Genomic DNA, 57671 nt, shown 5'->3' on the forward strand with positions numbered 1-57671 from the left:
AGGGGACTTTTTTGGTGCATGTTTGTTCAGTGTCTACCGTGGGCTCAATGATGCAAATATTTAGTGGGAGCATATTGTCAGTCATAGAAAAAAGCAAGCCAGTGCGCATCGGCACCAGACTTGCTTTAATTTTGCGATCAACTACTATTTTTGCAAAGTTTCCGCATTGTTATGGATAATGTACTGATGATCGGTCGAAGCTTCTTCAATATCTTCGTAAGCCCAATAGTAGGAACCTACGTCGGACCAAGAAGGAGTGGCAACTCCGCTCAGCGGGCCGCGATTTGTCACACGATTGATGACTGTGACCATCTCGGCGCGGGTGGTGTTCGCTTTAGGCAGGAATGTCCCATCGGCGTAGCCGCTCAAAATCCCCGCGGCTCTGGCAGAATTAATTGCATCTCTAGCCCAGCTGCCAGAAATATCGCTGAAACCATCCTTTCCTTGCTGTCCTTCCAGCTTCTTCAAGCGTGCCGCTATCCCGGCAACTTCTTCTCTAGTAATCGGTTGTTCGGGACGGAAGGTTCCATCCGGGTAGCCGTTCATAAATCCTGCTTTAGTTACTGCATTTATCGCATCATAGCTCCAGTTCAACTTGTTCACATCAGAATAAGAGGATTGCTCTGAATCTGATTTGAGAAGTTCATACACTCGGGACAGCATCGCAGCCACTTCTTGACGGCTTACACTTCTTGACGGCTTAAATGTTTCGTCCGGATAGCCTTCAATATATTTCTTATGGCTGCCTTTATCTCCTTCATGAAGCTTCTGTGGTACATTGATCGTTATGCTGTCCGATGCCTGACCCTCAATGCCATTCTTAACAGCCGTAACGGTAATGACATGTGTTTGACCTACTGTAATTCCTGACAATAAATAGCTTGCGTTAGTAATGCCGCTTGCGATTGGCTTACCATTATCATAAATGGTATAGGATGTTGCGCCCGCTACAGTATTCCAGGTTATAGTCGCATCCGAGCCGCTCGATCCCAGCGTAGCAGCTACATTCGTTGGTTTCCCAATTACATCAGATGAAGATGAACTATTGGAATAAGGTCTTGGCATGCTAAAGCTGAACGAAACGATCGTTTGGCCTACATGAATGATTCCGTTTTGAATGTAGCTATCCGATCCATTCTCAGCTGGAACATTCACGTTCGCTGAAAGCGTACTGTAAGGCACCGGATAATATGGATGGGTAGCTATAATATAATAATCCGTGTCTGGGTACACCATCCAACCGTAAGCACCGTTGTTGTCCGTTACCTGCGGATTGTTATTCTGATTCGGTGCGAACGAAGGAAGCACTGGTAATGTGACAATCGTATTCGGCGTATGATGGTTTGCGATGTTCAGCGGTGTATTCGCGTAGTACAACGTCATGGTCGTACCCGGAAGAGGCGCCCCATTCTCATTTGTCACGATTCCGTAAGGGTCAATTAAGGAATTCACAAAGCTGACAGACCCGTTTTCATTAACGGTAACCTGCACGGAAGGACCTGCTAAAATCGTATTATCCGGAGCTTTCACCTGATAAGAAATCGAGTAAGTGCCGGGTGCTACGTTGCTGACCATGAAGTTTCCGTTGGCATCAAGCGGGAAAGAGTGCTGGTTCAGGCTTCCACCCGTAACGACAGCCGTGATGTTCCCTGATCCAAACAGATCGTTTACGGACGGAGGATTAGAGCCACCATGACTTGCCACCAATAGTTGGCCGCTGATCTCGGTCTGAGAAGTGATGCTTTCTCCCAGTCCCGTCAAAGTTCCGACTGGAGCCGACTGCGTCGTATTGACTTGTACAGTACGTCCGCCGACTTGAGCTGTATAGTTAATTTTGATTTGATAGTTAAAGTCGCCGCGAGGCACGAAAATTTGATAGGAGCCATCCGTTCCTGTGACGACTTGGGCGGTAAAGTCCGGAGTTCCGTCGCTGTCGAAATCCGCCGAAACTGAAACGGCCGCGCCTGCAATTGGTTTGTTCGTCGCCGTATCGATCAATACGCCCTTGACGGAGGCAGGCATATAATGAATTTCAATTGACTTTTGCGCCGTCGCGCCATTTGGATCTTGAGCCGATGCAGTAATTGTCTCATATACCGGCACCAATCCGTTAATGGCCGGGACGGTGTATTGAATCCTAGCCACGCCGTTTGCGTCCGTACTTACGATTTGGTTATTTGCATTGTTCTGACCGAATGTAAAAGTTATCGGCACACCGGAAACTGGCTGACCGCTACCCTTAGAGGTCACGGTGCCTATCAATTCAATTTGTGTATGACCATCTCCGACAACCGAATCCAAAGGCGTTGTCAGCGTAACATTGTATTGCGGTTCGGCAGCATTAACCACAATCGTTTCCGTAACGGTCTTTCCACTATACGTAATGGTGATCGTCGCAGTGCCCGGACCTACGGCAGTCACCTTCCCTTGAGAATCTACAGTAATGACACCGGGATTAGAGCTCGTATAGGTTACATTCGTGGATACATCTCTAATACTGCGGTCGGAATACACGGCATTGACTACCGTTTGGTGCGTATCACCCACCAGAAGCGTATACCCGTTTACATCCAAAAAGAGATTTGATAGATCTGTCAAAGTGATGTCAAAAGGCAGAGATTCAGCAATTTCCTGTCCACCTGTTTTAGCAATAATTGTATAAGTGTGATGGGAATTCGTCGGATATCCCGAAAGATCCACTTGATTGGTGGTTACTGTTCTCACAAGAACACCATTATCATAAATATCGTAACTGCTCGCAGGAGGCGTTGTCACCGGCCAGGTTAACGTCAAACTTGTATTTGTAACATTTTTTGCTGTCACATTCGAAATTTGCGGTACTACCGTTAGATTTGCTTGCTTAGTAAACAAACCATAAACCACATTAATAACCGATGTACCCTGAGCGACTGCCGTAATCAAGCCATGAGGACTGATCGTCGCAATGTTTGTAAATGTGGAACTAAACTGCGCGACATTCGTAATATCAATCGGCGAATAGGTTCCGTACACAACTGTCGATACGGTTTGATAAGTGCCTCCTACTGGAAGAATGTAAGTATTTCTATCCAGCGTAATTTGCGCCTGCGTTGGTGATGACGCTGGAGATGAGAAACCAGCCGTAACTGCTTTGACCGTATAAACTCCTGGGGCAACAACTCCAAGATTATAAGTCGTTCCGGTCACTGTGCTTCCCATATAATTACCATTATGATAAATGCTGTAGTAGGTGGCTCCAGTCACGGAATTCCAGGTCAAAGACGTCATATCCGGTGACACAAAGGAAAGCCCTGTTGGAGCAGACGGAGCGCTAATCGTCGTATATGCTCCACCTTCAGCGACAATATCCAACGAAGGTGTACCTGGTGGTATTTTGGAGTTGTCCAAAATAACATGGACTTTTCCGTCCGGTCCAGTAAGCGGAGGCGAAGAGAGCGGCAAGCCGAATAAATCCAGATAAGGTCCATTGATGGGAAGATCAATCGGCACGCCAGATACAGGCTGGCCAGTCGGATCCGTAGCTGTAATTGTAATGTCCGTTTTACCGTACGGATCCTGAGGATCTGCAGTCGGATCGGCTGTAACTTTGGTAGGCGCTTGTTTGTACTCAGTTGTAGGATCATTTGAATTAATTGGATCCAGATTATTAGTAAAATACCAGCTCAGTAAATCTTGATTTTCCCAAGCTCCCCCAGTCGAAGCAGTAAAACCGGCAAACACCGAGTTTTGATTCTGGAAGATCGTTGAAAGATCAATACTGCCTACATCCAACACCTTAATAGCCGTTGACCGGTCATTCGACGTGCTCATGTAGACTTTTACATTTTCAGCGTTGCCATCATAATCAATCCAAACGTGATACACATTAGTGCCTGCCTTCATAATTCCTAACGAAGGAAAATCAGATAAATTCCTATACCTTCCGGCTACATTTTGCAATGTGCCCGTTGTATCAATACCGACATAATTATCGCTCGGGTCACCGAGGTCGGGGTTTTTATATGTATCAAATTTCACTGCAAAACTAGGCTGAATTCCGTAATAGCCCATTCCACCGCCAGGCGTACCCGCATTGCTGCTCAAGGTTTGAATGACGAAAGCCATCCCGTCAGCTCCGGGTTTCCCACTTGGATTGTACAGAGGGTTAAAGAATCCCGGGTCTGTATAGCTTCCACCAGAAAACTTAAACGAAAAATAAGTGCTGAATGAAAAATTATTTTGATTATAAATGCGTTGTTGATTAAAGATCGTACCATACGAGCCGGAACGTTGTGAGAAGGCTAACGCACCGTCCGTTAAGTTCGTCAATCGGAGATAATCCGCTCCATTCGGAACCTTACTAGTCCCGCTAAAGCTATAAGCTTGACCTGATGTTACTCCTGTGAAATTATCATTCTTAAACGAAACCCATTTAGTAGTGGTGGTAGTTGCTTTTGCTATTGGTAAGATTTCAAATGAGAAGAACGAAACCATAAGAGCTATACAAAGAAATACTCGGAACATGATTAGGGTTGCAGTACGTATTTTCAATTTTTCTTCCTCCATTTCTAAATTCGAGTAAGCATTTATATGGCGTGTCCTATATGATCAGACTGCACTATCCAATGTCACCCCTTTCTCACAGATAAAAAATGCACATAGGCTAACATTACTCGACACAGTCCGAGTCCGGCATACAGCCAACTTAACCAAATTAATTTCAACTTCTATCACTCTATCTTTAAAGACCTTAAAAAAACCTTAAACTGAAGGTTTTTTCCCGAATTCGGTATAGACTATTAGTTCTTTATTCCTCTTGCTATACCGATCGACTTATTTAACGGTTGAAATATATAGTCCCATCACACTAGTTATTTCCACCCAGATTAAGACACACTTAGGTAAAGTACTACTATATTTCTTCAAAATCTATCTAGTTAATCGTCATATTTTTACATCATTTGTCATCCTCATAATCCCAGAAGCACAGAAAGAAGCCGAAATAAGACAAGACCCTTAAAAAGGAAAAAACCCGCACATTGAGCGGGCATCCTCATATGGAGGTGAGTGAGTCTTGGGTAAACATCATAGATAAAAACCCCTAGTTCATTTTTTGAAGTTTGTATCGTAAACGGGCAATGTTCTTGACAACCGATTATGAGAGCTAATCTTTCTTCCATACGATTACAAATCCCCTATGCCTGCTTCCTTATCTTCTTGAGGCCTCGTTTTCCATAAGATCAAGAACGAGATCATGACAATGCCCAGACACACCAGATATACATGACGAAATCCAATAAACTGAGCAACGAGCCCGCCGCCCAGGCTGCCCACTAACCTTCCAATAATGGACCCATTGTAATAGATGGTTGAGGACAGCCCTGGTGAATCGGGAAGCAGCTTCGTGAAGTAGCTCAGCCCATTACCCATGATAATAGCCACAAACATCGCCTGTAAGAGCTGCGCACCAATTAGCTGCCAGGCACCGGTAGAAGCACTTAAAATAAGATAGTAAATAATAGCGATAAAGCAGGCTCCGATCATCAAAGAATGGTTTGATATTTTTCTGCCCAGAGCACCCAACACTAACATAATGGGGATCTCCAAACCGGCACAAACACTAACAACCAAGCCGACATCCGTATGCGTACCATGGAGCTCATTTACAATAAACAAGGGCGTGTTAATCCCGTTAATGGCATTGACCGCAAATAGAAAGATGAAGGCAATAAAGGGATACAGGATCCTCCTGTTTTTGAGAGAAGAATCACCTGTACCTGCTTTCTTCTTTGGTATCGATTTTCGATTAGGCAGGAATACAAATACCAGAGTTGCAATTGTAAGAAAAATGGCAGAAGTCCACAGAAAGAGTCCCTTGAATCCAACAGCTCCCAAAATGATGGTTCCCACCAACGGTCCTACTAGAAATCCGAGGGATACCAGTGAACGCAAGGTTGACATGGCAAACGTCTTGTCTTCAGATTGGCTTTCATTCGCCGACTCCTGAGCATAGGCATAAATTTGAGGCATCGCGGCAGCCCCCAATCCACTAAAGAAACTAACCGTAATTAGCAGCATGAAGAAGTTATGAAATACGATATATGACGCGTACCCCAATGCAGAGGAAACGGTGGCTGCAACTATAATCCATTTGCGGTCCAACTTGCTATCCGAACGCTTACCAATGAACGAGTTCATCAACACTCCGCTCAATGAGCTCACCGCAGTAAAAAAGCCAAAGGCTCCCGTACTCATCCCAAAGTCTTCTGTAAAATACAGCGATAAATACGGCATTGTAATCGAAATTCCGGTACCGACTAACAGCACACAGACGACAAATAAACGATATCCTTTGATGGCAAAAAGGTTCTTTACTCGTGTATACAATTGGTATTCTCCTTAACGTCATATTGTTGGTTCTTTCACATTACATTCATCCTTATTATGCGGCAAATAAGAAAACAATCGATATCCAATTCGTTGCATATGATTGCCTAATCCTCTCACACGACTTACCTGACCGCTAAAGATACATTATAATGCAAGGATAAAGAAGAAGCCCGAGGAGGATCACATGTCTGAACACCTATATAAGCAGCAGGCTGAGCTTACCCAACTTATCGACCGTTACTCCGGAGAGGAAGGTGTTAACGTCACTGCCGTTCCATCGTTATATTTTATTCGCCGATCTCATACTACCGGTCCAAAGCACAGTATTTATAAGCCTTCCTTATGCATTATCGTTCAGGGTGCGAAGGAGGTATGGCTGTCACAGGAGCGCTTCAGGTACAGTCCCGCTGATTACCTTATTGCTTCGGTAGATCTACCGGTTACCGGGCAAGTTATCGAGGCCTCTCCGGACGTTCCGTATTTGGCCCTCACGCTTGAGTTTACGCCAAGTCAAATTTTGGAGGTGTTACATGATTCCGAAATTCGAGTCAGCAAGCAAGAAAATGCCAAGCGAGCCATGTATGTCAGTCCGATAGCGTTACCCATGCTGGATGCTGTAATTCGATTAGCTCGTTTAATAGAGAACCCGGCAGATGTCCCAGTCCTCGCTCCTCTATTTACAAGGGAAATTTTGTATCGGGTGCTGCAAGGTCCGCACGGGGGTACACTTGAACAACTTGCCATAGAAGGAAGCTCTACCTATCGGATCCGAGATGTTATCGAACATATCAAGAATAGCTATACGAGCTCTTTTCGGATTGAGGAACTTGCGGAAACGGCAAACATGAGTGTTGCTACCCTGCATAGGCACTTTAAAGAAGTGACCGCTATGAGCCCTATCCAGTTCCAAAAGCAACTGCGGCTGCAAGAAGCACGGCGCCTGCTATTGAGTGAATCAACAGATGCTGCAGATGTCGCATTCCATGTCGGCTATGAAAGTCCATCGCAATTCAGTCGGGAGTATTCCCGGATGTTTGGTTTTCCGCCAATCGAAGATATAAAGCGTCTGCGGACGAAGTAATTGAACGACAAAAAATCCCCGATACACGGGGACCCCTTTTATACAATTATCCTTTCACCGAACCCGCCGCGATACCTTCCACAATGCGATTGCTTAATAAAATGAAGGCGAGCATGATTGGCAAAATACTGATCATCAGGGTAGCGCCAATCGCTCCCCAATCCGTCGTATATTGACCGACGAAGTTTTGGACACCGACGGTTAACGTCTTGTACTTTTCCGAGGAAATAAACGTATTCACGAAGATGAACTCATTCCAATTGTAGATCATGTTAATGATCACGGCGGTAGATAACACAGAGGCCGTCATCGGCAGCGTGATGCTGAAGAAGATACGGTTCACCGAGCACCCATCCATAACGGCAGCTTCCTCCACTTCACGTGGCAGTGTGTAATAGAAACCAAGCATGATCATAATCGTAATTGGCAAATTGAAAGCAATATAAGACAAGATGATGGACAAGGGGTGGTCAGTTAGATGCATTTTCGTAAACAGACTGAACAGCGGAATGAGCGTGGAATGCACGGGAATCATCAGCCCCACCATAAACAGCCCGAGCACGAAGGATTGCAGCTTCCATTTCATCCGAGTCAAAGCGAAAGTCACCAAGCTTGCGAACAGTACCGTAACGCCCACAGAAACTAACGTCATCCATACACTGTTGAAAAAGTAGTTATTGATATGGCCCTGCGTCCATACCTTCTCGTAATTTTCCCAGCGAAATTTCTCTGGAAAGGCGAAAGGAGCCAGGTTGAAGATTTCTTCATTATTTTTCAAGGAGAATAGCAATAACCACAAGAGTGGAAATATCTGAATCACAGCGACGATGGTAAGCACGATATACAGCACGCCATAACCGATCTGCCCGGGAAGCTTGCTTCGTAATGTTAGCGCCTGTGACGGTTGTTGGATGGTTTCAGTTTGCATGGAAACGACAGTCTCCTTTCATTACGAGAATTGGATGTCATCTTTGGACGCTGTCGCTTTGCGAATCAGCCACGTCACAACGAGACAGATCAAGAGCAGGAAGAAGCCAATGGCGCTGGCATAGCCGAAATCGTAGCCTTTGAACGCCTTGCGGTACATGTAGGAGGCCATAACCTCACTGGACCCGTTCGGTCCGCCGCCCGTCATCACGTAGATGAGGTCGAAATATTTTAGCGAGCCTACAACTGCTAACACGACGGTTACCTTCATTACCTCGGCAATGAGCGGAACACGGATGGAGATGGCAACGCGCCATGGACTAGCCCCATCAATGCGCGCGGCTTCGATCAGCGAGGTCGGTACATTTTTCAAAGCGGCATAGTAGATCAAAATATAAAATCCGGCGTACTGCCACAAGATCGGCAAGAAGATGGCATATAAAACGATGGATGGATTGGACAGCCATTCCGGTGTATGCGTGACCCCCAGCGAAGCCAGGATATGATTCAATACCCCGTTCGTTGGGTGGAATATTTTCAACCATAATTGAGCGATAGCGACGGAGGAAAGCAGCATAGGGATCAAATAGATTTTGCGGAAAAAGTTAGCCCCGCGGATGTTGGCGGATAGCACTAGGGCGACTAGCAGATAGACAACGAGTGATAGTGTAGAGAAAATAGCCAGCAGGAACGAATGCTTCGCGCTGCCCCAGAACAATTTATCGTGCAGCAATTCTGTATAATTATGCAAACCGATGAAGCTCATTTTGCCTACGCCATCCCACTTCATTAACCCGTAATAGCCTGTCATGACGATTGGCATATAGATTAAAGCTAGAAGTAGAAATAACGAGGGAATGACATATATCGCAATCATGGATTTATTGGACATGACTTTATCCATCGCAGGCTCTCCCCTTTCTTACACCGATACAACGAAAGGACTTATCTCTCAGCAGGGATAAGTCCTTTCCCGTATCGTTCGTATTCGGTCAGGTTACTTGGCTTCCTTGGCCAGAGCATCCTCATGATTCTTCGCAAAATCGGCCGGTGACACCGCTTTGCCGAACAACGCCTGAATCATATTCAGGTGAACTTCTGCGGAAGCAGGCTTCATTTGAACATCGGCGAACAGGGTGATATTGCTCGCTTTATTTAACTCATTCAACAGGTCGATGTACATTTGCGGCAGCTTCACTTTGGATGTATCTACTTTGGTAGCTGGAATAACGCCTGCTTCTGTAATTGCGTGCTCGCCCCACTTCTGAACGAAGAAGCTGACGAATTTCTTGGACTCTTCTTTTACCTTCGAGTTGTTAGCTACGAACAAGCCTACGCCTGGCCCGCCAACCCAGCTGTCCATGTTGCCTTTCCCGCCTTCTACCGTTGGGAATTTAAAGAAACCGATTTGATCTTTGAACGTCTGTGGCACATCTTTGTTCGTCGTGTAGTTCGGTAATTCCCATGTACCCATCATGTACATGGCCGCTTTGCTATTCATGAATTCGGCTTTGCCTTCATCGTTGCCAAGCCCGTTGAAGCCTTTGTTGAAGGCGTTCATATCCACAAGATTGGTCACTTCAGACGCTGCGCGAATCAAGTCCGGATTATTGAAGGAGCCTGTGCGGTCAATCGCTTTTTTCAACGTTTCAGGCCCACCGATGCGGTCAGCTAGGTACATGTACCAGAGCGAACCCGTCCAGCGGTCTTTGTTGCCGAGTGCGATTGGCGCCACTCCGTTTGAGCTCAGCGTTTTGACAATATTCTTGAATTCATCATACGTCTTAGGCGGGGAAAGATTATACTTCGCAAATATCGCTTTATTGTAATACACCGGCACGATGTTCAATTCGACAGGAAGACCATACGTTTTGCCGCCAAATGCGTACGCATCCGTTGTGCCTTTGACGAATTTATCTTTGAGATCACCTTGCAGCAAATCGTCTAGCGGAGCAAACATGTCACCTTTTACGTAAGGCTCCATATAGCCTGCAGCCCAAGTAAAGCCTACATCTGGAAGCGCATTCGACGTGGAAAGCACTTTCATTTTGTTCTTGTACTGTTCATTCTCCAGCACTTCTTGCTCAATCGTGACATTTGGATTAGCCGTTTGGTACTCTTTAATGATATCGTTTACAATTTTATTTTGCGTTGCCGAGTTGCCGGCAGGCCAGAGGTGCATCATCTTGATTGTTACTTTTTTGGCGGGTTGGGTCGTACTCGCTTCGGTTGCTTTTGCCGTTTCTTTGGCTGCTGTCGTAGAGCTCGCTGTATCTGTAGAGTTCGAACATCCTGTCAAAACAAGTCCAAGGCTAAGCATCGTGGTTAGTGACCATGTAAGCGTTTTTCTTACCATCTCTTGTTTCCCCCTCAATCAATTGTGTGCTACGTGTTTTATTGTAGCGCTTTCATAGAGGCTACAGGGAGTAACGATCATCGTGAAATGTTCCACTATTTTGAGGTATCGATAGGATGATCGGCATCCATCGTATTCTTCCGATATTGATTCGGGCTCGTCCCTTCATACTCTTTGAACAGCTTAATGAAATACTTCGACGTCTGGTAACCGACTTGTTCCGAAATATCCGCGATCGTGAGTCTTGTTTGCAAAAGAAGTTCTTTCGCCTTCTGGATTCGGCTTCTCGTCACATATTCGCTAAAGGTGAAGCCTGTCTGCTCTTTAAAAAGGGCACTGAAATAGCTCGGATTCAGATGAATATGGCTTGCCACCTCGCTCATCCCGAGCGGATCCTGCAGGTGCTCTTCCACATAATTCACCGCTTGCTGAACAGGTGGACTGTAGTTCTTGGCTGAGGTTTTCGCTTGCATGAGGCGGGAATCCACCATTTTCTCCATCGTTTCCACGCGACCGCGCTCTTCTTCGATACGTAACGCCTGCTCGACGGCTTCTAAGAGCTTGCTTTTCTGAATTGGCTTCAGCAGATAGTTAACCACACCTAATTCGATCGCTGTTTGCGCATATTGAAAATCGGGGTGGCCCGAGATGATAATGGCTACAGGCTTATTGCCGATACTGCGTGAGCCCTCCACGACTTGCAGACCGCTAATCTCCGGCATACGGATATCTGTTATCAGGAGATGAACAGGTCGCGTGCTTAAAAATTCAAGTGCTTCCGTGCCATTACTCGCGCTCAAAATCTGATAACGCCCGATCGACCAGGATTCCAATGTTTTACGAATTCCTTCGCGTGTTAACGGTTCATCGTCCACGATAAGAATGGTTTTCCCCGAGTTATTCATCGTTTATCCTCCTATACGTTTATCGCCAGCGAAACTGGCTTCAAAGGCATCCGCCTGAATCGGTATATCAAAGCTGACACTCGTTCCTTGTCCAAGCGCACTGATGATCGATAAACCGCGATAGCTGCCGGACAATGCTGGGTAATACAGCTGAATACGGCGCTGCACATTGGAGATGGCCATGCCTTTTCCTTTGCCAGTTGGCGCGCTTGCGGAAGTGCGTGCAGCAGGGCCAGCACCGCCATCCTGCTCCATGGCTTCATGGATGGCTTGCAGCGTTTGTTCATTCATACCGGGACCATCGTCACTTACCGTAACGCGCAGCTCTGCGGTGTCCATAGGGGATGGCTCCACTCGAATCGTGATAAGCCCCGCGCCGATCTTGCCTTCTAAGCCATGCAGAATAGCATTCTCTACCAAAGGCTGGATCAACAGCTTCGGAATATGCACATGACTGTAGGCATCTTCACTGTCAATTTTCCAAACAAGGCGCGACCCAAACCTCACACTCATAATGCTCAAATACCGCTTAATATGCTCCAGCTCGTCGCCCATTGTCACCCATTCATCCTTGTTCGGATTGCCGATGACATAGCGAAATAAATCGGACATCGCCACGACAAGATCAGCGAGCTCTTCTTCGTCTTTCTCCTGCAGGGACCAGTACAACGCTTCCAACGTGTTATATAAAAAATGCGGATCAATCTGCGCTTGCAACGCTTGCAGCTCGGTTCGGCTTTGGATGACTTCCTTCTCATAAACGAGCTTAATCAGCCGGTTAATGTTATCCACCATTTGATTATAGGTCATGTTCAAATCGTTTAACTCGGTGGTGTAGGAATGCGTCAGGTTCGGCGTTAATACGCCTTGCCTTGTATTTCTCATCGCTCGCATGAGCCGGAGGATCGGCCTCGTAATCATCGAGGATAGGAAGAATGACAGGATAATAAATAAGACCAACCCGATCGCCCCAGAGACAATAATCGCCCAGCGCAATACGGAAATCCCGTCCGTAATATCACTCACAGGGTACAAAATCATTAACGTCCAGCCCGTCTGCTCCGAGAACTGCTTCACCAGAATGTACCGCTTTTGGTCCAGCGTTACCTGTTGCGCGTCTGTATGCATCAGCCCGCTGATATTCTCGAGGGCTTCACCATCGGATACAATTGGCTTTGCCGAACTATCCGCAAGCAGCATCAACTCGCGATGCCCTGTATCGGGAAGCTCGCTCTGGAAATCAAAATAGCTTCGTTTGACGCTAACCATCAAATATCCGCCGTTCGAAAACCACCGATCGATTAAATTTATTCGGCGGATCGCTAAGACCGACTGCGGATCCTTCGGATCGTTCCCGATCCATACTAGCTTGCCTTTGTCCTTATCCGCCTGCTCGATCCAGCTCGATTCTACCCGATTGGTTAGCCTCTGTTCATCGAGCGGGAACATCCGAGCAAAGTCTGTCGTGTAAAGTTCAACGCTGCTTACGCCGCTATAGGCTTGAATTTGGTTGGCGATTTTTAATAGTGACTGACGATCGGTGAAGGTCACATCTTTCCCTTGAACCGATGAGAGAAATAGCTGTTGCAGATAGACATCATTGATAGCCTGCAGCGTTAACGTATCAATCTGCGTAATCAGCGCTTCGAGTCTGCCATTAGCTTGGCTGGCGATTTGCTTCATCTGGGTCTCCGCCTTCGTATTCAGGAGCGTGGACACCGAATTAAATGTGATAGCCCCCGCACAAACCAGAACAATGATCATGACAGCAATGAAGCCAGCCAGCATCTGATTGCGTAACGTGTTCCAATTTACCACCTTCTGCCACAAGCGGTTTCCCCATTTCAACTAGAGTAAGTGCTTTCATTCATGCCACATCATACTACATTGCAGTAAGTTTTGCTATTAAACTATGTTAGCATGTGAGCGCCAAATGTAACCAAGTGGGGATATGGAACGGGACGTCGTTCCACAACTTCCACGCCCTCGCCTGCACGCAGCAAAAAGCCTCCCCTACCCTCACATAACGCGTGAGCAGGTGGGGAGGCTTCTCGTGACATGCATTCTATTTTCGCTAACCGTACACTAACGCTTCTTGTTGTGGTAGAAGAAATTCGGCAGCTTCATTTCGTTCGAATAATGCTGATGGAAAATGTGCGTCGTCGCCGGGGACAGCGGTGGAATCAGCCACGTCCAATCGCCGGTAACGTCGCGACCGCTCTTTTCCTCGTTGTCTTCAAACCGCTTAAACTGTTTCGCTGCAGTGTGATGATCGACGATGGCAACACCTTGCTGCTGAAACGAATGCAGAACCGCGACATTCAGCTCCACCAACGCTTTGTCTCGCCACAAGGAGGACTCGCGACGCGTGTCAATTCCCATGAGCGACGCGACGCGCGGCAGCATGTTGTATCTCGACTCGTCAGCAAAATTCCGCGCGCCGATCTCAGTTCCCATGTACCAGCCATTGAATGGCGCCGCGGGATAAATAAGCCCGCCCATTTCGAGGTACATGTTCGAGACCATCGGCACGGCATACCATTGCAGACCTAGTTGGTCGAACTCAGGTATGTCCGGATGAGTAATCGGGACCTCCAGGACGAGCGCCTTCGGAACCTCGAACAGCCTTGGCGTTCGATCGCCTGCCTGTATCATGAGCGGCAGCACATCGAAATTCGTGCCGGCGCCCTGCCAGCCAAGCGCTTGGCATTCCTTCGTGAATCCGAGCGAAGCTGGATCGCCCACGATGCCATCCTCAGTCTCATAGCCTGCATAACGAATAAGCTGCTCGTTCTTGATCTGAACCACGGGCTTCCCCTCATGGGAAGCAGGGAAAATCGTGATGACGGGGCGGATTTTGCCACCATTCGTTGCTACCTCGATATGCTGGAACAATGCTTCAGCCATCTCGTCTTCGGTCTTGATATGACGAGCATCGTGCACACGAAGCGTTTCCCAGAATAGGCGACCGATACAGCGGTTGCTGTTGCGCCACGCCATTTTGGAACCGTGAATCAGCTCTTCCATGGTGTGCTCGTACGTGCCTTTAAAGTGAATCGCTTGCGTGATCTCGGCAATCCGGGCGTCGATTTGGGACTGACTTTTGCCTAATTCGGTGTAACAATCTTGTATAAAAGGGATGGCTTTCTCTAGTTGTTGATCCTGAACTTTCATCTGTGTTGCTCCAATCATTGCGCACTAAACTGGTCGGGAATGTAGGTGATATTGGAGGTCGCGACGATTGTCAGCTCTCCTTTGTCTTCGGTAAACTGAACACCATCACCACTGACATAGAACCATAATTTCCGTGTAGGCTCATTCTCAAACTCCTGAAAAACAAATACATTAAGCTCATCTTTCCATTTCAAAAGCTCCGCAATCTGCTCGGGCTGATCCATCTGAACGCTGAACAACCATTGCTCGCCTTGCTGCTCCCATGTGTAGGGCACCGGGTGCTTCCCCGTATCGATAAATGCACGACCGCCAACCGCATGCTTCACCAGAAAAGTTTCCTTCATCGCTGCAACCTCCTCTATCTCTCCGTTATGGTTTTATGGCAAATCAATGAGCATGAAATGTGTATCTTCCAGCGCTTGAATCTTTAGCGTTGACTCATTTTGCATCCGAGCGCTATCCTTCGTTTCCAGCACAGTATCATTTACTGCGCATTTCCCGCTGACCAGCATAAGAAAAATACGGCGATTCTCGCCTTGCTCGAAGTGAAGCTCTTTGCCCGCATCCAGCTTGCTGAGATAGATGCTCATGTCTTGATGGATTTTGGCGATGTGAGGTCCGCCTTCCGGTGTTACGACGGGCAACAGATGATTGACCATGGCCTCCGGCTCGTAGGTTACATTTTCAAAAGATGGCTCCATTCCGCGTTTCTCTGGCATGAACCACAGTTGAAATAAACTCATCGGTTCCGTTTCCGATGCATTATACTCGGCATGAATGACGCCGCTGCCTGCGGACATCCGCTGCACACCATTGGACGCTGTTACGGCCACATGGCCAAGGCTATCCTCATGCTTAATCGCTCCGCTGAGCACGATGCTGACAATCTCCATATCACTATGGGGATGTGGGCCAAAGCCCCGCCCTGCTGCGATATCATCGTCATTGCAGACACGCATTACACCGAAACTGACATTCTCTTCATCAAAATAATCGCCGAATGAGAAGCTTTTGTGGCTCGTGAGCCACCCCAAATCGGTTGAGTTGCGCGTGTTGGCCGGGAATACTTGTATCACAGCAATCGCCTCCTTCTATAAGTACCTCTAGCTTATCATACTCCGTGTATGGACTCCATGTCAGAACGATGGCGAAACGGGGCCTGTTGTGTGACGAATCCTACTCGCTGCGTTCTAATAATTGCATGTAAGGTTGGTTCTTATCAGAGCGCATCTGAGAAAATTGGATGACACTCCGTTCTGGCGTATAGAACGCGGTCGAATCACCCTGAATCCCCGTTGTTAGGTCCAGAAATTGCACGACTTTGCCATCCCGAACAAAGACAAGCAGACTCAAGCTATCATCTAACAAGCGCAATGAATTTCGGGTCCACGTATAGCCTAACCGCTCATTGATCTGAGTATGTGAGGTATAGGGCCCAAATAGATATAGCTTATCCCATGCAAAATTGGTTAGTTCCGTGATATTCAGCGTAGTCGCTGTCCCGCTCTCCTGGGTGTCAATGATCTTTGCGCGGAAATTATCCGCAAGTGTCTGCGGATCGACTTGATTCCTCTGTTGATCCATTAATTTGCTTGCCGCTAGGCTCGTAGGAGCTGCCAATATCAGCGAGAGAATGATCATCCCCCCTATCTGATGCGATCGTCGCACAGTTAACGAACGAATAAGGGCATAAGTAATCGCAAGTGATAGGACCAAAGGCAGTAAACTGACCGTTGAGTTAAACAGATCCCAACCTTTCTCCCTCACATCCAAAAGCTGATTGACCATTCCATAGGCCAGGTAGTATAAGAACGTTAACGTGACCCACGTCATTGCGAAAAGTAGTTTCTTCTTTGGCACGTTCCAGCCTCGCCTCTATAAAGGATATATCCTCTATTATCGCATAAAATTTGGAACTAGTTGTTTGCTCTGATGATTTGGCAGCTTGGTGATCGGTGTCCCCTAATAGAAAGCACGATGGAAAGGGAACCAGCATGCACTATTTTCCTCTACTTATATGAAGTAGAGTGTTTAGGGGAACGTTAGTGCTCTATTTGTCCGAAAAGCGCTAAAAAAACACCAAATTGGACAAATAGCGCACCCTAGTTCCTCTTCGTGTGAAAATCAATCAATTTCGGCAAATTAGCGCATCCACGTTCCCTTTCAACGCCATGTTATGACACTAGTCGTACATAAGGACGAGACTATCCATAAGTAGATACAACTTTTAGGCTTACGCCCATATGGTGTAGGTACGCATTTCAATTACGCCTCCATTAGCACCCACTGCTTATACAAGTTCTCTAGCTGTCCCTGTACACCCTCCCGCTTCTTCCATAACTCCGTGAGCTCGGCAGTTGCCAACTTATCGCTTTGAAGCTGCTGGTCCAAGTCAGCCAACAGCGCTTCCACGTTTGCGATCTCTTTCTCTAAAACGGCCTTCCCGGACGCAGTCGCTTTCGTTGTCTTGCCCCGCTTAGCTTCGGCATTCGCGGGCTGTTTCACGTTCGTCTTATCCGTCGCAAGCCGGCGTACCTCCGCCTGCAAATCTTCCCGCGCGCGGAGCTCGCCGCTCTTCGCTTTATAATCATCAAAATTACCCAAATACGTGGTAATTCTGCCCTGGTCAAGTTCCCATATTTTACGCGCCAGCCGATTGATAAAATACCGATCATGCGTCACCGCCAGCACCGTGCCGGGGAATTCCTCCAGCGCATCTTCCAGCGCCTCACGCGAAGCGATGTCCATATGATTCGTCGGCTCATCCAGAATAAGCAAGTTGGGCTTGCGCAGCACAAGCAAGGCTAAGCGTAATCGCGTCCATTCGCCGCCAGAGAGCGAACTCACTGCCTTGAACACATCCGCGCCATAAAATAAGTAAGCCGCAAGCCGTCCTCGTGCTTCGCCTTCTTCCATCTTGGCCTCCTCGCAGAAATACGCCAATACGGATTTCTTATCATCCGCTGGATAGGCCTGCTGCGCCAGATAACCGATGTCGACGCGAGCACCGAGCTCGAGTTCGCCGCCGTCAGGCTGTACTTCGCCGAGCAGCATTTTGAGCAGGGTCGTCTTCCCCGAGCCGTTATGCCCGACGAGCATGACCTTCTCGCCGTATTCCAGCGAGGCACTCGCCTGCGTGAGCAGCGCTTTGTCACCGTAGCGCTTCGTGACATTCTCGAAGCGCAGCACCCTCCGGCCGGAACGGTCCTCCGGCTTCAGATCAAAATCAGCCGCTTTCGGATCCAGCACGGGCCGTTTAAGCTTTTCCATTCGATCCAGCGCCTTCTGCATGGAAAACGCTCGGCGGAAGAACTTCTCATTCCCGCCAATACGCCCCCATTCGATCAACTGCTTGATCGTCTCTTTCATCTTTTTGATGGCCTTCTGCTGCTCCTGGTAATCGGCAAATTGCTGAAGTAAACGCACTTCCTTCTCTTTTACATAGCCTGTATAGGCAGAATGATACGTTGTGGACTCACCGTCTTCCAACTCCACAATTTTCGTAACAACCAGATCCAGAAAATAACGATCATGCGAGACGATGATACAAGCGCCATCGTAATGCTTGAGATAATCCTCCAGCCACTCCACGCCAGCCAAATCTAGATGATTCGTCGGCTCATCCAGCAGGAGCAGGTCCGGTTTGCCTATAAGCTGGGAAGCTAAGGTAATCTTTGTCTTTTCTCCCCCGGACAAGGAGTTGAAGTTCCGCTCATAGAAGGTCTTCGGGATGCTCAGCCCATTCACCACCTGATCGATGCGTGCATCCAGCTCGTAGCCACCTTCTCGTTCAAATCGTTCTTGCAGTTGAGCGTACCGCTTCAGCAATTGCTCCAACTGCTTCTCGTCGTTCATCACCGAAGGGCCCGACATTTGCACTTCGAGATCCCGCATCGTATCGCGGCATGCAAGCAGCTCCTCAAAGCTCGCAGCCAGCACAGCATAGACCGTGAAGCTTTCCCAAGCAGTGGGGATTTGGGCCAAATACCCGATCCCTGTATCTTTTCGCACCGTCAACAGCCCCTCATCGGGCTTCTCCATCTTGGCAATCAGACGCAGCAGCGTTGACTTGCCACTGCCGTTTCGCCCCACAAGACCGACTCGTTCGCCTTGATGCACTTCAAACGTAACGTCGTCCAGTACGAGCTGGGCGCCGTGGAATTTTTTTATATTTTGACCATTAATAATTAACATAGTAAAGGATCCTCCTTGGATATGAAGACCCTGGCCTCAAGCATCTGGGTATACCAAAAAGGCCGCAGGAAAAATTCCTACGACCTTCCGGATGATTTCCGTAGAGGGTTAAGGTAGGCGTCTTTTCGTGAGTTGTACAAACGTATGCGCATAAATGGACAGACCTCTCGCGTCTTTGATTTCTGCATGAACGATGCCAGCCATCGCGATGGGTAACTGGCTCACACGGTTGTTTACGAACTCTCGATTCATCCTACCTTCACCTCCTTCAATTTGCACTCTGCTAAAATAGTATCATAACCAGCGGTCAATTCGCAATGTGAATATGTCCCGCTCCCTAAATGAAACCCCAAATCTGCTTGCCCACCAGCAGCACACACACCGTGATAAAAAGCGGCCGCACATACGCCGATCCCTTACGAATTGCCATACGAGAGCCGAGGAAAGCACCGCATACCATGGCGATCCCCATCGGGAGCCCGATCCAGTAATCGATGGAGCCTAGTGCCATGAACGTGATTAAACTTGCAATGTTGCTGCCAAAATTGAGTATCTTCGAGTTGCCAGCCGCTTTGACGAAGTCGAAGCCAACCATGAGGAAAACGAAAATTAGAAATGAGCCTGTCCCTGGTCCGAAGAACCCGTCATAGAAACCCAGAACGAACGCTGCACAGCCCATCAGGAAAGCAGTCCTCGCCGAGTACTTACTGAAGGTCGAGATATCTCCCCAATTTTTGCGGAATATCGTATAAATCGTAATCATAACAAGCATCACCACGACTAGTGGTTTTAGAAAATCGGAAGGAATTTGGCGCAGCACGAATACCCCGCATACGGCTCCTGCCAAGGAAAGCACGAACAGTCCACGGACAGCTTTGAGATCCACATTCCCCGTTCGCATGAAGGAAATTGTGCTTGTCAGCGATGACATGGTCCCCGCTAATTTATTCGTACCTAAAGCAAGCGCAGGTGGTAATCCTGTAGCAAGTAGCACCGGCACCGAAATGAGTCCGCCTCCACCTACGACCGAATCCACATACGCAGCAAGAAATCCACCGACGATAACGAAGATCATCATTTCCCAACTCAAGTGCAACATGATGTAAATTAACTCCTCTTGTGTGTGAATAAGTATGGTTTGTCCATCACCTATTTTCGCACGATGCAGCGGCACAAGCAAGAATTTACCCGTGGTAAAATAAGAAAAGTTTAATTCAATCCTACACTAACCCACCACAGGTTCAGCCGTAATCATCCAGGTTACACCATATTGATCGACTAGCTCCCCGAAGAACATCCCAAAAGGTTGCTGGGCTATCGGATATTTCACATGACCGCCTACAGCAAGCTTCGCGAATGCTTCAGTAGCTTCATCTTCCGTGTTGTACGCAATACTTAATGAGAGGCCAGGACCTCGCGTAAACGGTTCAAATGAATCCGACATGAAGATGGCATTACCACCAGCAACCACCATGCTTAAATGCATAACTTTGTCCTTATACTGATGTTGTGCCCCCATTAGCTGTTCATGCGTCATGACGGACAAGATCTCACCGCCGAGCGCTTCCACATAAAACGCAGCCTGAGATCGCGCATCCTCCGTTGAAAGATAAGGTGTCAATTTTCCCATCTGAAATCATCCTTTCCATTCCTTATTGGTATGTACATTTATTCATTTCATTTTATCATAATTATCTCAGATTGCTTGTACTTAAGGGCGGTTAACAAAAAAGAAGCCAGATCATGAATTGATCACAGCTTCTTCGTTCTTGCGTTTTTCTGAAAGGAGAAATTCATTCTATTGCAGGCAATACTTCATCAATTTTAATTCCAATATGGATACATTTTTAATTCGAACATTATCCGGTAAATAGTTTGTTTCTCATATGGTTACGCAATACATACTATTATGACCCGATACACATAGTTATATACATTCGTTTAAACATAAGAATTTAAAGCGCACCCACTACCCGATGTGGAACATAAAGCTCCTCTAGGTATGCTATTTCTTCAGTCGTTAACGTAACCGAAAGAGCATCTACCGATTCTTCCAGCTGAGAGATGTTGGTAACGCCGATAATCGGTGATGTGACAGGTTCTTTCTGCAACAGCCACGCAAGTGCGATCTGCGCACGAGAAACGGAGCGTTGCTCTGCGATTGCTGCAAGTCGATCTACAATCAAGCGATCCATGGGTGCAGATGCATCATATTTCGATTTCTGAGCTTGATCCGTTTCAGAACGATGGGTCGTTTCTGACCAATCACGCGCTAATCTTCCTGATGCCAGCGGACTGTAGGGAATGACGCCGATTTTCTGATCTTTACAAAGCGGCATCATCTCCCGCTCCTCTTCACGGTAAATGAGGTTTAAATGATTCTGCATCGCTACGAACCGGGTCCATCCATTTTTCTCAGCTGTATATAAGGCCTTTTGGAACTGCCATGCGTACATCGCCGAAGCGCCAATGTATCTTGCTTTCCCAGCCTTCACGACATCATGCAAAGCTTCCATCGTTTCTTCGATAGGCGTATTGTAATCCCAGCGATGGATTTGATACAGGTCTACATAATCCGTTCCCAGTCTCGTAAGACTCTTATCAATTTCGCTCATGATGGCTTTCCGGGAAAGGCCAGCACCATTAGGTCCATGATGCATACGGAAATGAACTTTGGTCGCGAGGACAATCTCATCTCGATTCGCATACGCCTTCAGAGCTCGTCCAACTATTTCCTCGCTTGTTCCATCTGAATAAATATTCGCCGTATCAAAAAAATTGATACCAAGATCCAGCGCTTTTTTTATAATAGGTCGCGAATTCTCTTCATTAAGCACCCAAGGATGCGTCCACCGCTCAGCTACACCAAAGCTCATACACCCCAGACAAATCCGCGATACATCCAAGCCTGTATTCCCAAGTTTCACATAGTCCATTTGATTGTTCCTCGCTTTCCACTTTTCGTTTCTTATGTATCATACTCTCTCGAGTTAACTCCAAGTCAACTAGGGATGATGGCGGACTGCCCAATTGCCTCACTTACTCATCTTTTGGATCAGCATATTCGCTTGATCGATGGTTTGTTTGACGATTGCAGCGGCAGCGTGGTCGTTGGCTAGCCGCAGACCTTGACCTGCCCAGAGGGACATGTACTCGGGATTATTTGCTTTGGCGGAAGCCTGACGGATGTCTTTCGTCATTGTATGTTGGATCGGGTAGGCAGGAATCGTTCCGGGATACTGCTGCATGTCCTTCATAAATGTTGTTCGAATGCCTCGCGCTGGTTTGCCCGAGTATGCGATTGTGATTGCAGTGGAATCCTCATGAGCTGAAAGGATCTTCTGCTTATAGGTGGTATGCGCGCCACTTTCGGGGCTCGCCAGAAACGCAGTACCCATTTGTACTGCGGCAGCTCCTAACGCGAGGCTTGCTACGAGCCCCCGTCCATCCATAATGCCTCCCGATGCGATCACAGGTATCGATACACGATCCACCATTTGAGGAACAAGAGCCATGGTGCCGATCAGCGCGTCAGACCCGTTATTCAAGAATGTACCGCGGTGCCCTCCCGCTTCACTTCCCTGAGCCACTATAGCATCTAAGCCTGATGCCTCCACTTGTATAGCTTCCTCAACGGTTGTTGCTGTTCCTATTACGACTATGCCACGTTGTTTCATGGCTTGGATCATGTCTTGCGGCGGTATGCCAAATGTGAAACTACATACGGCGATTTTCTCTTCCAGGATGACTTGCATTTGCTCCTCAAACGATTCTGAGTACTTGAGGATCGATGGATTTGGAGTAAGGCCAAGTTTGTAACGATATGTATCAAGGTAACTTGCCATTTGAGCGATTGCTTCTTCCGACTCTACGGGCTGCTCACCTACAAATAAGTTAACGCCAAACGGCTGGTCCGTCCGTTGTTTGATTTCATGTATCGTGCTGCGGAGTTGATCTGGCGTTAAGTAACCAGCGCCTACGTTACCTAGCCCACCCGCATTTGAAACAGCTGCTACTAAGTCAGGAGTCGTCGGCCCACCCGCCATTGGCGCTTGGAAGATCGGGTATCGAATTTTGAGAGTGCGTGTTAATTCGGTCTCAAACATGTTTAGAATCCTCCTTGTATGGATGCTTTCATTTTAACTGATCTTCACGGCTATATACCAACTCATGTCCAAAATGACTTCGACATAGGTTTGTTCGCATGCTTTTCCAACTTTTGAATACATTTAAGTATTCGATAAACGGGAGGATACAAGTCATGTCACAACACGGACAATCGTTCATGAGAGGTACGCTGGTCTTGTCCGTCGCTGCTTTCATCAACCGTATACTCGGTTTCATCAGCGGCATGTATATCGCTCGCGTACTGGGCGCAGAGGGGATTGGCATCTTGATGATGGCTCATCCGCTCGTTCCGCTCGTCATTACGATTACAGAACTTGGATTGCCGGTCGCCATTTCAAAATTGGTTGCAGAGGCCCACGCTCGCGGCGAACGGATTAAGGTGAGACGTATCCTGCATGTTTCGATCGCTGTTACAGGCTTCCTAAGCGTAGCGCTCACCACCATCTCGTTACTAGGATCTGAGTGGATCGCATCCATTTTGCTAAGCGATCAACGCGCTTATTACGCGATGCTGGCAATTACGCCGATCGCACCGATTGTCGCTGTATCCGCCGTACTGAAGGGATACTTCCGCGGCATGCAGCAGATGAAGACCATTGCTGCCTCCGATGTGCTGGAGCATACCGTGCAAATTGCTTGTGTACTTGCGCTAGTCCACCTTTTGCTGCCTTACGGTGTTGCTTATGCGGCTGCTGGCGCCATGGCTGCCTCTGTTGTCAGCGAAGCGATCAGCCTTCTATTCCTGGTGACCAGTTACAAGTTATACGGTGAATCAAAAATGCCAGGCGAGACTTGGGCAAGCCATCTGAAACAAGGAAGAAGCACACTCGGCGAATTGCTGCAGATTGGGCTGCCGACAACCGGGCACGGTGTCATTCATTCGTTATACAGCACCTTCCAACCACTTCTGATTACAACCAGCCTAGCGCTGGCCGGCATCGGTACGGCGTTAGCTACCAAACAATTCGGGATGCTGGCGGGTTATACGTTTCCGCTGTTGTTTATGCCAAGCTTTATCACGCAGTCTTTGTCCACTGCTCTCATTCCTGCGATTGGCGAGGCGGCGGCGAATAAGAATAGTCTGCTCATACATGAACGGATGAATCAAGCCATGATCCTAGGACTCCTGATCGGCGCACCAGCAACCATTATTCTGTACGAGTGGGCAACTCCGCTAATGACGCTTATCTATAAGGCACCAGACGCAGGATTGCTGTTGAAAATACTAGCCCCAATGTTCTTCCTGCATTATTTCGAAGCTCCACTTCATGCCATACTGATCGGGCTTGGCCGTGCGAAAGCCACGCTGTGGAATTACATCATAGCCACCGTATTCAAGGTGGTGGCGATATTCGTGTTCGGCAGTCAATTTGGCATTATTGGCGTTGCGTTCGGCATCGGTATCGGCATTGTGATACAAACACTGCTGAATTTCTCTTCCATCTCAAGCTCGATCGGATTTTATTTGCATATTCGTCCCTATCTCAAAGTTGGGATCTGTACCATGCTGATGGTGATAGGTGGGCACTGGACCTATATCTATCTGGTCAGCCTCGATAAGCCGCAGGTATCGTGCGTAATCATATCAATCGTCTGTTCTTTGCTTCTCTATTTCATTTCACTCTTATTAACGGGGACGTTGAATTGGAAACGTACACGCCACCGATTTTCGATTCCATGGTAGGTATGATTGAGAAAAAGCAGCCATGGTTGGCTGCTTTTTCTCTGCTGGCTTATAGCGCAATGAGCCTTTCCAAGTTAGATATCGTAAGGAATAACACCTATTTTTTCAAACAAAGTATTTTATTCGAAATAGTACCTTGACAGTCATAGTACTGTATCGTATTATAAAGGTGCGAGGTGATGATATGAGCGAAAACAAAATTACATCCGACCTACTGCGCGGACATACCGATACGATGATACTACGGCTCTTGTCTGAAGCTGACCGCTATGGGTACGAGATAGTCAAATTGATTGCCGAGCGCTCTGGCGGCGAATATGAATTAAAGGAAGCCACGATGTACTCCAGCGTCCGGCGGCTTGAGACAGACGGCGATATCGAGTGGTATTGGGGCGATGAATCTCAAGGCGGACGTCGGAAATATTTTAGGATTACTGAAAAAGGCAAAGGTGCCTACGAACGCAACAAAAGCAATTGGGAGTACTCCAAGCGCGTACTAGAAAATTTATTATAAGGGAGAGATTGATATGATGAATCCGAAATTGACGAACTATTTGAACGGTGTTTTCACACCATACGATGGGGTAAAAAGCGTTACTGAATTAAAGGCAGACCTGCACTCCGATTTGCAGGAGCGTTATCGTGAACTCAAATCCGAGGGCAAAGACGATGAAACCGCGTTTAGTATGACCATTGAGAGCATCGGCGACATCGAACAAACGATCTTGGAAGTCGCCAACCTCTCCCGCTCGCTGGAACGGCAAGTTGTGACCAACTTTAGCGCGAGCAACCTGGCTATGAGCGACTTTGCAGGTGTTAGAGCTCATAAAGGTCAATTCAATGCTAGCGCATTACGCGGTGCCGACTTTGCCGGCGCTGACTTGACTGGTAGTTCGTTTAAGAGCAGTGATTTACGTGAAGCCAATTTCGACGGCGCCAATCTGACGGACTGTACTTTAACAGCAACTGACCTTACGAATGTAAGCTTCCATGAGTCGATCCTGGTACGCACCAATTTCAGCGTTTCGGGTATGGAAGGAGCCAAATTCACAGGTGCCAAACTGTCCGATGTCACGATAAGTAAGATCGACCTTAGAAAGACAATTTTCGATGGTTGTATCTTTGACGGCGTGGACTTCGAATATTCCGACCTGAGCGGGGTGCGTTTTGACGGGCAAACCTTTATCGGCGTTAAGTTTGATAAATCAGCAGTAAACGACGTTTCATTTAGAGGCGCTGTACTCAAGAATGTATCTTTTCAAGCGTTCTTCTCATTGACGAATAAGTATTACCGTGCTTTCAAAACCATCTGCTTTGACGGCGCAGTCATGGATAAACTGACCTATGCTTCGCTCAAAGGCATGGGAGCCGATTTGTCTAAAGTTACTATTCGATAAGTGTATGCTTGCGAAGCCAGTTTTTCTGGCGATAAAACTTTTAGGAGGGGAAGTTATGCCGAATCATTCGATTAAAGTCACTGGCCTGCAAAAGTCCTACAAGGACCATCAAGTCCTAAAAGGCGTTGATTTCGAGGTGGAAAAGGGCAGTATTTTCGCCCTGCTTGGCTCTAACGGGGCGGGCAAAACAACAGTTGTCAGAATCCTCTCCACGCTACTTCAACCAGACAACGGAACGGCCACCGTAAACGGATTCGATGTTGTGTCAAAGCCTGATCATGTGCGGCAGGCGATCAGCCTGACTGGGCAATTTGCAGCCGTTGACGAAATTTTGACCGGACGAGAAAATCTGATCATGATTGCCAAGCTGCGTTACCTCAAAAATCCGCATCAGGTCGCGGACGACTTGCTTAAACGTTTCGGGCTGACAGACGCCGCGACCCGCAGAGTGTCTACGTACTCAGGCGGCATGCGCCGCAGGCTCGACATCGCCTTGAGCATCGTGGGGAAACCACAGATCATCTTCCTCGACGAGCCGACTACTGGGCTTGACCCCGAGGCACGCATTGAGGTTTGGAAGATTGTTAAAGAGCTTGCCGAAGGCGGCACGACGGTACTCCTAACCACGCAGTATTTGGAAGAAGCTGAACAGCTTGCTGACCGAATCGCCATTCTGCATGAGGGTAAGATTATCGCCAGCGGCACGCTCTCGGATCTCAAAAAGCTGTTCCCCTCCGCCAAGGTGGAATATATTGAAAAACAGCCGACATTAGAGGAAGTTTTCCTCGCCATCGTTGGCAAAAAGGAGGCCAAGTAAATGGAGACAGTAAAGAAACATTTCTTCATTGATCTGAGCGTAATGCTGGGGCGTTCCATGCGCCATATTTTCCGCAGCATGGACACCATCATCTCAGTCACCATCATGCCGATCGCGATGATGCTGCTATTCGTCTATGTGTTCGGCGGTGCCATTCAAACCGGAACGGATAACTATGTGAATTACTTGCTGCCTGGTATCCTCCTAATTGCGATTGCGAGCGGTATAGCTTACACGTCTTTCCGACTATTTACTGATGTGCAGCGCGGCATCTTCGAGCGGTTTCACTCCATGCCGATTTCACGTTCCACCTTACTATGGGGGCATGTGCTTACCTCACTGGTATCTAACGCCATATCGCTTGTCGTCATCATTCTTGTAGCGTTAATTATGGGATTTCGTTCCTCCGCGGGGATATTGCCCTGGCTTGCAGTAGTCGGCATACTCGCTCTGTTTACCTTAGCGCTAACTTGGGTGGCGGCGATTGCCGGACTATCCGCAAAATCAGTGGATGGTGCAAGTGCCTTTTCCTACCCGATTATCTTCCTCCCGTTCATTAGTTCGGCGTTTGTGCCTACAACGTCAATGCCGAAGGTCGTTCGAGCATTTGCTGAGAACCAGCCTGTGACCTCAATTGTTGAAGCTATCCGTGCGCTACTATCAGGCCAACCGGTGGGCAATGATATATGGGTCGCTCTTGCATGGTGCGTAGGGATTTTGATCGTAGCCTACTTCTTTGCAATGCGGGTGTACAAAAAGCGAGTGTGAAAAAGATTTTATAGAGGCATATTCCGAATGTGCCAACATATCAACTCAGCTGAAGCACCCGAGTGGTGCTTTTTATTATGTCTACCGATTTAAGCTGTTTTTTTCTGGGATGGAACCTTGAAGGTTTGGGTATGTTATGAACTAGCTGTTAATCACCCGGCTGTGCGAGCTTTGGCTCCAGTGGATGTCGGGCTAAATTTAGGGGGTTCTTTTACATATGGCTGTCTCTCTACAAGCAGAAGTCCGCAAAGAAGCAACAAAATCAGAAATTAAGCAAATGCGTTCCAACGGAAAAATTCCCGCTGTCGTGTATGGCAAGAAAACGGGTACTACAGTTCTAAGCATCGATTTGAAAGAATTGCAGTCCGTTCTTCGGCAAAATCCTCATGCCATTATTGATTTGACTATCGACGGCAGCTCAAAAAGTCAGCCGGTCATGATTAATGAAATTCAGCGCAATCCGCTAAACCGCCAGTTGACCCACATCGACTTTCATCAAATTAATATGGATGAGCCGATCAAAACGGTGGTTTCGCTAGAATTTATCGGTGATGCTGTGGGTGTGCAGGAAGGCGGAATTCTTCAAATTCAGATGCACAACATCGAGATTCGCTGCATGCCGAGCCAAGTTCCGACTTCCATTCAAGTGGAAGTATCTAGCTTGGGGTTAGGTGACAACTTGCATGTCAGTCAAATTGTAGTGCCCGCCGGGATTGAAATGAAATCCGACCCGAATGATATCGTCGTGACCATTCTGGTGCCTCAGAAGGAAACGGAAACACCTGTGGCTGCGAACCATGAGGAGCGCGTGGGTGAAGCGGAGACGTCCAGTGAGGCTGCAACAGCAGGTCAGCCGAGCTGAGGCAAGTTAACTATTATGCAAGGAAGCCCTACGCCAATGCGTGAGGGCTTCTTTTGTTATGCGTGAATACCGTTACTTGAATGAACACAGGGAGCAGTTGCCACGGCAATCTGCTCCCTGCTTATTGTGCTATCGTTAGCGTAATCGACCTGAGGCAGTAAAATGCCTTTGCCTGTGAGGTTTTAACAAGAAACCTTATTTCATAAAACAAAAAGTCGCGATATACGCGGCAATGTTACAGCTGAATATCTATTAAAAGTCTTAGAAATGTTGGATATTTATGCCACTTTCTCGTATTTTAAAAGTTATATTGATTCTCACTCACTTTTTCCATCCATTCGACGGTCTTTCCGTCAAGCCGTTCTTGAATGGCTGTATGCGTCATTGCTGTGGTAGGCGAAGCGCCATGCCAATGTTTCTCTCCGGGCGGAAACCAAACAACGTCACCAGGACTAATTTCCTCGATTTGACCTCCCCATCGTTGAACTCGCCCTTTGCCAGCCGTTACGATTAGCGTTTGCCCGAGTGGATGCGTGTGCCAAGCTGTCCGTGCACCTGGTTCGAACGTAACGCTGGCTCCAACTACGCGTGCAGGCTCCGCTGCTTCAAACAGTGGATCGATGCGAACCGTGCCTGTAAAATAATCCGATGGTCCTTTTCCTGAAGGTTGTGACCCGACTCTTCTAATTTCCATTTTCTAAATCCCTCCGTAGGTTAGGTATTTGTTCTAGCTTTTTTAATTCATCGCTTTGAGTCTCTACCTTCCTAATGAGGACGATATAGGAAACGACGGCTAATAAACTGGTTGTAATCATAATGATTCCGAATGGGATGGCTGAATGCTCTCCCGCGATTCCCACAAGTGGGGATGTAAGTGCGCCTAACGCATATTTAAAGGTACCTAGCACAGCTGACGCGCTTCCCGCAACCTTTCCATGCGATTGCATCGCTAAGGTGAATGAAACCGGTCCTATGATACCAATGGATACAGCAAATAAGAAGGTTGATACAAATATCGCAGGTAAAGACCCCTTAGAGAGTACTGTGATAAGGATAGCGGAACTCGAAATGAAGGATAGCCATAATCCAATCCGAAATATACTGCCTTCTGTTAGCCTACCTGCCACACGTTTGACAACTTGCGATCCAATCATAATAGCAAGACCATTCATGGCAAACAGGATGGAGAACATTTGCGGTGATAACTCGAAAATGTTCTGATAGATAAACGGAGTACCAGCAACAAAGGCAAATACACCGGCGAACAAAATACCATTTACTAGGGCATATCCCATAAATATTCGATCCCGAAACAGACGATTGTAATTTTTCATAAATGTTCTGAAATTGCCTGTGACCCGATTTTTTACAGGTAAGCTTTCTTCTAATCCCCATGTTGTTATCCCCGTTAATAGTATTCCTAATAACCCCAGAAAAACAAACACACCAACCCAGGAACTGAATGAAGTGACTGCACTTCCGGCATTTGGGGAAACTAATGGGGCGACATTACTGATCATCGTAAGCAGAGAGATAAACTTCGTCAATTCGACTCCGCTATATGTGTCACGAGCAACTGCACCTGAAATCACAATGCCTGCTGACGCGGCAACCCCTTGGATAAATCGTAAAAGGATAAAGGATTCAATATTGGGTACAAAAGCACAAGCGATTGATGAAACGATATAAAGAAGCATGGCGATCAGTAATGGTGTCCTTCTTCCATATTTATCGCTTAAAGGCCCCATTACCATCTGCCCTAAGCCTAATCCTAATAAGCTGGCAGTTAAACTCGCTTGGATCATAGATGCATTGCTTTTGAATTCAACCATAATCTGAGGAAGCGATGCAAGATACATATCGACCGTAAATGGCCCCAATGCGGAAAACGCAGCTAGAATTAGGGCTAATCGAAGAGATTGCTTTTTAAGTTTATCGTTCATGCGTCTATAAAGTGGATATGTCGATAACGAATCGGTAACGCACATCACTCCGCAGAACTCGCTCATACGCTTCGTCAACTTGATCGGCACGAATGATCTCTATTTGAGGCTTAATACCATGCACTGCAGCAAAATCAAGCATCTCCTGCGTTTCCAGAAGTCCGCCAACTAAGGAACCCGCTATACTACGGCGGCTCATGATTAGCGAGAAAACGTTGTATTGACTTGGTTCCGCCGGTGCGCCGACATTAATAAGTGTACCGTCTACGCGAAGCAGTGATAAGTACACATCGACGTCAATTGGCGCTGATACGGTGTTTAGAATCAGGTCGAATCGACCTGCTAGCATGTTAAAAGTTTCAGTGTTAATTGTTGAAAAATAATGATCTGCGCCAAAGCTGAGCGCTTCATTCTCCTTATCTTTTCCCCGGCTCAAGACTGAAACTTCCGCACCCATCGCATGCGCAAACTGAATCGCAATGTGACCAAGACCCCCCATCCCTAGGATAGCTACCTTTTTTCCTGGACCTGCTTTCCAGCGTTTTAAAGGGGAATACGTCGTAATGCCGGCACATAATAGCGGACTGGCTACATCTAACTCCATACGATCGGGAATATGCACAACGAATCTTTCTGTAACGACAATGTTTTGGCCGTAACCACCATAGGTTGGATTTCCGTCATAGTCCAAGGAGTTGTAAGTGGCTACATTACCTTTTGAACAATGCTGCTCTTCTCCTCGAAGGCAGTACTCGCACTCTCCGCATGAGTCCACATAGCAGCCTACGCCAACGCGGTCACCTACAGCAAATTTTGTTACCTTCTGCCCTACTGCCTTTACAATCCCGGAAATTTCATGACCAGGCACCATTGGAAAAATCCCACCTGCCCAGTCCCCGTGTGCACTATGAATATCGGAATGGCAAATGCCGCTAAACTTAATATCGATCGACACGTCATCCGGTCGTAATTGTCGTCTTTCAATCATTGTCTTTTCAAAAGGCGCTTTGGACGCTGAAACACTTAGAACGTGAGTTTTGCACATAGGCGTTGTCTCCTTTTCAATAAATCAAAATATGATGTTTAATCAAATCGATTTGATTAGCCAACTAGTGTCTATTATTATATAATTAAGTAAGTAAATTCAATGGTTAAAAAACCGTGATCTGTTGAGATATCAACAGATCGGCTGAAGTTGTTAAGTATTTTAGAAAGTTTGGTGAGTATACCATGGCTAAAGTGGACCGAAGAATTCTTAAAACACAGGAATCATTGAAAAATGCGGTTATTGAACTGATGACTGAAAAAAATTTCGATGATATCACCATTCAGGATATTGCAGACCGGGCAAACCTAAATCGTGGAACCATTTATCTTCATTATCAAGACAAATTTGATTTATTGGACAAACTGATAGAAACTCACCTTAATGAATTAGGAGAAATGGATGAATGGGCCTGTAAGATGGATTGGAACGAGGCTCTTGTCCCTTATTTTGAATATTTCGAGAAAAACTATTTATTTTTTTCGACGATGTTAGCCAGTACAGGGGTCCCGTCAGCATTTAGAACTCGACTTCTTGCTTCTTTTATCGAAGGATTCAAAGGTGAGATTGACAGAGAAAGCGGGAGAAATACAGATTTAATTGACGATGTCATGCTGCAATTTGCGGGTACTGCTTATGTAGGTGTAATTGAATGGTGGATCAGAAACGGGATGCCCTTTCCACCTAAAGTAATGGCTAAACAAGTTGGCACCTTGTTAGAACGAAGCCTGTAGTCGATTTATACTTATCAAAAGCATTCAGCTAAATTGACTCTTTTCAATTTTTGAAAATTTACCATCTGGGCTTTAATTATAAGCAAAGGGCTGCCACGCGGCAGCCCCTTCTGATATTAAGCTATAGTTATCCGTCGTAACCACAGCTCGATTTTAGTTATTTTTCAAAAATGATACTACTATTTCATTAAATTCATTAGGACTATCAATGTTTGGAAAATGTGCTGATTTTTTTAACGTTAAGTGTGTTGCATTTGGAATATTTGTTACTAAGATATTTGCTGTATGTATAAAATCGGGGTGGTCTAATTCCCCAGAAACGACTAAAGTAGGTACCTTGACTTCAGCTAAGCGTTCACTCGGATGAGGCTCCAGCCATGTTGGTTTGATCGGATTCGCGCTTTTACTAAAGATATCTCGATAAATCTCTTTTAACCATTCCCTAGTTAATTGCACTCGCCCTATCTTTTGATTTGGGCCATCTAAAAATAAATGGAGATTGATGTCTAAAGCCTTCTCAATATTTCCAGAACTCAATTCTTCATAGAGATTGTTCAACAGTAGCTGCCTGTCCTCTGATGTTGGTGTGAATCCCCCTGGGCAAGCGAGAATAAGTCCTTTCACCATATCTGGGTATGCCAATGCGAATTCTACACTAGCATAACAACCAAATGAAACACCTACACAATACGCACATTGGATGTCTAACTTTTGAAGCAAAGCATGGATGTCATCATAAAGAGCAAAAGGCAAACCAGGGTCAATTGTTTTTCCAAGTCCCCTTATATCAAAACGGATGACTTGGAAATTTAATTTGGACAGAGCATTCATTTGCGGTTCCCACATACGACTATCTAATGGAACACCATGAAGAAGGATGAGTGGTTCTCCTTCACCGGCAACTTCATAGTAAATTTCTGCATTATTAATATTTATAAATCCTTTCTTGTTCACCGTGTTCAGCCTCCTAAAGAAATTTAGTTCAAATTTCTGAATATTACAATCGCTGATGTAAAATAATGCTCTCGGATGAAGGTCATCAGTTTGCCCATATAGTTGAATAAGTGCTAAAGAAACATGACTCATATTAAACTTTAGATATGACAATTGAAATTACAATCCCAGTAATTGAAATCCATACGAAATAAGACTTGTAAATCTTAGAAATAATCGAATCCTGCTTTACCAAGTCACTCTTGTGGTTTTGTTGCATTTGTAAATCAAGATTTCCTGTAGCGTTAGAGGCTCCCATTGAACCTAATCCTTTAAAAAGTAAAGTTACTACTAATACAATTAAAGAACCCATAAACAGATAATCAGATATTTGTTGCATTAAAATTCTACTCCTTTGTATGGCAGAATTTGTGACTTACAATAATATAATAAAATAGATTATTCTAGGATCTTGTCGATTTTTGCCATTTTTCATCAATAATTCACCAACGTTCAATATTCATTCACAATTCATATGTGTTTTAATATTAATAAACGAAAGTTTTGTTAATCTCCCATCTGTTCAACACTAGTTGTGGTTACCGCCACGCTCTACTGCCCGTTTAGGTGAAACAAGACCATCGATCATCGGTAGCCTTGTTTTAGTCCTTTATTTAGCTATCGTTGTGCATTAACGTAACAAACCGAGGCACCGATTACCGATCCAGCTATCAACTTACTTCAGAGTCTAAACCCATCCATTCGTCAAATCGCCCATTTACAACGGCTGCCTAATTGTGTTACTCTTGTTTCTATAGTTTTCGAAATACATTCAAAAAGGCGGTGAGAACCCATGGTCGAGGACAACGAGGAAGTCAAACAGGCAGTGAAAGTCTACAAAGCACTCGGAGAGCCGACCCGGATCAAAATAGCGATGCTTCTTACGGAAGAGATGAATCTCTGCTGCTCTGACATCAGTAGCAAGCTCGAGTCCGTTGCCGGTTCCACGCTGTCGCATCACTTGAAACAGCTTACGGAATGCGGCCTGCTCACGCTGCGCAAAGACGGAACGTACATTTATTACAGTGTCAATAAAGAAGTCGCGCGAAAGTACGCCCCGTATCTATTGGGGTAGCTGTTTTTTTATGCCTAATATTTCGATATATTTAGAAATATGAAAATACTATATAGAGAAAAATGGATAAGGAGTTGGAACGTTTGTCTTACAATTTGAAAATTTATATGCTTGCCTTAGTCAGCTTTCTCGTCGGTACGTCCGAATTCATCATTGCCGGTATTCTGGATAAAGTATCTGACGATATCGGCGTCTCGGTCGCTGCAGCAGGCCAGCTGATTACCGTGTTCTCCCTTGCATACGGCTTCGGGACGCCCTTCCTGATGGCAGCCGCTGCCAAAGTCGACCGCAAAAAGCTGATGCTCTACGCGCTCTCGATATTCATCATCGGCAATATCGCAGCCTACTTGTTCTCTGGTTTTGGCGCCCTCATCGTTTCTCGCGTTATCGTAGCGCTCAGCAGCGGCGTATTCGTTGTCACGGCGCTCACGGTTGCTGCAAAACTCGCACCGGTGGAGAAGCAGGGCAGTGCCATTGCCACGCTCGTCATGGGCTTCAGTACGGCACTGATCGTTGGCGTTCCGCTTGGCCGACTAGTCGCTTCCGCCTATGACTGGAAGGTCGTTTTCGGTGGCATCGGACTGCTTGGACTACTAGCGTTGCTACTCATCGCTTCCACGATTCCAAAGACGGACGGCGAGCAGCCAGTACCGCTGCGCGACCAATTGAGACTACTCAAGAATCCGAAAATCGTTGTCGCGCTTTGCATTACTTTCTTCTGGATAGGCGGCTATTCTATCACCTACACGTATATTTCCCCCTTTCTGCTCGATATTACGGGCATGAGCGAGAAATTCGTCAGCATCGCGCTGCTCGCGTTTGGTATTGCCAGTCTCATCGGCTCCAAGCTTGGCGGGTTCGGCACCGACCGTTGGGGATTCAAGCGCACACTGGTGACCGGCATGCTGTTCCACGCAACCTGGCTGGTCGTGATTTCGTTCGCCGCCCATTCGCCGGGGTTGATGTTCCCTCTGCTCATGCTCTGGTCCTTCTCCGCCTGGTCATCCGGTCCGACGCAGCAGTACCATCTAATCTCGCTTGCGCCCGAAGCAACCAGCATCATGCTTAGCCTGAACAGCTCCGTCGTGCAGCTAGCTATGGCTGCCGGCGCAGGCATCGGCGGCATCGTCGTGGAAGGCTTTTCGCTGACCGCCGTCACCTGGATCGGCGCAGCCGGCGTCGCCGTCGCCGCGCTCATGTCCGCCGCGGCCTTCGGTTACTTCCGCGTCGGTGCGGCTTCCCGAGCAGCGCACAAGGAGGCTGGCACAGGGAAGATCAGCTCATAAGCATTTCTCTCTCACGTCAACTGGGCAGCGCCTAACGCGCCTGTCCCAAGAAAAACAAGAAGAAGCCTGCAGCTCCTGCTTTGACTAGCAGGCTACAGGCTTCTTTTCGCAAATATGGCTCAACCTTCATGACCTGGTCGTAGATTCGCGTCTCTCTTTCTTTTATAATAAATGTTTATATTGCTTCCCCTACCAATCCTTGTTTTAAGCGGTTCAGCTGCAAAAGATGATGACGGTAGTGCATTTCAACAAGCAGAAACCATTCCTCCGCACACAATCCACCGAATCTCGGATGGGACACGATATGTTGTTTTGACGCTTTTTCAAGGGTAGGTTCAATGTCCTTCATTCGCTGGATGACCGTGTGTAAGCCTTGAATTAGCTCCTCTTTGCTTTCCGGCTGCTCCGGAGTATATTGTGGGGAAGGCGGAACATGAACACGAATGGGCGGGAAGCTTCCTTGCGAAAATATTGCCACACCAAGCTCGGTTTTTTCTGTTCGAGGTGCCATTGGATCTTGACTTGGCATCAGGCATTGCTCCAGATTACGAAGCTGCATATAAAGCGCCGAGCTAATGAGATGTTGAATCAACTGTCCGATTGACCACTCGTTGTCGCTTTGCTTTTGCCTCAGCTGCTCCAGACTGAATTGATCCAGTTCATGCATATACTGTGTCGCAGTTTCCTCAAATCGTAGTAATGCTAACTTTGTTGTACTCATTATATATCCTCGCCTCTTATCATCTTTTTTTCTAAGTATACAAAAACGCTACTGACACCATTATGTCAGTAGCGTTTTAACGTTTCTTGCAGTTCGTTTCTAACCCGATCTCGGAAGGATTCTGGCTCCAGCACAACCACTCCGGCTCCCCAGCCGAGCACCCACTGCAGCAATTCCTCAGGCTGCCGAACACGTAAGGTCACCAGCAACCCTTCCGTATGATCCTCTATGGTTTCTATATAAAAGTTGTTCGATTCCCTTACCTTATCCGCAATATCAGGTTGGACCCAGATACGCACGAGAACGTCGCGATCGTCGGGAGGCTGGTAGACATCTAAAAGGAAATCTGCTGGCAACATAAATCGATCTTCCAGCTCGATAAGCTCCGACATCCGGGACAACCGGAAATGACGGATGTTTTGACGCAATTCACACCGTGCAACGAGTACCCATGACCCTTGATGCAGCACAAGTCCATAAGGAGCAACCGTACGAACATTTTCGCGGTTCCCATCCCCCTCGGCAATTCTTTTGGAATAGCGGAATCTTATTTTCCTTTCCTCCAGTATCGCTCGACGAATCGCTTCCAAGTATGCCTTCTCTTGCATTCGTGCTATATCTTCAGCGGAAGCAAGCAAACGAAAGTTCTTACGAATCCGGGATGTCTCACTGCGGATCGGTTCCGGTAGGATAGCTTCAATCTTCCCTCTTGAAGCTCGAGACTTACTGCCATAGTGAGCATCAAACCAATGTTCGATAAAATCAGTCCCGATGAGTAACGTCACGGCTTCTTCCACCGTGAAACTGACTGGCGGCAGGAAATACCCCTCCATTAAGGAGTATCCCTGTCCTGGCGCTCCTATCACGGATACGCCAGCTTCACTCAAAGCCTGGATATCCCTGTAGATGGTTCTCACGCTTGTTTCAAATATAGCGGCTAAATCCTCGGCTCGTAACACTTGGTTACGCTGCAGCTCAAGCACTATGGCTAACAAACGATCCGTTTTATTCATGTACGGCACCCTTTTCCGAGAAATTGTTTATAGCACATCCACTGAAAGTATATCACTAGGGGATCCTGCCCATCAGCTAAATTACCTCGAATAAGATTAAAGACTTCTAGCATTATTTATTGACACCTATCCGCTTACCTGATATATTGCAATAAATCATACTATTCCTATATGAATTAATAACGGAGGTGCTTCATCCTTATGAAACCATTAAAATCACGCAAATCCTTGCACATAGCCGTTTTATCCGCTGTCCTCCTATCCTCAGTAGGCACATTAAGCAGTGCGGCTGCAGCGAGTGATTCATCAGTATCATACAAACAGTTTTTGAATGATCAATATGCCATTACCTTGCCAGACTCGTTATCAAAAGGCGATTTCGTTATCGCAGTGAACCGTATCTTGAAAACGGAAGCGAAAGATCAAACCAATGTATTTACAGACTTAAAAGAAGACAGTCCTTACTACAAGGCAGCTCTTGCCCTGCACGAAAAAGGCATTCTATCCGAAGGTAAGCTTCAGGGTGATCAGCCTCTTACTCAGCTACAGGCGACTTTCATAGCTTTAAAAGCCTCCGGCTTGAAAGAACTCGCTTACACCTATCCTAAGGATAAAATCAAGGCCGCTCTGGCGAAAGTACATATTGATTACGAAACTAACAACCAATTAACGCTGCAAGCCGCCCAAGAGCTGGCTGCCGCAATTGATACTGGTCTTGTCTCTTCTGGTTTCGAAGCTAATACGGCGGCTAGCCAAAGTTTTGCTAGTGACCTGCTCGGTAAGATTCTGACTTTCAACGGACAATACAAGCATTATATTGGAACGACTTCCGATGATGATATTTTCAGTAAAATTAACGATGCCTGGCGTACAGAAGATCTCATTTCATCGCCAGATCTGCGTTCTGTCTTCGATGAAGCTTTGAAGAAGAATCTCATTACCGGCTATAACTTGAAAGATTCTCGTTTCGATGCACACTTTGATCCCAAGCAATCTCTCACCTACGGACATTCAGACATTACACATGCGATTCAGTTAATAGGCTTGCTGCGCAGCGAGAACATTCAGGCGAAAGTACAGCTGGAGCCCAAAACATCTGCCTTCATCTATTTGAAAGAATGGGGCGAGCCGACACAATCTGACGATTATCAAGTCGTCCAAATCGAAAATGGCAATTTCATAGCCTATGCCAAAGAATACGACATTGAGTTTGAATTCGATAACGCTGAGCAAAAGAACAAGTTCCAGCAGGTCATTTTCCAATATGCTAAAAAGAACAGTGAGGACCAGACAGGACTCATTCATTCTTCCTGGTGGCAGCCACTCTACTATTCATTAACCGATGTGAAAGACTATAAAGTGATTACGAACAATAAAGTCAGTAAAGGCCATTATTATGCGCAGTCCTTCTCCCTCAGCGATAAATCAGACGAAGTTGTTTCTGGCCTAAAGAAAATCAATGCTAGCTTAAATGTCGATTCCTATAAGTTCTGGGTAGACGAACCGTTCTACAATTATTTGCTAGGTGATTATAAATAATAAATAAAAACAGTTGCCTGGGATTTCTATTCACCCTTTCAACTGTTTTTTGATAAGCAGTGAAACCAATAAGTTAGACATAGGTCAGTCGCAAAAATTGATCTTAGCTAAGCCAAGTATTACAATGAACTTATGTTACTTTTTACATATTCCGGAGGTGTAGTAATGGCAGATCAAGCAGGAGTTCAACCACTTATTTTGAATATGGACATCAATGGCAATCCGTTTATCGTACACGCGGCATTGCTTTGGGACGAGCAGGAAGTTGTTCTCGTCGATACAGGGCTACCTGGTCAGTTAGGGCTTATTCGCGACAAACTTGCCGAAGCATCTTTTCCTTTTGAAAAGTTGACGAAAATCATTATCACGCATCATGACATGGATCACATTGGCAGCCTTCCGGATCTTGTAAACGCATCAGAGGGACGGATCGAAGTGCTTGCACACGAACTAGGCAAACCTTATATTCTAGGGGAAGTGCCTGCGGTTAAAAGCAAGCGTCTAGCAACTCCGTCCAAGGTGGATGTGTTGCTTCAGGATGGGGATGTACTCCCTTATTGCGGAGGTATTCAAGTTATTTTCACACCTGGACATACGCCTGATCATATCAGTCTGTATCACCCAAATAGCCAAACATTAATTGCCGGGGACGCACTTACGTCGCAAGACGGTGTGCTTATGCCTCCTAATCCTCAATTCACGCCGGATATGCCATTAGCGCTCAAATCCGTAGCAAAGATGCTAGACTATGACATCAAAACGGTCATCACTTATCATGGCGGCGTTTGTACGGAAAATATTAAAGAACGTCTCGCTGAAATAGCGAATGGTCAAGCATAAGTCACTTCTTAGACCCCTCAGCTTAGGGGTGAGGGTGTTTGTTAGAAAGAGAGCGAGCGTATGCTTGCTCTCTTTCTTTTGCCTATCGGGAAAGATGTTCGTTTGCTCTGCTTCACCCCAGATATATCCTACTTAGCTCTACTGCCACGATATCTAATCACTGTGATTGCATTCAAAAGGATCGTTACTATGAGAAGCACTGCCGCGACGGGCGCCATAGTACCCGTAATGTCCATGAGAGCAGACCAATCCTCACTTTTTACCAGATGATAGTTATAGAAAATTTGGAAACATAGCGCAATTGCACAAGAACTAATGCTCATAAAGGAAAGTACAACCCAGTTTCGATGGTCACTTTTTCCGTATCGTATAAGATTAACAACAGGAAGTATCCACGCCATTAATCCAAGCACGAGGCTACCGAGATTAAGCAATCCACTCATTTCTAATCCCCCTTATTAAAAAAAGCCGCAACTACGCGACTTTTAAGCATCTTGTATGTCTCAACTAAATTACTTCTTATCAATCAAAATAAAGCCATTCATCACACACAAATCTTTGTTGCTCTTCAGGTGGTCGTATACGGCTTGTTGCAGGCTGCTTTTTCTAGGGAGTTTCTCCAGATCCGGATTCGTTGTGCTGAATACAAAGAACAGAAATGACGAGTTCCTCACAACACCGCTGACGAGCTTAAACATGGAGCTAAATTTGTTAATGTTGCTGTCAGGACCCAAAATGTCCTTAAAATGCGGAGTAAGCAGCCAAGAGTCGCAAATGAACGCCTTGTAGTTATACTCGCTGAAATACGTTTGATAGAACGCCAGTGCTTGTTCGAATGATTCTCTGCATTTTTCCGCATCTAACGGTTCATAGCCCGGAATATGCACATCCAGCACATAGTCGTCTTCCCCCAGAACGAGATCATACTCCTCTTTGACAAGGGCCACCTGTTTCTTCATCATAAGGCCATTCACAAGAACACAATTCGAATGAATAGCGGTATCGGTTTCTAGCAATTGCGCTGTAAAGATGCTTCTTCCCAAATCTGTGCTAGGGGGCGCAGCAGTAAATCCTTCCTTCTCATCGAACTCCACTTGATCATGAGGGAGAATCACGATTTCGCCAGTCTCTTTATTTCGATAGACGTTTGCTTTTATATAATTTTTCTTATATATAAATTGCAATCGTCCCAATCTGAAAATTTCATTTTTAAAATGGTTTTTCAACCATCGAAGCTCTTCAAATCCATCTTTCTGATGTCTATCTTGATAGCCGCGAATCCATAAATTCACGTCGCTAAACGTATGGAGCAAGATCTCCTTGGGCAACTTGTGTTTCTCATAAAACGCTAGAACGTCTTCGAATTTCTCCAACAATACAAGGAGTGGAAAAAAGTTTGGACCTTGCAAATGATTAGCCACATTAACTTTTACTTCCTCGGATATATCATTCTGATTCTCTACAAAAATTTGATTTCTTGCCAATTCCAATTGCTCTTTCAAAAAATCTGAGTGCTCAATCTCATCAAAGCATCGTAGAATCAGATCCAAATGATAACTATCAATTTGCAAATATTCGTTCATTTTTTCGATATACGTTCGATCCATCTGTGATTCCTCCTAATTTACGCTGCTCCCTACAAATACGGATAACCAAATTATACAACATAATATCGTGTAATTCTGCCAAATACTACAGGAATGGAATGTAATTGAAGTCACAAACATGTAACATGTTGCCCATTGTGCATGATTGCCCAATGGGCAATAATATTACTATGCATATAGGTGGAGTGGTTTACCATTCCAGTGGAATGAGGTGTACGCATAGGCGTTAATCCATGAACAAAAAGAACTTACGTGATATTAAAAAAGAAGCAACTGCCTTTGCAATCGCCGATGCTGCATTTGAGCTCGTGCTAGAACGAGGATTTGACGGCTTCGTAGTCGATGATATTGTGCAGCGTGCTGGTTACGCCAGAAGAACGTTCGCCAATCACTTTTCCTGCAAAGAGGAAGCCGTGGTGATGTCAGTACTATCCATCAAAGGTAAGAACGAAGCTGAGGATTTGATTACGGGTATGCCTGCCAACACACCTCCGCTCGACATTCTGTATCATTTGATGAAAATGCGTCTGACGACCGAGCTTCTCTGGAAAATGCGCAAACTCATCTCGCTCTCGAAGCAGAATCCCACGTTAGTCCCCTACATGTTAAGCGTCATGCGACGCTTGCAGCTGGAGTGCCAGGCTCTATTAGGTGGTTTGTATTCGGGACGTTACCCTGAAAGTTATACGCACATACTCGCCGGTGCAGTCTTCGGAGCGGTAGTGCCCCTGCTCGACGGCAGTCTAAACGTACGGTTTCCAGATCAATCCCCTACTGACTTACCCGACGCCATGTCATTCGATCAATTTTTGGATATGACTTTTGACTACTTACGCAAAGGTTTCTAATTTCCCACAATCTTAGCTTCATACCAAAGGAGAATCATCACGTTATGTCATCATTCCTGTACAGAGTGGGCAAATCCGCCTACGACAAACCCTGGTATTTCATTATCAGTTGGATCGCGATTCTAGGCATTGTTCTAGCCTTACTCGGTGTGAACGGCATCCATGGCAGTTCCGAGATGAAAATCGAGGGCACCGAATCGCAAAAGGTCTTGGACCAATTGGCGCAAGAGCTGCCAGCGGCTTCAGGCGGACAAGCCAGTATTGTGTTCACGGCACCTCAAGGCGAACGCCTAGACACGCCAGAACGTTTGGCTGCAATTAGCAAGGCCGTTAACGACGTCTACACCTTGGACTACGTGATTAATCCCGCCAAATTAGCGGCGGAAGCAGGCGCATCTGCTGCTGCACCTCAGTCAAGTGAAGCTGCGCAGCAAGCTGCACCACCGGCTGAAATGCCTCCCTATGGCCCTTTGATGGTGAACGGCGCTCCGGTACCCGGTGTGATGCTGGCGTCCAATGGCAGTGTTGCACTGTTCCAGTTCCAATTCACGGTTCAGCAGATGTCCTTGCCGAAATCCGTTCCTGATTCTGTCATTCAAGCTGCTATGGCTGTCCAACAAACCGGCATTACGGCATTGCCTAGCGACTCGCTTACGACCAAAACCTCCGTCGGCTCAACCGAAGGTCTCGGACTTATCGTCGCCGCAGTTGTATTGTTGATGACGCTCGGCTCCGTTGTGGCTGCTGGCCTGCCGCTTTTGACCTCCATCCTTGGTGTAGGTATCAGCGTAGGAGGCGCATTCGCGTTCTCGAAATTCATTCATATGACCGACGTTACGCCAGCTCTGGCGCTCATGGTCGGCCTTGCAGTCGGTATCGATTATTCCCTCTTCATCGTAAATCGTCAGCGCCGTATGATGCTCGATCAAGGACTGAGCGCACGCGAAGCGGCGAGCAGAGCGATCGGTACGGCTGGGGGCGCGGTATTTTTTGCCGGCCTGACTGTCATTATTGCTTTGTGCGGTATGCTCGTCATTGGCATTGAGTTTCTATCCACGATGGCACTGGTTGCCGCGGCAAGTGTTCTCGTCAACGTATTAATTGCTCTGACCTTGCTACCTGCATTACTCGGTTTAGTAGGTGAGCGTATCATTTCGGCTAAAACACGCACCAAAAACAGTGCCCGTACGACCTCAGCACCAAAGCATGGGGTTGCCCATCGCTGGGTGAACGGGGTTTTGAAGTATCGTTGGCTTGTTATTGTAGGTGTCATCGTCGTCCTGGGTGTTGCTGCGATTCCCGCCGCGAAGATGGAGATGGGGATACCTTCTGGCGCCTCCGCGAATTTAGATACATCCGCAAGACAGAGCTACGATGCGATTTCAAGAGGTTTCGGGGAAGGATTCAACGGTCCGCTGCTCTTGGTTGCTGAAACCAAAAGCGCATCTAGCCCTGTCACTCCGGACATGCTGAACAAACTTGTTCAGGACATCCAAAAGCATAAGGATGTTTCGATGGTGACACCGATGGGTGTTAACAAAACCGGCAATATGGCCATTATTAGCCTTATTCCGAAATCAGGGCCAACGGATACAGCTACTAAAAACCTAGTCGAGGAGCTCCGCGCTTCCGATTCAAGCATTGCGCAAACTTACGGTGTTACGATTGGCGTAACGGGGTTCACTGCCATCAACATCGATATGTCATCAAAGCTTGCGGAGGCATTCCCGATCTATGTCGGGGTGATTGTCATCCTCTCGCTAATTATTCTGCTGCTCGTATTCCGATCCGTAATTGTTCCGATTAAAGCCACCGTTGGATTTCTCCTTAGCGTGCTCGCCACTTTTGGCATCACGACAATGGTGTTCCAATGGGGATGGGTCCATTCCTTATTCGGCTTCGACACTGGCGGACCGCTATTAAGCTTTATGCCGATCATGGTCACCGGTATTCTGTATGGCCTCGCGATGGATTATCAAGTCTTCCTCGTCAGTTCCATGCGTGAGTCCTATGTACACGGCCATCGTGGTACCAAGAGTGTCGTCAGCGGATACGATCAAGCTAGTCGTGTTGTTGTAGCCGCAGCTGTCATCATGGTCTCTGTCTTTGCAGGCTTCATATTCGCACCTGACATCATGATCAAACAGATCGGGTTTGCACTGGCAGCAGGTATTCTGATCGACGCATTCATCGTCCGTATGGCGTTAGTACCTGCCGTTATGGCGGTCTTTGGCGATAAGGCTTGGTGGCTCCCGAAATGGATCGACCGTATCTTGCCTAACCTAGATGTCGAAGGCGATAAACTCATCGCTGAGTTGAAAGCCAAGGACGCTAAAGATAACAAGGATGTTAAACGAAATCCTCGAATAGTGCATTAAATCAAGGAACGCCGGTACATACCTGTTGGTATATTACCGGCGTTTTTCACCTCTATGGCACCACAATTTGCTCCAAAATCAATCCGCTTTGCACATCCATCCGCCAAAAAGTCCAGTCACATAAAACTTAGTGATATGCGTAAAGCCAGCTTCTGTCAGTAAGCATTCGATTTCCTTTTCAGGAATGAAAGAAATTTTCATAATGCCTCCTCCTTCTACCATGTCCTGCACTCTCTTAGGTTCGGTTCCGGCATCTAACCAAAAGCTTTTCCATACTTGTAATCGGTCTTGCAGTTCAGCAGCTTGGGGGTCTCCGTATGCGGTAACAAGCACAAAGGGCGCTCCTGGTTTCATATGCGCTTTAACCGTTTGGAGCAGCTTCAACTTCTCCTTAACATCGTTAACGAAATGAAGCACGAGGATGCAGCTTGCCGCGTCGAACTTCGCGTCTGATGGCTGCACGTCGTCCATTGTTCCCTGGATGAGTGTGACGCGGCTTTCTATATCCAGCTGTGCGGCTTTATGTTTAGCTATCTTAAGCATCTCTTCTGAAATGTCGACGCCCGTGAATGACCAGTTTGGGTTAGACGGTCCCCATGCGGACAGTTCATTGCCGCCTCCCGCGCCGACCACGAGTAAAGACGCTTCTTTTTCACCGAGTTGCATTCGAAAATAAGCTTGCGCCATCGTGAACAACGCATCATACGTGGGAATTGAAATTCGCGCATTTTTCTCGTAAGCAAGCGCCATTTCGGGATTGTACGGTTTATTGATCATGACCGCGTCCCCAATCTTCCATAAGCAGTTCACTGTTGATACCTATACCCGCCAAAGCCCCTAAGGAAGCGGCTGTTATCGCTTGATACATCTCCGTTGCCGCATCTCCTGCACCATAAACGCCTGGCACACTCGTTTTGCCAAACTTATCAACTACGACCGTCCCCGTTTCAGTCATCTCACAACCTAATGTTTTCGGCAGCCCCGATGCTGTTACAAGCTTCGGTCCGAAGAAGATCCCTGTACACGGAAGGATAGCACCATCCTCCAGCTCAACATATTGCACTATCCCTTCAGTAGATACAATGGATCGGATGGGGGCATCATAGATAGGAACGTTATGTTGCGTGAGTTCCTCTCGATCTGCACTTGTCATGTCATCAGATCCGTTCAGGCAAATTGTAAAACGTTTCGTCCATCCGGACATCACTTTGGCAAAATGGGCCGCATGTGCGCCATTCACGATTAAGACCAGCGCCTGGTCTCTTAATTCCCAACCATCGCAATACGGACATACGAAGGCGCTTGTACCATAGACGTCGGCCAAACCTTGAATATCAAGCGGCACGTCCTTCTTCCCTACTGCAAAAAGCACCTTTTTGCTCCCATGCGTTATGCCCTGAGCGGTCGTTATTTGAAAATGGCCATCGGTTCCCGTGATCGATGCAGCTATATCCGCCACAAAGGTGACGGATGGATAGGCACTGATTTGTTCCTTCGCAATCCGCCGAAACTCGCTTGGACTGACCCCATCTCTCGTAAGAAAACCGTGCGTCTCGCGAGTAACCTGGTTCCGTGGCCTGCCTTCATCTAGGATGAGCACGTTTTTTCTAGCCCTACCTAGGACAAGACCTGCATTTAGACCTGCTGGCCCTCCGCCAATAATAATGCAATCGTATGTCATCGTCATTTTCCTTCCCATTTTGTATTATTAGAGATTTTAAAGATACTTATTATCTATAATTAAACTTGTAAAAAGGACGGATCTTACTCCGTCTTAAGTACCTTCACTACATCTGCTATCTTCTTACTTGCCAAATACTGCTCCATTTGTCGCTCGGCATCCATCACAACCTGTTGAATCAGACACTCATCTCCGTGATTGATGTTACACTCGAACAAAGAAGCCGTTCCTTCGATCGCATGAATGATATCTAGAAAGGAGATATCCTCCTGCTTATGTCGGAGGCGATATCCACCGTTTGCACCCGGTGAGGACTGAATCAGCCCAGCTTTAACAAGCTTCGTCATCAACTTCGATAAATAAGTCTGGGAAACACCCAGCTTATCAGCCAACACTTGCACGCCAACAGGCTTGTCAGGTGCCGACGCTACCAGGTAAGCCATCGCGTGGAGCGCATTGTCGGTCGCCTGTGAGTATTTCATCCTGCACCTCCACCCTCATTAAGGACTTTATGAGTCTATAATAGCTATAATACATCTGGAATGCAAGTATTGCTTATAATTTGCCGTCTCGCCTCACCAATTCAAAAAAAGAGACCCACAGCAAACGGGCCGCGGGTCTAAGAAATCTATATGAAAGGGGGGTTGAATATAAGTATAGAATCACTTCCTTAAACCCACATGAAGATAAGATTTCATTTATCTTAAAATTTATAAGAATCACGATTACTATGATATAAAACATGTTTATATAACGAACTGCTTTCCTCAACTTTAGGATGATTAAACACTTTTACAAAGCGCATTCCAATGTTCATCATAACTTTTTTGGAAGGCTCATTCACATCGGCTGTAAAACTGTAAACATCACGAAGACCTAGTTTGGTAAAACCATGCTGTAAGCAGGCTTTAGCTCCCTCCGTGGCATAACCTTTTCCCCAAGCCTCTTGTTTCAATCTCCAGCCTATTTCTATACACGGTGTAAAATCAGATTCGAATGTTGCCTTATGAAATCCGATAAAGCCTATAAATGCTTGAGTCTCTTTTATTTCTAAAGCGTAAAATCCAAATCCACACGCTTTCAACTCGGATACGATCGCTTCATAGAACGTAATTGTTTCGTCCGTCGTTAACGTCTTTGGAAAATATCTCATCACCTTTGCATCCGCATTAAGCCGACAAAACGGCTCTAAGTCGGATGCTTGCCAGTCTCTTAATAGCAGTCTCGCTGTCTCGATATGTATCATTTCGCCCCTCCTTTAGGTCACTCGACTCTCTGGGGCCGCTATATGAATCTACACACTACCCCTTTTACCCGCTAATTAATAATTCCATGCGAAACAATTTCAACCTTCATTGAAACCTGAAAATTCACCTTCGGATACGCCGTCTCCCAGTCCATCTTCTTCCACTCGTTTGGATAAAAAGCCATCACATCCCGCGCGATGCCCAAAGCGTCTGAATTCGCCTTCGTAAGCAGCTTGCAAATGTCATTCGCTTCGTCTGTTATCAATTCGGAGAATCGCTGACTTAATTGTTCGATCTTCTTTTGCTCAGATAAGTCATCATGGGAAAATTCGATCAAGGAGGCTTTCATGCTCAGATCCAGCTTCACCTGAACCTGGCCTTCCTCGTCGATCCAGACATGCTTATCCCGCTTTAAATTTGAAATATTTAATGATAAATAGTCAGAAGGTTCATCCTCGGATGAATCCCCCTTCACTTTTCGTGTAATCACACAGATATTAGCTTTGTTTCCATTCATCAAAAGACACAACGTAGATTGTTCGGGGGTTAATGAATATCCTGTATATTTACGAACATGCAAGAGCGCTAAGCCATCCACAACGGCCTTATCTGACTCTTTCCTGAGCAGTGGAATCACGGGATCACGCCCTGGATCATGTAAAGTAGGATACAGAGAGTGCAAGGTTATCGAGGGGATGATTGTTTCATACCTAGCGCTCATGAGAATTTTGCGCAAGTACTCTCCTGCGGTTGCAGACCCGATCCGTTCAAGACTAATCAAGTCGCCGGCTTTTCCCCGAACGATCGCCACTTTGGCCAGCATTGGGTCATTTGCATTACGAAAAGTGGAGTCGAGGATATCCGCTAAATCTTTCTTCGCGAGTTTTTCGCTGATGAGCATGACTTGATTTTTGGAAGTGCCGATCGGACCGGCAATTTGCAATCCTATTTTTTTATATAATGACTCTTGCAGCGTAGGTCCTGTAGCACTTAATACCTCATGAACGGGTGCTGTTCGCTCCTTCCCGCCGGGGGATTGGATGGTCACGGTTGTGACAATGTCGTTCTTCTCGTTCAGGTCAACGGAAGTTGCGTAGATGAGCTGCAGGTTTTTGAGTTCATTATGATAGTTACAGCCCGAAAGCAGCAGCGCCACTACACACCCAACGCCTAGACTTCTCATGCTGGTAATTGCCCCCTTTTTCCCATCAGCCATGCCACGATTAAAAGAACAATCGGAATCCCAAGAATGATAAAACTTTCAAACTGCGTGATTTGCTCTAGAAGCTGGATTCTTTTCTCCGATCGCCAAAATAACCCCGTTGCACATACGATTGGCACTAAATAATACATGGCTTTTCGGTGCTCATTTCCGTGAAACAGATAGCCTAGTCCCTTTCCAGTACAATATAAATAACTGATGAGCGTTGCTGTCACTTTTACCAGCCAGATCGAAAGAAAGAGCAGATCTAACCGTTCGAGAAACGGCAGCGAAATCCCATTCAAGTAATAAGGCACTGGTTGCGGGATGAAATTAAGCGACTCTGGACTGAAATTGAGATAACACACGAGAACAACAATCAAGAAAAAGGCAGTAGCCAAGCCATTCGCCCACAGGATGGGAGTCAGCAGGCTCTTTCCTTTGGTTTCTATATCCGAATTCAACACGAGCAGTACCTCAAAACCTAGAAAGGAGAGTACAGAACTTTTGATCCCCAACATAATGGGGTGCAAGCCCTCTTGTCCAATTGGCAGTAAAAAACGATAGTCCATCGTGCGATAACTTGTCAGCATCATCGCCACCATAATAATGATCAACAACGTAATCAACGCATGATAACGGGCAATAATCCGAATGTTTTCCTTGGCAAGATAGAAACAAACCAAACAATTCGCAACGATCAAGAGCCAAGGATTCGTAAACGGCAATATCCATAGCTCAACGAATGTCATTTCCAGCAGTAGAATGAGGCAGGTTGTAAAGGTAAAATGAGCGATAAATATCCATGTGATTGTATTTCCCACCCATTTCCCAACGATCTGAGGTACAAATTCGTAGAGGTTCTTTCCGGGAAACCTTTTGCACAAGAGGACATAAGCCGTCAGGATAAGCTGCACACCGGCACCTGCGACAAGAACAGAAATCCATCCATCTGCGCCTGCGGCTTTATGTAAATCATAAGGAAATGATAGAACGGCAATGCCGATCTGCGTCTGCAAAATGAAGGCAAATAATTGAATCCGTGTCATGACGCCCTCCTGTCCGAAGCTTTCCCGCCAAAGATCCGTTTCGGCAGCTGAATAAGTGTAGACAGAATACGCTTTGGTTTAAAAGGCATAAACGGATAAAAGTAAGGCACACCGAACGTTTCAAGTTTACTTAAATGCATGAATAACAAGCTAAAGCTAAACGAGATGCCCACGAAGCCCATCAAAGACGATGCGATCATAATTGGAAACGAAATAAGCCGAATGGCAAGTCGCATTTCATGCGAGGGTACGCTGAAGGAAGCGACTGCTGTGAGCGAAATTACGACAATCATTGTCGTGGAAACTAAGTTCGCGTTCACGACCTCACTCCCAATAACAAGTCCGCCAACAATGGACAGTGTTGATGAGATCGATTTCGGCAGGCGGATAGCCGCTTCTCGGAGAAGTTCCAGCACAATGATCATGAACATCGCTTCCATGAAGGGATTGAACGGGACATTTTCCAAGGAAGCTTTCAAGGAGAAGACCAAATCGATTGGCAACACATCAAAGTGGTTCGAAACAATAGCAATATACACGGAAGGCAGAGCTATGCCGATCATGACGCTGATGAAGCGAAGAAATCGGAAAAAAGTCCCGTTCCACCATCTGACATTGAAGTCATCCGCCGCTTGGAAAAACATAAAAAACGTTACTGGTAGAATCGTCGCAAACGAACTGCCATCCACCATCAACGCTACGCGTCCCTCCATTAAATGCGCCACTGTGCTATCCGGTCTTTCGGTAAAAAGCATTTGTGGAAAGATCGAGAAATGACTGCTTTCCAACCGATCAGTAATTTGACCTGGGGATTTAATAAAGGTTGCCTGATTCGTGAGCAGATTCGCGATAATTTCGTCGACAACGTTCATATCTGCAACATCGCACATGTACAGCAGCGTGACATTCGTCGGGCTTTCGGAACCTAATGTGAAATGCCGTTCAACCAGATTCGCATTCTTCAACCGTTGGTGGATTAATTGCGCGTTGATGGTAATATCATCTACAAAGCCTACATGAGATCCCCTAACGGTTTGCTCATTTTGAGGTTCTCCCACGCTGTGTACAAGGTTTGCACTTGCATCTACCAAGACAATATCCGCTCTTTGCTGGAGCAAGATGGCGCATTTGCCCTGAAGCATCCCTGCCGCTGCCGCCTTCAAATCCGTGACCACTTCTATGTCTAAAATGGGAAGAACATCTTCCAAACGGCCTTCTTTGGCCTGCAGTAACGGTCGCAGAATATTAGCTTGCAGCTTATCGGTATCCGTAACTGTCGTCAGATAAAGGAGACTGCCTTGGCTTCCATGCAAGGTAAAATCTCTGGAACGCACATCATCAGAGGAATGGAAACATTGAAAAAGATTCCGTATATTCGTCTCCATCTCATCCGAGATAAGAAATGAATCCTGCTCCGTTTCCATAACATCCCTCCGTCCGAACACATTTCCGTTAGTATTTACCAGTTTCACGGGATTATCCAGATAACGCCATGCGAAAAACCGCTCAGGCAGGATGCCTGGAAATCACAAAGCCCCCCGGCCAATTAAGCAGCCAAGGGGGCTTCGTGATCAACTATTAACCCAAATCTGGAGTATCCGTCAGTTCAATAACGGTCTCTTCCGTGTGATGCAGCTCTAATACGATGATTTCGTTACGTCCGGTTCTTAGTAACGGCGCTGGTACATACAGCGTATTTTGGGGTCCTTTTGACCAGAAGCGTCCGAGGTTAAAGCCGTTGATCCACACGACTCCTTTCGTCCAGCCCGCTAGTTTAACGAACGTGTCTCCTGTCTCATCTACAAGAAACTCCCCGCGATAGAAGGTCGGGCGGTCACCGAAGTTGCTGGCTGTGCTCGTTTCTGATCCGGCAGCCTCTGAGCCTGCTTCCACGCGTCCGAACGGGATTGCAGCTATATTGTCTAGTGGGAGTGGATATATCGTCCAGTCAAAAAGGAATTGATTATTCATCCGCACGCCCTCTGTGATGCCTTTACAATCTCGAAGACGCGGTCCATAGTTAACCCGGCCCATGTTCTCAACGACGATGTCGAGCTTCGCTCCCCCAGCAGGAATGTCCATCTGGAGTGGACGCGCATCCCAGCGTTCTACCGTCCCCTGATATACCCCATCCAAGAAGACTTGTGCGCGGTCGTGTACGTCCTGAAGGTGCAGACTTTCACCAGTCCGTGGTCCGGATACCCTCGTCGAATAGACGATGAAGCCATAGTCCTGCCCAAGTAGTTCCATTGGTACTGGGGTAGTACGCTCGATTCCTTTGGTCAAATAAGACAGAGTATCCAGCACATCAGCCTTTTCAGTCAAAGCCACTTTCCCGTAGCTTTTCTTCTTAATCGGCGCGGGCAGCGCTGGAAGCTCCTCTTCCTTTTTCCCCAAGTGGCTGGCTATTACCTTACGCACTGCGTTGAACTTTTCCGTCACATCGCCGCATTCGGATAACGGTGAATCATAATCGTAGCTGGTAATCGTCGCTTCATACTTGTCATGGTAATTCGCTCCATTGTAAAATCCGAAGTTCGTTCCACCGTGGAACATGTAGAAATTGACCGAAGCACCCGCGCGCAGCATCCTGTCAAAAACATCCGCAACATCCCCAGCGTCTCTTGTGTGATGCAGTTTCAGCCAGTGATCGAACCACCCGTTCCAGTACTCCATGCAAAATAGCGGTTCATCTTCGCGATATTGGCGGAATTTCTCGAAAGCCGCTTCCGGCTGTGAGCCGAAATTCACTGTAGCCAGTGTGCCTGGAACCGTTCCTCCTTGCAACATGCCATCCTCGGGACCATCAGACGTAAATAGCAAAACATCCACGCCACGGCTGATTAAGCCATCCCTTAAATAGGTTAAATACGCCGTATCGTTCCCGTAGCTGCCGTATTCATTCTCAATTTGCATCGCTAGAATGGGACCGCCATTCGTACTAAGCAACGGCGTTAAACGAGGAATCAACTCATCGTAGTAGCGATCCACTTTTTGCAAATACATCGCGTCCATACAACGTAATTTCATTGTCGGATATTGAAGCAGCCACGCCGGAAATCCGCCAAACTCCCACTCTGCACAAATGTAAGGACTAGGCCGCACGATGACATGCAAACCCAGGTTTCCTGCCAGTTGCACGAATTTCTCCACATCCGCAAGACCGCTGAAGTTGAATGCCCCTTCCTTCGGTTCGTGCAAATTCCAAGGTACATACGTCTCAACTGTGTTAAATCCACAGGCTTTCAGCTTCAACAACCGGTCTTCCCAATATTCAGGCACCACGCGAAAATAATGAATAGCTCCTGACAAAAGTTGAATGGGCTCGCCATCTAGTAGAAATTGCTTATTTCCAGCCGTTAAAATAGCCACGATTATCCCTCCGAATTATGCTTCTAAGTGGTCTTACTTCTCCTCTCATCATCGCTGATTCAGGCATTCCAACTCAATCGCCAAATGGCGCATGTTCTATACCAAATGTGCCAAAATCATGCTATCATTAAACCTAATTCCTAGTCGATACGAAAAGGGGGCGTGAACTCGTTTATGGTTGATGTGTATCGTTTTCCTAACCTCATTAACACCCTACAAGTCGTAGGCTGCCATTTCGGCTTACAGTCCCCGGGCTGGCAATACCCTCGGCATCACCATCATTTGTTTGAGCTCCTGTACTGCTCGGAGGGAGAAGTTGTTCAAGAAATGAACCGTGATGCGATTACCATGCGGGCAGGGGACTGGTTACTGATTAAATCTGGCATCAGGCACCGCTCCTCCAATACGAGCAACGTGCCCTATGGCTATTTCAATGTGCATTTTGATCTGGACGACACGGAAATTCGGAGTCTGCTCGCTGCTGCCGCTTATCAGTATATCCCTCACCAGATGGCTGAACAGAGTAAGCTTCGCTTCTATGTCAGCGAGCTTGAAGCCGTCATGAATCGTAATCGATCCAATTTGGAAATGCCAGAACATGACCAAATACAGCAGCCCCCGCTCCGTTTCGAGGACAAGCTGTTGTTGCAATCGTATACCTTGCTCATTCTGCATGACGTCCTGCAGTTGCTGCGAGATAAACAGCTTACGGAAGCAAACACGACAAGCGGCCCCGTACATACGGGAATCGTACGGCCAACGAGCCGCGATGCCTCGCTGTTCTCTACCGATGTCGCGCATGCGATCGAGGAGAAGCTAGCTCTTGGACTCGGCGAGGAAGCTTCCGTCGCAGGAATCGCCAAAGAGCTAAACATGAGCCGCAGCCAGTGCAGCAAGCTGTTCTCCAAAGTATACGGCCTGTCGCCGCGCCAGTATGTCAGCCAACTGAAGCTCAAGCAGGCCAAAGAGCTGCTCGTTACCACGCACATGTCGATGAGCGACATTGCCGAGAAGCTTGGCTTTCAATCGGCCAGCCACTTCTCACGGCAGTTTCGTCGCTGGACCGGTCAGTCGCCAAGCGATTTCCGGCCGAAGCACCGTGCGGTCGGAAAGAGCGACTGACTCGGGCGCGACTGCCGTGGTTGGTGCTCGGATAGTCGGGAAAGACGACTATCTCAGGCGCGACTGCCGTGATGGGTGCTCGGATAGTCGGAAAAGACGACTATCTCGGGCTCGATTGCCGCGCCGGGCGGCCTGTTAGTCGGAAAAGACGACTATCTCGGGCTCGATTGCCGCGCCGGGCGGCCTGTTAGTCGGAAAAGACGGCTATCTCGGGCGCGACTTCCTCGATGGTCGGCCTGTTAGTCGGAAAAGACGACTATCTCAGGCGCGACTGCCTCGATGGGCGGCCGGTTAGTCGGAAAAGACGACTATCTCGGGCTCTATTGCTTCGATGGGCGGCCAGTTAGTCGGAAAAGACGACTATCTCGGGCTCGATTGCCGAGATGGGTGCTCGGATAGTCGGAAAAGACGACTATCTCAGGCCCGATTACCTCGATAGGCGGCCAGTTAGTCGGGAAAGACGACTATCTCCGGCGCGACTACCGTGATGGGCGGCCGGTTAGTCGGGAAAGACGACTATCTCCGGCGCGATTGCTAGTTTACCGGCACGGTAGTCGACTTTTTCAACTTATAAAGGCGCGACTGCTCGGTTCACGGAGCGGTAGTCGACTTTTTCGACTTTCACAGGCGCGACTGCTCATTTGCCGGCGCGGTAGTCGACTTTTTCGACTTTCACAGGCGCAACTGCTCATTTGCCGGCGCGGTAGTCGATTTTATCGACTTACACAGGCGCGAATGCTCATTTGCCGGCGCGGTAGTCGACTTTTTCGACTTACACAGGCGAGACTACTCGTTTCGCGGCGCGGTAGTCGACTTTTTCGACTTACACAGGCGCGAATGCTCGTTTCCACGGAGCGGTATTCCCATCAACACAGAAAGGCCATTGAATGAACGAGTTACCGTTCCTCCACTGGCCTTCTGCATAACTAAGGCAACCCACTCTTTAGTCTTTACTCTTTACTCTTTTCTTCTCTTTTCTTCTCTTTTCTTCTCTTCTCTTCTCTTCTCTTCTCTTCTCTTCTCTTCTCTTCTCTTCTCTTCTCTTCTCTCCTCTCCTCTATTCTCTTCACGCTTCACGCCTTACTCACTAATCCGTACCTCAATACCCAGCCCCTCCACCGCATCCACCCATTCCTTCGGGCAGCCGGGATCTGTAATCAACATGGATATTTCCTCCAGCTTAGCAACTCTAGCAAACGTCGACAGCCCGAATTTGCTATGATCAACAACTAGAATGGATTCTTCAGCGCGCTGCATCATTTTCCGAGAGATCACAGCCTCAGCCAAATAAAAGTCAGTGATGCCATCCGTTAGTGAAATGCCGCTGCCAGAAATAAACGTTTTATTCACTTTAAACTGATCCAGCAACTGGTCCGTCAGCGCACCTGTCACCGCCTGGCATTCTTGACTGACTTCTCCACCGGCAAAAATAATGCGCCCCCGGAACGTTTCCATCGCCAGATTAAGAATCGGGATTGAGTTCGTTATGATCGTTACATTGGTTTTATCTTTTAAAAAGGGGACAATTTCGATCGTCGTTGTGCCGTTATCCAGCATGATCGTTTCGCCATCTTGAATCAAGGAGGCCGCCAGCTTACCGATGGCTGCTTTTTCTGGCTTCATCATTTGCACGCGGTTTAGAAAGGGCGGCTCGACTAGCTCCATGCGCATTTTGACGGCGCCCCCGTAGACCTTACGCAGCTTGCCTTCTTTTTCCAAACGATCCAAATCACGACGCACAGTTTCTGTCGAAACCGTAAGCAGCTCAGAAAGGTGATGTACCTGTACTTTTCCTTCCATTTCCAAATGGTGGAGTATGGTTATCCGGCGATCTTCATAGGTTAATGACATACTTGCCTCCTAGCATGACCGATAGTTAGTATATCTTGTTGTTTCTTGTTGTTTTCACTAGTGTAGGCGTTCATGGTAGCCGTGTCAATCATGGGAACTCAATATCGAGGCTTCTTTTCTGATTACTTGGCTCCACCCTAACTTCAACTCTGCCTCACCGAAAATTGCTCGTTGACAGTTCCACCTTATCGGATATACAATTGTCAACAAACAACAACATTTATAATAAAATCAACACAATTCCACAATCAAAACATACGGGGGGCTATCATCATGCTCAAGCAGCAACCACTGACTTTTCGCGAGGATCGCACGTTTACAATCACACAATTTACGGATTTACATTGGATTGATGGCCGAACCGAGGATCAACAAACGCTGCGCCTCATGGAAGAAGTGCTTGATGCGGAGCAGCCTGATCTCGTGGTTTTCACAGGCGATATCATCTATACAGGACCTGTTGCGGACGGTGAACACCACTGTGAAGAGCCACTTCAGGCTTTTCGCGATGCGATGCAAGCAGTCGAAGATCGTAAAATTCCATGGGCAGTCGTATTTGGTAATCATGACACCGAATCCCTCATCACAAGAGATGAACTGATGAGCAGCGTGCTGACGTATCCGTACACGTTAACTCAACCTGGACCTGAGAATATTAGCGGCGTCGGCAATTATACGCTTTCTCTTCAAGGCTCCGATGGGCAGACCAAAGCCAATCTTATCTTCCTGGATTCGGGTGCTTACTCACCAGTTCCACATATTGAGGGTTATGATTGGATTCGAAGCGATCAAATCAATTGGTACAAGGAAGAGTCCCGCAAACTTCAAGCAAGCGCATCTGGGCAGCCTATTCCGGCCTTAGCCTTCTTTCATATCCCTATTCCTGAATATCAACAATTGTGGGATACAACGACCTGCTACGGTAACATGTTTGAAGCATCCATCTCTAGCCCGCGTGTTAACTCTGGATTGTTCACGGCCATGCTTGAAATGGGCGATGTTATTGGCACCTTTGTCGGCCATGATCACGTCAACGATTACTGGGGCGATCTGCACGGAATTCGTCTTTGCTTTGGCAGAGCGACAGGCTACAATACGTATGGCAAAGAAGGCTTTCACCGTGGCGCCCGAATGATTCGCCTCCGCGAAGGTGAGCGTGCCTTTGAAACTTGGCTGCGACTCGCTGACGGTACTGTCATTCATAATCAACCCGAACACGCACCAACGCTGTAACCTCACCTACGTTTGGAGTTGATCTATTGTTTACTCTTTCACTTGTTCTCGTTATTGCATCAGGACTTACGCATGCGATTTGGAGCTTGTTTACCAAATGCAGCCTTAACAAAAGCGTCTTCTTATGGTCCATTATTATGGTTACAACCGTTCTCCTACTCCCTTATTTAATCAGAGAATTATGGCTTCATCCCTTGTCCTTATCGGCATACGGTCTTCTCCTGTTATCCG

General features: G+C 46.9%; 52 protein-coding genes (1 of these 52 cut by a window edge). 17 read left to right on the forward strand and 35 right to left on the reverse strand.

The window, feature by feature from the left end; translation table 11 throughout:
• Nucleotides 1-144: 144 nt before the first annotated feature.
• Nucleotides 145-4530 carry an S-layer homology domain-containing protein gene (locus A8709_RS30180; protein ID WP_065858227.1) on the reverse strand — a complete coding sequence of 1462 codons (4386 nt, stop codon included), beginning with the start codon at nucleotides 4528-4530 and terminating at the stop codon, nucleotides 145-147.
• Between the two features lie 633 nt (nucleotides 4531-5163).
• Complete coding sequence (locus A8709_RS30190) at nucleotides 5164-6366, reverse strand: sugar efflux transporter (protein WP_065858232.1); 1203 nt, start codon at nucleotides 6364-6366, stop codon at nucleotides 5164-5166.
• A 187-nt stretch (nucleotides 6367-6553) separates the two neighbouring features.
• Between A8709_RS30190 and A8709_RS30195 the strand changes: the two genes are divergently transcribed.
• Nucleotides 6554-7450: an AraC family transcriptional regulator gene (locus tag A8709_RS30195; RefSeq protein WP_065858234.1), complete on the forward strand. Its 897-nt coding sequence runs from the start codon at nucleotides 6554-6556 to the stop codon at nucleotides 7448-7450.
• A 46-nt stretch (nucleotides 7451-7496) separates the two neighbouring features.
• On the opposite strand, the gene A8709_RS30200 is transcribed toward A8709_RS30195, so the two are convergent.
• From A8709_RS30200 to A8709_RS30270, 15 genes are all read right to left on the reverse strand, one after another.
• Nucleotides 7497-8378, reverse strand: a complete 882-nt coding sequence (locus tag A8709_RS30200) for a carbohydrate ABC transporter permease (RefSeq protein WP_065858236.1) — start codon at nucleotides 8376-8378, stop codon at nucleotides 7497-7499.
• 21 nt (nucleotides 8379-8399) lie between these two features.
• The gene (locus tag A8709_RS30205; protein WP_065858238.1) at nucleotides 8400-9281 is read right to left on the reverse strand and encodes a carbohydrate ABC transporter permease; all 882 of its coding nucleotides are present in this window, start codon (nucleotides 9279-9281) and stop codon (nucleotides 8400-8402) included.
• 93 nt (nucleotides 9282-9374) lie between these two features.
• Nucleotides 9375-10733, reverse strand: coding sequence for an extracellular solute-binding protein (locus A8709_RS30210; RefSeq protein WP_065858240.1), 1359 nt, complete (start codon nucleotides 10731-10733; stop codon nucleotides 9375-9377).
• 95 nt (nucleotides 10734-10828) lie between these two features.
• Nucleotides 10829-11638 carry a response regulator transcription factor gene (locus tag A8709_RS30215; protein WP_065858242.1) on the reverse strand — a complete coding sequence of 270 codons (810 nt, stop codon included), beginning with the start codon at nucleotides 11636-11638 and terminating at the stop codon, nucleotides 10829-10831.
• Nucleotides 11639-11641: 3 nt separating this feature from the next.
• Nucleotides 11642-13468 carry a sensor histidine kinase gene (locus A8709_RS30220; RefSeq protein ID WP_341833448.1) on the reverse strand — a complete coding sequence of 609 codons (1827 nt, stop codon included), beginning with the start codon at nucleotides 13466-13468 and terminating at the stop codon, nucleotides 11642-11644.
• Nucleotides 13469-13723: 255 nt separating this feature from the next.
• Complete coding sequence (locus A8709_RS30225) at nucleotides 13724-14812, reverse strand: nitric oxide synthase oxygenase (RefSeq protein ID WP_065858244.1); 1089 nt, start codon at nucleotides 14810-14812, stop codon at nucleotides 13724-13726.
• A 14-nt stretch (nucleotides 14813-14826) separates the two neighbouring features.
• On the reverse strand, nucleotides 14827-15156 hold the full coding sequence (locus A8709_RS30230; RefSeq protein ID WP_065858246.1) for a hypothetical protein: 330 nt from the start codon (nucleotides 15154-15156) through the stop codon (nucleotides 14827-14829).
• Between the two features lie 33 nt (nucleotides 15157-15189).
• A complete protein-coding gene (locus A8709_RS30235) occupies nucleotides 15190-15888 on the reverse strand; it encodes a pirin family protein (protein ID WP_065858248.1) in 699 nt (232 codons plus the stop codon).
• A gap of 100 nt (nucleotides 15889-15988) precedes the next feature.
• Nucleotides 15989-16672 carry a hypothetical protein gene (locus A8709_RS30240; RefSeq protein WP_141692703.1) on the reverse strand — a complete coding sequence of 228 codons (684 nt, stop codon included), beginning with the start codon at nucleotides 16670-16672 and terminating at the stop codon, nucleotides 15989-15991.
• Nucleotides 16673-17077: 405 nt separating this feature from the next.
• Nucleotides 17078-19006 (reverse strand): ribosomal protection-like ABC-F family protein, encoded by a 1929-nt coding sequence (gene abc-f / locus A8709_RS30250; protein ID WP_065858254.1) that lies wholly within the window; start codon nucleotides 19004-19006, stop codon nucleotides 17078-17080.
• 108 nt (nucleotides 19007-19114) lie between these two features.
• Nucleotides 19115-19258, reverse strand: coding sequence for a hypothetical protein (locus tag A8709_RS34800; protein WP_167357211.1), 144 nt, complete (start codon nucleotides 19256-19258; stop codon nucleotides 19115-19117).
• 85 nt (nucleotides 19259-19343) lie between these two features.
• A complete protein-coding gene (locus tag A8709_RS30255) occupies nucleotides 19344-20105 on the reverse strand; it encodes a sulfite exporter TauE/SafE family protein (RefSeq protein WP_065858256.1) in 762 nt (253 codons plus the stop codon).
• A gap of 126 nt (nucleotides 20106-20231) precedes the next feature.
• Complete coding sequence (locus A8709_RS30260) at nucleotides 20232-20636, reverse strand: VOC family protein (RefSeq protein ID WP_065858258.1); 405 nt, start codon at nucleotides 20634-20636, stop codon at nucleotides 20232-20234.
• Nucleotides 20637-20961: 325 nt separating this feature from the next.
• A complete protein-coding gene (locus tag A8709_RS30265; protein WP_065858260.1) occupies nucleotides 20962-21942 on the reverse strand; it encodes an aldo/keto reductase in 981 nt (326 codons plus the stop codon).
• A 99-nt stretch (nucleotides 21943-22041) separates the two neighbouring features.
• On the reverse strand, nucleotides 22042-23112 hold the full coding sequence (locus A8709_RS30270) for an NAD(P)H-dependent flavin oxidoreductase (RefSeq protein WP_065858262.1): 1071 nt from the start codon (nucleotides 23110-23112) through the stop codon (nucleotides 22042-22044).
• Between the two features lie 155 nt (nucleotides 23113-23267).
• Here A8709_RS30270 and spoVB point away from each other — a divergent pair, with 155 nt between their 5' ends.
• The 6 genes from spoVB to A8709_RS30300 all read left to right on the forward strand — a co-directional run bounded on the left by spoVB (nucleotide 23268) and on the right by A8709_RS30300 (nucleotide 28662).
• The gene (gene spoVB, locus A8709_RS30275) at nucleotides 23268-24818 is read left to right on the forward strand and encodes a stage V sporulation protein B (RefSeq protein WP_065858264.1); all 1551 of its coding nucleotides are present in this window, start codon (nucleotides 23268-23270) and stop codon (nucleotides 24816-24818) included.
• Nucleotides 24819-25002: 184 nt separating this feature from the next.
• On the forward strand, nucleotides 25003-25332 hold the full coding sequence (locus tag A8709_RS30280; protein ID WP_065858266.1) for a PadR family transcriptional regulator: 330 nt from the start codon (nucleotides 25003-25005) through the stop codon (nucleotides 25330-25332).
• Between the two features lie 16 nt (nucleotides 25333-25348).
• The gene (locus tag A8709_RS30285; RefSeq protein WP_065858767.1) at nucleotides 25349-26215 is read left to right on the forward strand and encodes a pentapeptide repeat-containing protein; all 867 of its coding nucleotides are present in this window, start codon (nucleotides 25349-25351) and stop codon (nucleotides 26213-26215) included.
• Nucleotides 26216-26270: 55 nt separating this feature from the next.
• Nucleotides 26271-27032 carry an ABC transporter ATP-binding protein gene (locus tag A8709_RS30290; protein ID WP_065858268.1) on the forward strand — a complete coding sequence of 254 codons (762 nt, stop codon included), beginning with the start codon at nucleotides 26271-26273 and terminating at the stop codon, nucleotides 27030-27032.
• A complete protein-coding gene (locus A8709_RS30295) occupies nucleotides 27033-27800 on the forward strand; it encodes an ABC transporter permease (protein WP_065858270.1) in 768 nt (255 codons plus the stop codon).
• Nucleotides 27801-28017: 217 nt separating this feature from the next.
• Nucleotides 28018-28662, forward strand: coding sequence for a 50S ribosomal protein L25 (locus tag A8709_RS30300; protein ID WP_065858272.1), 645 nt, complete (start codon nucleotides 28018-28020; stop codon nucleotides 28660-28662).
• 298 nt (nucleotides 28663-28960) lie between these two features.
• Here the strand turns inward: A8709_RS30300 and A8709_RS30305 are convergent, their stop codons facing one another.
• From A8709_RS30305 to A8709_RS30315, 3 genes are read right to left on the reverse strand one after another with little or no spacing between them, the layout of a single operon-like run.
• Nucleotides 28961-29356: a (R)-mandelonitrile lyase gene (locus A8709_RS30305; RefSeq protein ID WP_065858274.1), complete on the reverse strand. Its 396-nt coding sequence runs from the start codon at nucleotides 29354-29356 to the stop codon at nucleotides 28961-28963.
• Nucleotides 29346-30605, reverse strand: a complete 1260-nt coding sequence (locus tag A8709_RS30310) for a multidrug effflux MFS transporter (RefSeq protein WP_065858769.1) — start codon at nucleotides 30603-30605, stop codon at nucleotides 29346-29348. Before A8709_RS30310 ends, A8709_RS30305 begins: the two co-directional genes overlap by 11 nt.
• Before the next feature lie 4 nt (nucleotides 30606-30609).
• A complete protein-coding gene (locus A8709_RS30315; RefSeq protein WP_065858276.1) occupies nucleotides 30610-31650 on the reverse strand; it encodes an NAD(P)-dependent alcohol dehydrogenase in 1041 nt (346 codons plus the stop codon).
• Between the two features lie 185 nt (nucleotides 31651-31835).
• Here A8709_RS30315 and A8709_RS30320 point away from each other — a divergent pair, with 185 nt between their 5' ends.
• Nucleotides 31836-32384 (forward strand): TetR/AcrR family transcriptional regulator, encoded by a 549-nt coding sequence (locus A8709_RS30320; RefSeq protein ID WP_065858278.1) that lies wholly within the window; start codon nucleotides 31836-31838, stop codon nucleotides 32382-32384.
• A gap of 153 nt (nucleotides 32385-32537) precedes the next feature.
• On the opposite strand, the gene A8709_RS30325 is transcribed toward A8709_RS30320, so the two are convergent.
• The gene (locus A8709_RS30325; protein ID WP_167357212.1) at nucleotides 32538-33338 is read right to left on the reverse strand and encodes an alpha/beta fold hydrolase; all 801 of its coding nucleotides are present in this window, start codon (nucleotides 33336-33338) and stop codon (nucleotides 32538-32540) included.
• 133 nt (nucleotides 33339-33471) lie between these two features.
• The gene (locus A8709_RS30330; protein ID WP_065858280.1) at nucleotides 33472-33717 is read right to left on the reverse strand and encodes a hypothetical protein; all 246 of its coding nucleotides are present in this window, start codon (nucleotides 33715-33717) and stop codon (nucleotides 33472-33474) included.
• A 453-nt stretch (nucleotides 33718-34170) separates the two neighbouring features.
• Between A8709_RS30330 and A8709_RS30335 the strand changes: the two genes are divergently transcribed.
• Together A8709_RS30335 and A8709_RS30340 are read left to right on the forward strand one after the other, a co-directional pair.
• Nucleotides 34171-34452: an ArsR/SmtB family transcription factor gene (locus tag A8709_RS30335; RefSeq protein WP_028554769.1), complete on the forward strand. Its 282-nt coding sequence runs from the start codon at nucleotides 34171-34173 to the stop codon at nucleotides 34450-34452.
• Nucleotides 34453-34535: 83 nt separating this feature from the next.
• Nucleotides 34536-35738: an MFS transporter gene (locus tag A8709_RS30340; protein WP_065858282.1), complete on the forward strand. Its 1203-nt coding sequence runs from the start codon at nucleotides 34536-34538 to the stop codon at nucleotides 35736-35738.
• A 175-nt stretch (nucleotides 35739-35913) separates the two neighbouring features.
• On the opposite strand, the gene A8709_RS30345 is transcribed toward A8709_RS30340, so the two are convergent.
• Complete coding sequence (locus tag A8709_RS30345) at nucleotides 35914-36459, reverse strand: DinB family protein (RefSeq protein WP_065858284.1); 546 nt, start codon at nucleotides 36457-36459, stop codon at nucleotides 35914-35916.
• Nucleotides 36460-36524: 65 nt separating this feature from the next.
• Complete coding sequence (locus A8709_RS30350) at nucleotides 36525-37472, reverse strand: helix-turn-helix transcriptional regulator (protein WP_065858286.1); 948 nt, start codon at nucleotides 37470-37472, stop codon at nucleotides 36525-36527.
• Between the two features lie 201 nt (nucleotides 37473-37673).
• Here A8709_RS30350 and A8709_RS30355 point away from each other — a divergent pair, with 201 nt between their 5' ends.
• Complete coding sequence (locus A8709_RS30355) at nucleotides 37674-39011, forward strand: S-layer homology domain-containing protein (protein ID WP_065858288.1); 1338 nt, start codon at nucleotides 37674-37676, stop codon at nucleotides 39009-39011.
• 165 nt (nucleotides 39012-39176) lie between these two features.
• A complete protein-coding gene (locus A8709_RS30360; protein ID WP_065858290.1) occupies nucleotides 39177-39851 on the forward strand; it encodes an MBL fold metallo-hydrolase in 675 nt (224 codons plus the stop codon).
• A gap of 128 nt (nucleotides 39852-39979) precedes the next feature.
• Here the strand turns inward: A8709_RS30360 and A8709_RS30365 are convergent, their stop codons facing one another.
• Complete coding sequence (locus A8709_RS30365; protein ID WP_065858291.1) at nucleotides 39980-40294, reverse strand: hypothetical protein; 315 nt, start codon at nucleotides 40292-40294, stop codon at nucleotides 39980-39982.
• 69 nt (nucleotides 40295-40363) lie between these two features.
• Nucleotides 40364-41458 carry an acyltransferase domain-containing protein gene (locus A8709_RS30370; RefSeq protein ID WP_065858293.1) on the reverse strand — a complete coding sequence of 365 codons (1095 nt, stop codon included), beginning with the start codon at nucleotides 41456-41458 and terminating at the stop codon, nucleotides 40364-40366.
• Nucleotides 41459-41691: 233 nt separating this feature from the next.
• On the opposite strand from A8709_RS30370, the gene A8709_RS30375 reads away from it, so the two are divergent.
• Together A8709_RS30375 and A8709_RS30380 are read left to right on the forward strand one after the other, a co-directional pair.
• Complete coding sequence (locus A8709_RS30375) at nucleotides 41692-42306, forward strand: TetR/AcrR family transcriptional regulator (RefSeq protein WP_065858294.1); 615 nt, start codon at nucleotides 41692-41694, stop codon at nucleotides 42304-42306.
• A gap of 44 nt (nucleotides 42307-42350) precedes the next feature.
• On the forward strand, nucleotides 42351-44684 hold the full coding sequence (locus A8709_RS30380; protein WP_065858296.1) for an MMPL family transporter: 2334 nt from the start codon (nucleotides 42351-42353) through the stop codon (nucleotides 44682-44684).
• A 78-nt stretch (nucleotides 44685-44762) separates the two neighbouring features.
• On the opposite strand, the gene A8709_RS30385 is transcribed toward A8709_RS30380, so the two are convergent.
• The 8 genes from A8709_RS30385 to A8709_RS30420 form a co-directional block, all read right to left on the reverse strand.
• Nucleotides 44763-45461, reverse strand: a complete 699-nt coding sequence (locus A8709_RS30385; RefSeq protein ID WP_065858298.1) for a class I SAM-dependent methyltransferase — start codon at nucleotides 45459-45461, stop codon at nucleotides 44763-44765.
• A complete protein-coding gene (locus tag A8709_RS30390) occupies nucleotides 45451-46371 on the reverse strand; it encodes an NAD(P)/FAD-dependent oxidoreductase (RefSeq protein WP_065858300.1) in 921 nt (306 codons plus the stop codon). The genes A8709_RS30385 and A8709_RS30390 overlap by 11 nt, the downstream gene beginning before the upstream one ends.
• A 77-nt stretch (nucleotides 46372-46448) precedes the next feature.
• Nucleotides 46449-46847: an RrF2 family transcriptional regulator gene (locus A8709_RS30395; protein ID WP_065858302.1), complete on the reverse strand. Its 399-nt coding sequence runs from the start codon at nucleotides 46845-46847 to the stop codon at nucleotides 46449-46451.
• Between the two features lie 221 nt (nucleotides 46848-47068).
• Complete coding sequence (locus A8709_RS30400) at nucleotides 47069-47611, reverse strand: GNAT family N-acetyltransferase (protein ID WP_065858304.1); 543 nt, start codon at nucleotides 47609-47611, stop codon at nucleotides 47069-47071.
• A gap of 71 nt (nucleotides 47612-47682) precedes the next feature.
• On the reverse strand, nucleotides 47683-48795 hold the full coding sequence (locus tag A8709_RS30405; protein ID WP_065858306.1) for a Ger(x)C family spore germination protein: 1113 nt from the start codon (nucleotides 48793-48795) through the stop codon (nucleotides 47683-47685).
• Nucleotides 48792-49862 (reverse strand): GerAB/ArcD/ProY family transporter, encoded by a 1071-nt coding sequence (locus tag A8709_RS30410; RefSeq protein WP_065858308.1) that lies wholly within the window; start codon nucleotides 49860-49862, stop codon nucleotides 48792-48794. Before A8709_RS30410 ends, A8709_RS30405 begins: the two co-directional genes overlap by 4 nt.
• Nucleotides 49859-51286, reverse strand: coding sequence for a spore germination protein (locus A8709_RS30415; protein ID WP_065858310.1), 1428 nt, complete (start codon nucleotides 51284-51286; stop codon nucleotides 49859-49861). Before A8709_RS30415 ends, A8709_RS30410 begins: the two co-directional genes overlap by 4 nt.
• 154 nt (nucleotides 51287-51440) lie before the next feature.
• On the reverse strand, nucleotides 51441-53234 hold the full coding sequence (locus A8709_RS30420; protein ID WP_244163350.1) for a glycoside hydrolase family 35 protein: 1794 nt from the start codon (nucleotides 53232-53234) through the stop codon (nucleotides 51441-51443).
• 174 nt (nucleotides 53235-53408) lie between these two features.
• Here A8709_RS30420 and A8709_RS30425 point away from each other — a divergent pair, with 174 nt between their 5' ends.
• Complete coding sequence (locus tag A8709_RS30425) at nucleotides 53409-54356, forward strand: AraC family transcriptional regulator (protein ID WP_065858314.1); 948 nt, start codon at nucleotides 53409-53411, stop codon at nucleotides 54354-54356.
• 1080 nt (nucleotides 54357-55436) lie between these two features.
• Here the strand turns inward: A8709_RS30425 and A8709_RS30430 are convergent.
• Entirely contained in the window at nucleotides 55437-56207 is a 771-nt protein-coding gene (locus A8709_RS30430) for a DeoR/GlpR family DNA-binding transcription regulator (RefSeq protein ID WP_065858316.1), read from the reverse strand.
• A gap of 273 nt (nucleotides 56208-56480) precedes the next feature.
• Here A8709_RS30430 and A8709_RS30435 point away from each other — a divergent pair, with 273 nt between their 5' ends.
• Together A8709_RS30435 and A8709_RS30440 are read left to right on the forward strand one after the other, a co-directional pair.
• Nucleotides 56481-57440 (forward strand): metallophosphoesterase family protein, encoded by a 960-nt coding sequence (locus tag A8709_RS30435; protein ID WP_065858318.1) that lies wholly within the window; start codon nucleotides 56481-56483, stop codon nucleotides 57438-57440.
• A gap of 26 nt (nucleotides 57441-57466) precedes the next feature.
• Nucleotides 57467-57671, forward strand: partial view of a DMT family transporter gene (locus tag A8709_RS30440; RefSeq protein ID WP_065858320.1) — the 5' end (the start) only. The gene runs 659 nt beyond the window's last position; the window shows 205 of its 864 coding nt (coding positions 1-205); its start codon is at nucleotides 57467-57469; the stop codon falls past the right edge of the window.

The sequence above is a fragment of the Paenibacillus pectinilyticus genome, assembly GCF_001700435.1.
Lineage (GTDB): Bacteria > Bacillota > Bacilli > Paenibacillales > NBRC-103111 > Paenibacillus_E > Paenibacillus_E pectinilyticus.

Coding starts and splice junctions, on each gene's coding strand:
- spoVB (WP_065858264.1), top strand. CDS start 23,268: ATGTCACAACACGGACAATCGTTCATGAGAGGTACGCTGGTCTTGTCC.
- A8709_RS30285 (WP_065858767.1), top strand. CDS start 25,349: ATGAATCCGAAATTGACGAACTATTTGAACGGTGTTTTCACACCATAC.
- abc-f (WP_065858254.1), bottom strand. CDS start 19,006: ATGTTAATTATTAATGGTCAAAATATAAAAAAATTCCACGGCGCCCAG.
- A8709_RS30195 (WP_065858234.1), top strand. CDS start 6,554: ATGTCTGAACACCTATATAAGCAGCAGGCTGAGCTTACCCAACTTATC.
- A8709_RS30360 (WP_065858290.1), top strand. CDS start 39,177: ATGGCAGATCAAGCAGGAGTTCAACCACTTATTTTGAATATGGACATC.
- A8709_RS30205 (WP_065858238.1), bottom strand. CDS start 9,281: ATGGATAAAGTCATGTCCAATAAATCCATGATTGCGATATATGTCATT.
- A8709_RS34800 (WP_167357211.1), bottom strand. CDS start 19,258: ATGAATCGAGAGTTCGTAAACAACCGTGTGAGCCAGTTACCCATCGCG.
- A8709_RS30315 (WP_065858276.1), bottom strand. CDS start 31,650: ATGTGCAAAACTCACGTTCTAAGTGTTTCAGCGTCCAAAGCGCCTTTT.
- A8709_RS30295 (WP_065858270.1), top strand. CDS start 27,033: ATGGAGACAGTAAAGAAACATTTCTTCATTGATCTGAGCGTAATGCTG.
- A8709_RS30290 (WP_065858268.1), top strand. CDS start 26,271: ATGCCGAATCATTCGATTAAAGTCACTGGCCTGCAAAAGTCCTACAAG.
- A8709_RS30305 (WP_065858274.1), bottom strand. CDS start 29,356: ATGGAAATTAGAAGAGTCGGGTCACAACCTTCAGGAAAAGGACCATCG.
- A8709_RS30370 (WP_065858293.1), bottom strand. CDS start 41,458: ATGGATCGAACGTATATCGAAAAAATGAACGAATATTTGCAAATTGAT.
- A8709_RS30310 (WP_065858769.1), bottom strand. CDS start 30,605: ATGAACGATAAACTTAAAAAGCAATCTCTTCGATTAGCCCTAATTCTA.
- A8709_RS30430 (WP_065858316.1), bottom strand. CDS start 56,207: ATGTCATTAACCTATGAAGATCGCCGGATAACCATACTCCACCATTTG.
- A8709_RS30200 (WP_065858236.1), bottom strand. CDS start 8,378: ATGCAAACTGAAACCATCCAACAACCGTCACAGGCGCTAACATTACGA.
- A8709_RS30380 (WP_065858296.1), top strand. CDS start 42,351: ATGTCATCATTCCTGTACAGAGTGGGCAAATCCGCCTACGACAAACCC.
- A8709_RS30355 (WP_065858288.1), top strand. CDS start 37,674: ATGAAACCATTAAAATCACGCAAATCCTTGCACATAGCCGTTTTATCC.
- A8709_RS30225 (WP_065858244.1), bottom strand. CDS start 14,812: ATGAAAGTTCAGGATCAACAACTAGAGAAAGCCATCCCTTTTATACAA.
- A8709_RS30390 (WP_065858300.1), bottom strand. CDS start 46,371: ATGACGATGACATACGATTGCATTATTATTGGCGGAGGGCCAGCAGGT.
- A8709_RS30385 (WP_065858298.1), bottom strand. CDS start 45,461: ATGATCAATAAACCGTACAATCCCGAAATGGCGCTTGCTTACGAGAAA.
- A8709_RS30410 (WP_065858308.1), bottom strand. CDS start 49,862: ATGACACGGATTCAATTATTTGCCTTCATTTTGCAGACGCAGATCGGC.
- A8709_RS30395 (WP_065858302.1), bottom strand. CDS start 46,847: ATGAAATACTCACAGGCGACCGACAATGCGCTCCACGCGATGGCTTAC.
- A8709_RS30260 (WP_065858258.1), bottom strand. CDS start 20,636: ATGGGAAAATTGACACCTTATCTTTCAACGGAGGATGCGCGATCTCAG.
- A8709_RS30345 (WP_065858284.1), bottom strand. CDS start 36,459: ATGAGTACAACAAAGTTAGCATTACTACGATTTGAGGAAACTGCGACA.
- A8709_RS30335 (WP_028554769.1), top strand. CDS start 34,171: ATGGTCGAGGACAACGAGGAAGTCAAACAGGCAGTGAAAGTCTACAAA.
- A8709_RS30230 (WP_065858246.1), bottom strand. CDS start 15,156: ATGAAGGAAACTTTTCTGGTGAAGCATGCGGTTGGCGGTCGTGCATTT.
- A8709_RS30330 (WP_065858280.1), bottom strand. CDS start 33,717: ATGCAACAAATATCTGATTATCTGTTTATGGGTTCTTTAATTGTATTA.
- A8709_RS30210 (WP_065858240.1), bottom strand. CDS start 10,733: ATGGTAAGAAAAACGCTTACATGGTCACTAACCACGATGCTTAGCCTT.
- A8709_RS30280 (WP_065858266.1), top strand. CDS start 25,003: ATGAGCGAAAACAAAATTACATCCGACCTACTGCGCGGACATACCGAT.
- A8709_RS30425 (WP_065858314.1), top strand. CDS start 53,409: ATGGTTGATGTGTATCGTTTTCCTAACCTCATTAACACCCTACAAGTC.
- A8709_RS30265 (WP_065858260.1), bottom strand. CDS start 21,942: ATGGACTATGTGAAACTTGGGAATACAGGCTTGGATGTATCGCGGATT.
- A8709_RS30320 (WP_065858278.1), top strand. CDS start 31,836: ATGGCTAAAGTGGACCGAAGAATTCTTAAAACACAGGAATCATTGAAA.
- A8709_RS30350 (WP_065858286.1), bottom strand. CDS start 37,472: ATGAATAAAACGGATCGTTTGTTAGCCATAGTGCTTGAGCTGCAGCGT.
- A8709_RS30415 (WP_065858310.1), bottom strand. CDS start 51,286: ATGGAAACGGAGCAGGATTCATTTCTTATCTCGGATGAGATGGAGACG.
- A8709_RS30300 (WP_065858272.1), top strand. CDS start 28,018: ATGGCTGTCTCTCTACAAGCAGAAGTCCGCAAAGAAGCAACAAAATCA.
- A8709_RS30255 (WP_065858256.1), bottom strand. CDS start 20,105: ATGTTGCACTTGAGTTGGGAAATGATGATCTTCGTTATCGTCGGTGGA.
- A8709_RS30375 (WP_065858294.1), top strand. CDS start 41,692: ATGAACAAAAAGAACTTACGTGATATTAAAAAAGAAGCAACTGCCTTT.
- A8709_RS30215 (WP_065858242.1), bottom strand. CDS start 11,638: ATGAATAACTCGGGGAAAACCATTCTTATCGTGGACGATGAACCGTTA.
- A8709_RS30435 (WP_065858318.1), top strand. CDS start 56,481: ATGCTCAAGCAGCAACCACTGACTTTTCGCGAGGATCGCACGTTTACA.
- A8709_RS30400 (WP_065858304.1), bottom strand. CDS start 47,611: ATGATACATATCGAGACAGCGAGACTGCTATTAAGAGACTGGCAAGCA.
- A8709_RS30270 (WP_065858262.1), bottom strand. CDS start 23,112: ATGTTTGAGACCGAATTAACACGCACTCTCAAAATTCGATACCCGATC.
- A8709_RS30405 (WP_065858306.1), bottom strand. CDS start 48,795: ATGAGAAGTCTAGGCGTTGGGTGTGTAGTGGCGCTGCTGCTTTCGGGC.
- A8709_RS30365 (WP_065858291.1), bottom strand. CDS start 40,294: ATGAGTGGATTGCTTAATCTCGGTAGCCTCGTGCTTGGATTAATGGCG.